Here is a 53,806-nt window from a genome sequence, read left to right on the forward strand (position 1 = left end):
GAAGCGGAGGCGCGCGCAGCACAGCGAGCGAAGGAACAGCAGCGTGCTGAGCGCTGGTGGAAGTGGGGCGCCCGCGGCATCTACGCCGTCGGGCTGATCATCGCGGCGCCGGTTCAGTTCATGCACTTCTGGGACCCGCAGCACAAGTTCTTGATCGCCGCGCCCGGGCTGCTGGAAGGGTTCGCGCTGGCTCTGGCCTTCGGGGCGGCGTGGGCTGTTGCGCATCGGCGTGATGTCCGTCCGTACCGGATCGGCATCATGGCCGGCGCCGCGATCGCCGCCGGCGTCAACTTGTACGGCGGCATCACCGACAAGGCGATCGGTCTCAACGCCGGGATCATCGGAGCGATCGCCTCCCTCGGTGGGCCGATCGTGCTCATGACCTACGAGCACGGCATCGCCCAGAAAGCGGACGGCATTCCGTCCGCCAGGGAGCGCCGGGCCGCCGCGCGCGCCGAAGCCGAGGCGGACGCCGCCCGGGAGCGGGCGCGGGTCGAGAGGCAGGCAGCCGAGGCGAAGGCGGCTGCCGAGAAGAACGCCCGGGAGAAGGCCGCCGAGGAGGAGCAGGCGCGGCGCGACGCCGATCGTAAGGCGAAGCACCCGGATGTGTGGGAGGTCGCCGACGCCCTTCGTGCCGCGCGAGGATCCGCGGTTGTCACTGAGCAGATCTGGGCCGAGTCCTGGCTCCTCGTCACCGGCTCCAAGACCGTCGGGATCCGGCCCGAAATCGAAGCGCAGTCGCGGGCCGCGCAAGCCCACATGCGGACCGTCACCGAAGCGCCCATTCTGGGCTCGTTGTCGCTGATCGATTCCCAAATCAAGCCCCGCCAGAAGAAGGATCCGAACGCCCCCGACGGACGCCGCAACAACGGCGGCACGCCGCCCGTGCGACGACCGGGAGACACCCTGCCCTACAGCGACGGAGCCCGGCGTCAGATCGGTCGCGAGACGGCCGCCCGGAGGGCCGACGAAGGCAGTCCGAACGACCGCCCCGCAGCCAAGAGCTCCAGCCCGAGCGTCAGGTAACCCACCTCAAGGAGAGATCACCATGCATGCCGTCATCCGTCGGATCGCCGTCTCGGGCAGCGCGGCCGTAGCCCTCCTCGGAGGCGCCGCCACCCTCACCACCGCCGCCGCGCCGACCGCGTCCGCCGCCGACATCGAGACCGTCATCGCCCGGGCCGCCGGGGCGCCGGTCACCATGCCCGACGGCCGCACCGTCCACATCCGCGGCCTCGACGCCGCCGCCTACAAGGCCAGCCCCGAGCAGCGCACGGTCATCATGCAGGCCGCCGCGAAGACAGACGCCAACGACCCCGCCGGCATCAACAACGGGCTCATCGCCGATGGCGGGCAGGGCTCCGTCATCACCAACCCGCAGACCCCGGCGACCGGGGTACGGACCGGCTACAACCAGCAGATCACCACGCAGGCGGGTGGCGGCACCATCGCCGTCGGCATCGTGTCGATCCTCGTCCTGGCGATCATCGTTTTCGTCAAGGTCAAGCACAGCGGCCTCAAGGCAGTCGACGCCGCGCTCGGTGTCCTCTTCGGTATCGCCCTCTCCGGCACTTTCGTCGGGACCATGGGCGCCCAGATGACGAACTCGCTGGTCGGATCCCTGGGCAACATGCTCAGCGGCCTCGGCTAAGCCCACCACCCCAACCCGCGAGAGGAACCCGGCCGGTGGCCACCGAAGCGCAGCCCGACCTGACCAAGCAGCCCGCCGACAACATCACCCAGCCCAGCCGAGCCGACCGCGCCCGGGCCGCCTTCAAAGAGCAGTGCGGCCACGCCGGCGCCCGTATGAAGGACTGGCTCGCCGCGGGCGACCTCGACGAAGTCGCCGTCATCCACATGGCGACCGAGGCCAAGCAGCGCAAGCACGCCGAACGGATCGCCACTCAAGAACGCCTCGCCGCACAGGCGCACGCCCACTTCGCCGTTGCCAAAGCCCGCTCCGAACAGGACGGCGCAACCATGGGCGCAGGCAAGCTCGCCACGCTAGCCGGTGAAGTCGCCGCCACCGAGTCCCGCCTGGAAGCGCTGCGAGCACAGGTAGTTCTGCCGCCCAACGACCGCGAGATCGACCGGGCCAGGCACAGTAAGCGGGCTGGCCGGGCCGCCATCATTGCTGGCGGCGGGTTCACCGCGCTGCCCGTCTTCGGCGTCACTGTCGAGCAGGCGGCCAGCGGCCAGCCGCTGCTTCTTGCCGCTCTGGGGGCGGCGGCAGGCTACGGCTGGTACCTGGTCAGCAGGCCCTTCACGGCACGCCAGGACGGTGGGGCCCCTTTCGGGATGCCCCCGGCCAGCCTGCCCGCCACGTTCCTGGCGGACCCGACGCAGGCCGGGGTGACGAGCGTCGGATCGATCGTCGTCATGAACGTCGAGCAGCTCGCCGACGGCGCCAGGCCGTTCCCTCTCCGGAACGCGCGCACGCCTGAGCAGCTCGCCGAGTGCGTCTTGTTGGCGGCCCGCGCCGAGAACGTGCCGGTCGTCGAAGTCTCCGACGTGCAGCGGCAGCCGTGGGGATGGCAGTGCGTGGTCCGCGTCGGCGAAGGCACCCCCGAGGCGATCATTGAGAAGAGCGGGGACCTGGAGACCAAGTTCGACCTGCCCACCAACGGTGTTCGGCCGCAGCCTCTCAAGGCGCGCCGGGCATGCGCCATCCTCCGTCTCGTCGCAGGCGACCCCTTTGCTACCGCGCCCGGCCTGCCGTACCGCGCCCCCAAGTCACTGTCGATCACCGACCGGTTCCGTATCGGCACCTCCGTCGGTGGCGACCCGCTGGAGCTGTCTCTGGCCGGCGTGATGGGCCTGTGGGTCGCCGCCTCGGGTGGCGGCAAGACGGGGATCCTTCAGGCCCTCGCCGAAGGGACGACCGCCTGCCGGGACAACATCACCATCGACCTCGACCCGCACGGCGACGGACTCGAAGACCTCGGCGACGCGGTGCGGATCACCGCCCGCACGAACGAGCAGATCGAAGCGGTTCTGCTGTTCTTCCTGGTCATGTCCAAGGCACGCGCCCGGCTCCGGGCTAAGCTCGGTATGGGCAAGAAGTGGAAGGCCAGCCCCGAACACCCCGCCGTCACGATCTTCTTCGACGAGTTCCCGAAGGCCACCGAGCTGGCGAAACGGCTGGCGTTCGACCTGCTCCTCGTCGGACGCAAGGAACTGATCGAGGTCGAGATCGCCTCCCAGGGCGGCCAGAAGAACTACCTCGGCGAGAACTTCGCCCAGATGGTAGCCCTCAAGGCCGTCGGCCCCTGCAAGGTCGGCGACACCCGCGCCGTGTTCGGCGACGGATCCGTCAGGGAGGGCTACCTGCCGCACAAGCTGTCGCCAGCCACCGACACCGACCCCAAGGACGCCGGCCACATCTTCATCCAGGGAGTGCCCGGGAAGAGCGACGAGCCCATCGAGTACGCCATCCATGAGGTGCCGTCCGCGACCCTGCGCAAGCTCGCCGAGGAGCGCCTCGAAGCCGGGCTGCTCGATCCCGACCAGGACAGCCTCGACGGCATGCGCAACGTCGACCTGCCCGAGTATGTCGAGCCGGAGTACGACAAGGACGACAACATCAAGAAGCCGGCGCCGGTGGAGCTGCTCACCTGGGAGCAACTGCTGAGGCTGTGCGACGCAGTGCCGCCCGCCGGGACCCTGGCGGACACGTCAACAGCGCTGATCGCTGACGCTGTCGACCTGATGGACAAGACCGGGGTCGACCGCATGCGGTCCGAGACGCTCACGGCCGCGCTGATCGACTTCAACCCGGACGCCTACGGGGATCTGACCCCGGACGGACTGAAGGTGCTGCTCCGCGAGGCGGGCGCCGGCGGCCCCGTCTCGCTTGGCCCGCTGGACGAGCTGGTGAACCCGCGGGGCTTCAAGCGTGAGGCTCTCGCCCGCCTCCTGTGACCGTAATGCCCTGATCATCCCGCTGCTCGGGCCTGCTCGGTGTCACGTCTTCGCAGGTCAGAGCCGCTCAGTCCGCTGCTCGGTACCTGCTCAAGATCTGCTCGGAGCAGCCGACGAGCAGGAGCCTGAGCACCCCCGACCTGCACCTATGTGGGCCTCTGCTCGCCATCGAGCACCCCATATGTGAAGAAAATCCCGAATTGAAGGAGACCATGATGACCACCTACCAGCGCACCCGCCGCGACGCCAAGAAGGCCAGCCGCGAGCTCAAAAAGGGCGACACCTTCTACGTCATCCTCGACGTCGCCGACCGTGTTGCCCCCTACGAGGACCGCCAGCTCTACAGCGAGTACACCGTCACCGGCGACCACCCCCTCCTCGGCGGAGCCATGGTCGGAGGGCAGTCCGTCGAAGGCATCGTTCTCCGCGACGGCCCCATCCAGACCAGGCCGCCCAAGGGGCTGCGGAACGTCGCGTCGCCCGGCCCCCAGGTCGCCGGCCCGCTCGGCAGTGACTACGAGGGGATCCTCGACGAGGCCGAGCTCCGCGGTCTCGACAAGCGCGTCCGTCAGAGCAGTGACCCGCAGACGCGCCGCCGGCTCGGGTCCTGGCGCGTCTGATGATCACTGTTGCCGAGACCAGCGCAACCCTGTCGCCGGACGTCGCGCAAAGCGACCTCAGCCTCGACGCCCGGATGGCGCTGACCCTCGCCGAGATGGACGAACGCTGCAGCACAGCCGTACTCGCCGTCGACATCAACAGCGCCCACATCGCCACCGAAACACACGAGACCAGCACATGGCTGCCGCTCCTGCCCGCACCGGCCCCCAGCCCGTACAGCACACCGCTGGCCACGCTTCTCCACCGGGCCCGCATCCGCATACAGACCGACGGCTGGTGCCGCGACGCGCTCTACGACGACCAGGGTGCCGTCTGCCCCGTCCGGGCCATCCGTCTCGAAGCCGCCAGCCGATCTCAAGCCGACGACGCCTGCGTGCTTCTCCTCGAACGCATCCGACGAGACTTCCGCGACGCGGCAACCATCCCCTCCTGGAACGCGCAGCAGACCAGCCCCGCGCCCGTACTGCGCGCCTTCGATCAGGCAACCGAACTCGCCCACAACCGCAACCTTTAACCGAAAGGCCCGCCGATGGGAATCAGCATCAGTCACGGCGTCCCGTCCACGCGCTCCGGCCTCACCCTCAGCAACCTCGGCCAGCACCTCGCTCACACGCTCACAGGAAGCGAATGGCGCGAGCTCAGCGAGCTATTCGACGGGCGCCTCGACCTCCCGATGTGCATCCCGCCCGCCCAGGCAGCCCGCATCGGCGAACTCCTCCACAAGGCCGCCGGCCACCGCGCCATGGAGCCCGGCTGGGGGGAACTCGCGATCCTCATCGGCGACGCCGCCAAGCGTGCCGCGCACCTCGGCCAGAACTGGGAGTGGAGCTGAACCAGAACGCACACCCGCGGCCTGTGGGCCAAGACCACCAACCAGTAGCAGGAGGACCACCATGAACGCTCAGCAGGCCAGTACCGTTGCCTACCGTGTCGTTGAACGCGTTATCGCTACCGGTCTGCCCGGTCACCCGGGTCGCACCGTCCGCGACCACATGACGCGCAGCCTCAGTGACGCCCGGCCCCGAATCGTGGGCGCCCGTCGGGCCGCAGACTTCTTCCACTCCTACGAGTTCACCGCCCGTGACGGCACGCGGATGCACGTCGCCTGCGCCCGCCGCCTGCCCGGCCACAACACGCGGGCCCCAGCCGTCGACCTCACCACGATCTACGAGATCACGACTGAAGCACTCGCCGCCGCCTTCGGGCTCACCCCCACCGCCTGACTCCCTGCCCCGACTGCCAGTCAGTCGACGGCTTACCGAATGATCGCGAAGGAGACCACCATGGCCAGCTTCAAACCCGGCGACGAGATCGTCGTCACGAATCCGGTCCAGCCCACCGGCCACAAGGGCGGTGAGACCGGCGTCGTCACCAGCGTCGGCATCGTCGGCGACACCACGATCGTGCAGATCCAGACCGCCGACGGACAGTCCACCGGCGTCTACCCCAACGAGATTGCCAAGAGGTGACGGTCATGCCCGACATGTGGAACGGCAAGCCGTTGCCGAAGCGCGGCCGGGAGTACACCGAGATCCACTACCGGCTGTACGACCGCCGCACCGGCAAGCTGCTCAGCTTCAACTCGACGAACAGCATCGACAGCATCGTCACCGACGTACTCCGCACCCAGAGCGAAAACCCCACCGCCAAGATCTACGCCGTCGAATACGACGGCCCCGCATAGGAGACCCCATGACCACCGCAACGATCACCGCCACCGACATCATCAAGCGCTACGCCACCGACATCGCCTACGTCGCCGAACAGACCCCGGCCACCGACCTCGCCGCATTCGCCAGCCAGCTCGACACCGCCGCCCGGACCTTCGGCATGGCGGGCATCAACGGTCACGAGGACCTGGAGACCGCTGGCACGCTCCTGGGGGAGGCCATCAACGCGGACGACGACACCGAGCGCGGCGTCCTCCTCCGTAAGGCCGACGAACTCCTCACCCCCGTCTGGGACATGACCAGCGAATACCGAGACATGGTCGAAGACTGACCACGCCGGCAGCCATCGCCCGCGGCCCCGTGCCTTCACCGGCTGGGGCCGTCGGCATGTCTACGCCTCCGGTGCCCACGACGGCTCGGGCTGCGGACGGGGCGGTGCGCAGCGTGCCATCCACCGGCCGGTACCCGTCGACCTGGTCGGCGACAACACCGGCACCAGACCGAACGCCGCGCACAACCGCTCCAGCTCCGCGACGCACCGGGCCCGGTCCGACACCTGCACCGAGAAGACCAGATCATCCATGACCGCCAGTCTGACGGGAACCGAGGGGTAGCGTCCCAGGAACTCGACAGCAGCCCCGAATGCGTCAGCAGCCCCTCATGTCAACAGGCGTGTGCACAATTGGCCTAGCATCCCCCGCACCTCTGCACCACGCCTGTCGAGGAGCCGCCATGTACGACCCGCCGCCGCTGATCCGGATCGGCAAGCTACCACCCGACGTGCCCGAGGCCTATCGCCGCGGCGGATCGTGGTGCTGGAGCTGCCAGATCTTCAACTGCCACACCAAGGCCTACGGCTTCGACTCACAGCACACCGCCCTTCGCGGAGCCCTTCAGCACCTCGGTGACGCATTCGAGCGCCACGCCCGATGGCTGGACTGGGCCCGCAAGATGGAGGCGGCGGCATGACCAACGACTCCGACGACTACGCGTGGCCCGCATGCACCTCATGCCACAAGCCGCTGTGGATCATCGAGATAGAGCACAGCCGATACGCCTGCCGGCCTTGTGAGGACAAGACTCGCGAACGACTCGGCAGGGTTGCCGATCTGTTCCGCGAGCTCGATACGACCGCGGCCCTGATGCGCGGGGCTCGCAAGCCCGACGCGGCGACGTCCGGCAGCCGGGTACCGCCGATCCCGCCCCGCCTCGAAGTCCTCGCCCTCACCGGCCCCGGCGGCGCCGCAGCCCGACTGTCCGCGATCGAGGACTCGTGGCGGGCCGCATTGGGCTGGACCATCGCCCCGTGGCGCGGATCACCAGCGCAAGCCCTCCCCAGGCACCTCGAATTCCTGATCAACAACCTGCCCTGGGCCGTCACCGGCTACGACAGCATCGACCAGGACATCGACGACATCCGGCGCCTCCACAACGAGATGACCGCCGCAGCCAGCAGCGAACGACGGCCAGGGCGCGTGAAGGTCGGCGTCTGCCCCTCCCGTGCCGAGAGGGGGACCTGCGGTACCCAATTGACCGCAAGCAGCGACAACGAACGCATCTCGTGCCAGACATGCGGCGCCGCCTGGATAGGCAAGGACGACTGGGACGCGCTCCGCGAAGCGCAGCAGGGGCTCTTGAAGCGCGATGCTGGAGTCGCAGCGTGAACGTCTATGAGCCAGGCGGGTCGCTTGAGGAGGTGGCCCGCATCTACCGAACGGAAGCTCTGGACCTGAAGTACGGGTCGCCCGCCCGCAAGGCTGCCGAAGCGATGGCGGTCTGGTGTGACGAAGCCGTTGCGAACCGTACTCCCGATCATCACCACGCCACGCTCATCACCAAGTGCTACTACACCCTGGATTGGATCAGGAGGCACGGCTACCACGCGGCGGTAACGGGCGCAGGAATCGGTCCCGGAGGGGTCTCCATCATCATGCAGCGCAACGACGAGACCGTTGTCGCCAACATCCCTGCCCACCTCCACTGGGACGGACAGCGGATCACGGTCGACCCGCCAGGGCGTCGCGCTTGACGAAAACTCGTTGAGCTGTAAATCTGTTCAGTGATCGTGGCACACGAGTCGCAACACGCCCTTCAAGCCCCCGCCGTGAACCATCCGGCGGGGGCTTTGCACATCCCGGGGAGGTGTCGTGGTCGCCTTCCCCAACCCCGACGGCATCGACCTCCACTTCACCCAGGCCGAACACGGCAGCCAGCTCGGCGACCTCTGGGAAGCCGCCCGCGCCGCCGGAGTGAAACCCGGCACCATCCACGTCTGGGTCAGCCGAGGCAAAATCGAACCCGTACTCACCGGCGACGGCGGCGCCTACTTCCACCTCCCCACCGTTCGTGCCGCAGCCCGGGCCCGCGCCAAGTTCACGCCCGCAGACCCCGCCGCCAACAGCCGCGGCCCCCACGCCCACGCTGCCTAACCCCCGATACGCCTGCGCCGGTGCCGCAGGCCGGGCCTCGCAGCACCCCCAGTGATCGGCCCGCTTGTCCGCCTGGCCGTGGGGGGCCGGGCGGACCAAGACTCCCCGTCATCCGGTATGTCCACGGCCGGTGATGGGGAACTGTTGGGGTCGCCCCCGGCCCCGACGTCCTGCCGCTCTTCGCCCACGCAGTACGGCAGGACACCCGCCCCGGCCAACTTCACCCATGGGCCGGGGCGGGCCCACACTCACCCGACGACTGACGAGGAGATCCCACGATGCCGCTTCCCTCAGGCATCTCCACCGTCACCGTCCGTGGCCTCTACCAGCACCCCGACGGCACCAGCATGCGCGGCACCGTCACCCTCACCCCCCACCCAGGGAAGATCGTCTCCGCCGGGACCGGGCTTGTCGTCCAAGGCACAGCCACCGCCACCCTCATCGACGGCGCCTTCGTCCTGACGGTCGTCGCCACCGACTCCGAGGGAATCAACCCCACCGGCTGGACCTACGACGTCAAGACCAGCTTCTACGACGCCACGGGCGACAGCTTCTCCCTCTCGCTCCCCAAGAATGCCCCCAACGTCAGCCTCCCCGCAGTCACCCCCGCCTCCGAAGCAGACGAAGGCAGCTACCTGATAGTCACCGGCCCCAAGGGAGACACAGGAGCAACAGGCCCCGCCGGCCCAACCGGAGCTACAGGCGCCACTGGACCACAAGGGCTTGCGGGAGCGACTGGAGCGACTGGCCCCCAAGGTTCACCCGGGGTCACAGGTGCGACCGGACCGAAGGGTGACAAGGGCGACGCGGGCGACCCTGCATCAAACCTCGTTACCAGCGTCAACACCCAGACCGGTGCTGTCGTCCTCCACGCCACAGACGTCGGAGCCGACGCATCCGGCGCCGCCGCCAGCGCCCAGGCCGCCGCCATCACTACCGCCGCCAGCGACGCAACCAGCAAGGTCGCACTCCACACCGCCGCCAGCGACCCCCATGGTGACCGCGCCTACGCCGACGGCAAGCTGGCCAAGGCGTCGAACCTCTCCGACCTTGCGAACGTCGGCACGGCGCGCACGAACCTGGGGCTCGGTACTGCAGCCACCAAAGACGTCGGCACCAGCGGTACGCAGGTCGCCGCCGGAGACGCCGTCAGTACCCACACCGCAGCGACTGACCCTCACGGCGACCGGGCGTACAGCAACGGGCAGTTCGCCACCATCACCGTCGTCACCACACTCAGCGGCACCGTCAACACGCTCAACGGTTTCATCGACGACCTGTTCACCCGCGTCGCCGCCATTGAAGGCGGCACAGCCGTCCTCGCTGGACTCCACGTCAACGGCGACGTCCTCGTCGACAATCACGCACTGACCGTCACCGGCTACACGACGCTCGCCGGAGGCCAGTTCAACGGTGACGTCGCAGTCTTCGGCGACCTCAAGCACCTCGGCGACCCGGCCGTACAGAAGCTCGCCTTCTGGAACGCGACTCCCATCGTCCGCCCGACCGTGTCCGGCTCACGCGGGGGCAACGCAGCCCTCGCTTCCCTCGTCGCCGCGCTCGCCAATGTCGGCCTCATCACTGACGGCACCAGCGCCTAGTCCTGACGGAAGGGCCCGCGCCATGCCCGACGATCTCCTCGTCATCATCCCCACTCGCGGCAGACCCCAGGCCATCCCGGAAATCATGGACGCCTGGGACGCGACCGCCGCCACCGCCGACTTGCTGTTCGCCGTCGACACCGACGACCCGCAGCTCGCCGGGTACGAGGCGCAAGCCGAAGCCCTGAAGAGCGACGGGCGGGTGCAGTTCGTGTTCGGGGAGCGCGAGCGGCTGGTCGGCACCCTCAACCGACAGGCCGTGACCGCCGCCTCGGCGTATCGCTTCCTCGGGTTCATGGGCGACGACCACCGGCCCCGCACCGCCCGCTGGGACGCCCGCATCCGCGAGTGCCTTTGCGGGGGCCCCGGCATCGTCTACGGCAACGACCTGTTGCAGGGCGAGCTGATGCCGACCGCCGTGGCCATGACGTCCGACATCGTCACGACGCTCGGATACATGGCGCCTCCGCAGTTCGTGCACCTGTGTGTCGACCTGGTCTGGAAGGACTGGGGAGTCGGCATGGGCCGCATCACCTATCTCGACGACATGGTCATCGAGCACCTACACCCTGCCGCGTCAAAGGCGGAGATGGATCAGGGCTACGAGGAGTGCAACAGCCCTGAGCAGGTGAGCAGCGACTCGGCCGCCTACATCGACTACCGCGACAACGGCGGCCTCGAAGCCGACCTAGCCAAGCTGCGCAAGCTCGTCGAGGAGGCATCGTGACTGCCGCCGACGTCATCGACGCCTGGGACCAGGCCGACCCGCTGGCCATCCACCCGCTCCGCCGCGTCTCCGAACATGCCTACTGGGACTCCGGCCGGGCGCAGGCCGACATGCTCGCCACCGTCATCCCCGCAGGTGCCAAGGTCATGGACTTCGGCTGCGGGGACGGGCGCGTCGCCATCCCCATGGCCAAGCTCGGCTACGAAGTCACAGGCGTCGACAGCTCGCAGAACATGCTCGACCGGCTCGCGCGACTCGCCTTCCAAAGAGCCAGCATCGCAGCGACAGTGAACGCAGACGCGGACGGCATCGCGAGCTACCTCGGCCGCCGCAAGATGGACGCCGTGTACGCACTCGCCGTCCTCATCCACCACAGCTATGCGGACTGCCTGTACATCATCGGCAAGCTCCGGGCCGCCACCAAGATCGGCGGGATCCTCGTCCTCGACTGGCCCGTCAGCGAGGCGCCCGCCGAAGCCGACTCGTGGATCGGCGTCACCACCTGGTCGAAGGAGCAACAGGCCGAAGCCTGCGCCCGCATCGGGCTGGAGCCCGTCGACAGCGGGCTGCCGTGGGGCGTGTTCAAGGCTGTGAAGGCAGGGGCCTGATGCACGTCCTCCTCACGGGGCACCGCGGCTTCATCGGGCGACACCTGTACGCGGCAATGGAAGCGCGCGACTGGGACGTCCACGGAATCGACCTAGAGCCCCGCCACTCCGACGCCCTCGACCTCTTCCGATACAGCACCGACGACTACGACCTCGCAATCCACTGCGCCGCCATCGTCGGAGGCCGCGCCAGCATCGACGGCAGCCCCCTCGGCGTCGCCACCAACCTCGCGCTCGACGCCTGGTACATGCGCTGGCTCACCCGCAACGAAATCCCGCGAGCCGTGTACTTCAGCTCGTCGGCCGCCTATCCGGTCGCGCTCCAACAGCCCGGCCCTATCCATCGGCTCGTCGAGACCGACATCGACTACCAGCAGCCCGGACGCCCCGACGCCACCTACGGCCTCGCCAAGCTGACCGGTGAACAGCTCTGCCAATACGCCGAAGCCGAAGGCACACGGATGACGATCTTGCGGCCCATGTCCGGGTACGGCGGAGATCAAGACCTTGCGTACCCCTTCCCGGCATTCATCCGCCGAGCCCGCGAGCGTCAGGACCCCTTCGAGATCTGGGGGGACGGCAGCAGCACACGCGACTGGATCCACGTGGACGATCTCGTCGGCGCGACCCTCGCAGCCGTCGACCAAGACGTCCGTGGTCCGTTGAACTTGGGCTGGGGTCGGGCGACCAGCTTCGACGAGCTTGCCTCACTTGTCACCACAGCCGCCGGCTACCAGCCCGAGATCAAGCACCTGCCCAGCGCACCGCAAGGCGTCCACCACCGCGTCTGCGACCCCAAGCGCATGTTCGACGTGTACGTACCGAAGATCAGCCTCGAAGAAGGCATCCAACGCGCACTCGCCGCCTGAGAGGAGCATCGTGCCCGACGACTCCACTCCCGAGCCGACCAGCCTCTGGGACGCGCTTCAGCAAGACTTTCTTGACGAAGCCAAGCGCCACTTTGACCAGGCCATGGACGACCTCGACGCCCACTGGATCACTGGCAACGGCACCGGCGCACCGATCGGATTCCTTCCCGCGGCCGTCGAGCCCACCCGGCCCATCACCACCAGCGACGTACCCGCCGCACTACGCGGACCCCGCTGGAAGCCGTAACCCCACCCCACAGGAGCCCGCGCCATGGCTGCCACCACGACCGAACTGCCCATTTGGGCCTGGAATCTGATCATTGCTGTGCAAGGCCACGAAGAGCAGCACGCCAGCAGCGACCGCTGCCTGAAAGGCGTCCTCGCCGCCGTACCCGCCACAGTGCAGAGCCAGGCCGAGGCGATCGCCGCCTACGTTCGGCAAGCACGCGGCAACGAGATCGCCGACAAAGCCACCAAGACCTGGGACGACCTCATGGCCGGGTTCTTCGGCAGCAGTGGCAAGCCCGAAGGCGCGGCGGCGGTGACCGGCTGATGGCTCGCCTGCAGATCCTCGAACTCCCCGACGGCGCCGACGACGACAGGCCGCCGTTTGTCCTCGTCATCGACGAGTACATACCCCAGCGCTACGTCCTCGGGCCCGACAACGAGTCACCGCGCGACGAGTTCGCAGGCCTCGCCGAGAAGATCGGCGCCCGCGCAGTCCTCGCCTTCGAAGAGACCATCGACATCCCCGCCAACGAAGTACCAGTCGACCCCGACGGCTACCCGCTCAAGATCCGCGTAGAGCCCGACTTCGAGGCATTCCGAGCGCAGGTCCAGGAAGAGATCCTGTACGCGCAGGGCAAGATCACGCGGGCGCTCAACGAGACCCGCGCTCGGCAGACAGAAGACCCGGGCGCTCTTCGCATCGAGGGACGCGATCTTCCCGGCACTATCGAGACCCAGCCATGAGCGGCGGCAGCTACAACTATCTGTTCACCGCCCAAGACCTTGAAGACCTTCAAGCGCGCCGCCACGACCTAGAAGAGATGGCCAACCGTCTCGCCGGGCTCGGCTACGCCCAAGACGCAGCCCGCGAGACCGAGGAACTCCTCGCCCTCTTCCGCCAGTGGGAGACGCGTGCAGCCCTCCGCATGCGCCGACTCGCTGACGTCTGGCACGCCGTCGAATGGTGGGACTCCAACGACAGCAGCGAAGACGCCGTCCACGAAGCCCTCGCCAAGTACCGCGACGAACACGACGACGCAGGAGATCCCCGTGGCTGAACAAAAGATCGGGCAGCTCCTCGACTCACTCGGCGTCACCGTCGACCTCGACGAAGGCGACATGGTCATCGACGCACACGTCCTCCTCAAGATCGTCAAGGACGACGGGACCGTCAGCCTCATGAAGGCCATCAGCGAATCCCTCGACTGGGTCAGCCTCCTCGGAATGCTCACCGCCGCCCTCCACATCGAGAACGGTCGCTACGTCGACAGCCGCGACGACGACTGAACGGAGACCACCATGAGCGGCGGCTGGAAGAACTCGGACCGCAAGAGCCGGCTCCCCTCCAACTGGGCGACCATCCGCCGCAAGGTGCTCGACCGCGACGTGATCTGCCAGATCTGCCGGATCAGGCCCGCCACCCACTGCGATCACATCGAAGCCAAGACCGACGCCCACGCCGAAGACCGGCTGCAAGGCGTATGCGCCACCTGCCACGGACTGAAAAGCAGCGCGGAAGGCAACGCAGCCCAACGCGCCAACCCACGACCCGGCCGCCAACGCCCACCCGAACCCCACCCGGGACTGAGGTGAACCGATGCTCACCATCTCTATCGCCGTCCCACACGGTGATGACGTCGAACAGGCGGCCTACCAGCGACTCCTCCACGAGGCCCACCTCCGCCGACTCCACCTAGCCCGGCCACTAGCGCCCACGATCACGCACAACGACCACGGCATTCACACCCTCGCCGGACTCCTTGGCCTGCCCACCGGCGACTACACCTACTACAAGATCCAGTGCGAGACGGTGCCATGCCCGCCTACCTGATCCGCCACCGGCAAGGCGAGCACGGCGACATCCTCGCCGAAGACGTCGACACCCTCACCCTCAACGACCACTGGGCCATCCTCCACGACCACGGCGGCATCGCCTTCGCCATCCCCATCGACCACGTCGCCAGCATCGAACGGGTAGACGAACCCCAAGGCCAACCCGCGCCATCGAAGGAGTGATCCGACATGGCGAACAAAGCGAAGAGCAACAGGCGCATCGTCCGCGAAGGTCGCAGGTACTGGAGCGACCGCCCCACATCCAGGGGCAAGGCTGCTGGCATCGGCTACGCCCCACGCTCTGGAGCCTTCACCCGCTGCGTAAGCCGCGTTCAGCGCTTCATGGGGCCGCGGGCGAAAGGGTACTGCGCCCTCCGCTTCCACGAGTCCACCGGAATCTGGCCCGGAAGCAAGGCGAATCGCGGGACCAAGGGAAGTCGTCGCTAGGCCAACAACGGCCTGTGCATGGCAAGTTGAGTTGAGACAATGGAGCAGAGAACCCCGGCGACTGCGCTAACAGTCCCGGGGCCATGGCCAGCCCTGACGTGACAGGACCGACATGACCAAAGCTACACGCCCCTGTCCCTACTGCGGAGCGCCTCTCGTCAACGCCCGACGGGTGCAATGCGGGGCGCCGGAATGCAAACGCCAGCACCGCAACGAACGGCAGCGAGAGTTCCAGGCCAAACACCGTGCGGCAACGGGGCGCAGCTACAGCCGGCAGTACGACCGCCCCCGAGTGAAGGCGTACCCGATCACTTGCGCCCAATGTGGACGGGAAACCACGGTCACCAAAACCACTTCTCGATACTGCTCACACCAATGCTTCTACGACGCCAAGTACGGCAGTGACCGCCCGCGCGAAGACAACCAAGGTGTAGCTGCGCGCAAGCGGATGAGTCCGCGGCGACGTAACGCCATGCGAGTACTTAGGCTGGCGGCTAAGGGTACGACAGGCGTCGTCCCGTGGGTCGCGGGATTCTGCATCCGATGCGGCGACCCCTTCGTCCGTCGACAGGACAGAGGAGTCCGGCACTGCTCGCGGCGCTGCCAGATCAGGGACAAGGCAGGCAGACGGCGAGCCCTGGAGGCGGGCGCCCTGGTGGATACCGTCTCCCGCTACCGGATCCATGTGCGGGACGGCTGGACATGCCACATATGCGGTGACCCAGTAGACCGTAACGCTGTCGCTCCTGACCTCGAAGCACCAGTTCTCGATCACGTGATTGCTTTGGCCAAAGGTGGATCACACAGTGAGGACAACCTCAAGACCGCCCACTTCTACTGCAACAGCGTCAAGCGTGATCTTGATGAGGGCTGGTCGGCTATCGCCGGCTGAGGCGACCTGGGGGGTTAGGCCCCACGGCGATCTTGGAGGATCGGGGCCGTATACCAGTCGTGGCCGCGTACAGGTCTGGGGCTTTCTGACCTGCGCTAATGCTGGGTGCGCCTTGGAGGGGATGGCGGGTGCTCGTACACGAGATTCATTGTTCTCGCAGCTCAGAGTACTTCTATCCGTAACGCGCCCTGGCTAGAATGGGGTTCATGGCCTACGTCGCGTTGTCCCGGACCGCCCAGTGCGAGCACTGTGGCGGTCGGCTGCCTGCGAAGGCGCGGTCGATCGCACGGTTCTGCAGCTCAGCCTGTCGTCAGGCCGCATATCGCAGGCGGCGCCGTGCCGAGCAGGAGCGGGTTGTCGGCGAGCAGATGGCCCGGGTCCCGATGGAGCTGACGGGACGTGCCCGCTGGGTGCGTTACTCGTCGAAGAAGGTTCCGCTGCGTATCGACGGCCGGTTCGCCTCGGTCAGTGACCCGTCAACCTGGTCGGACTTCGCGGCCGTTGCCCGATCTTCGGTTGGCGAAGGCTTCGGTTTTGCCCTCACATCTTCGGACCGGATCGTGGTCGTCGACCTGGACCACGCGGTCGAGGGCGGCCGGCTGCTGCCGTGGGCGCAGCGGATCGTGGGTAGCCTCCCGCCGACGTACATGGAGCGCGGCCGGTCGGGCACGGGCGTGCATCTGTGGTTCCGCGGCGAGGTGCCTGCGGGGCGCCGGATCCGCCGTGCCGGTCTGGCGGTGGAGGTGTACTCCGACCGCCGCTACATGATCGTGGGGGACCGGGTGCCGGGCACCCCGCTGGGACTTGCCGAGCTGCCGGATGCAGCGGATGTGATCGACTCGTTGACGTGACGGCAGGGGGGTGGTGGCCATGGCCGGCCGCGGACCCCAGCCGAAGGATCCGTCCCGCAGGGCGCGGGCCAACAAGGACCCCGTCCCGCAGACCGTCCTGCGATTCGAGCACGCTGAGCCTCCCGAACTGCCCACCCTGCAGGTCCTCAAGGACGGGGAGCTGATCGAGCATTCGTGGCCGGCTCGGACGCTGGACTGGTGGGAGATGTGGAAGGCTTCTCCGCAGGCGGAGCACTTCTCCTCAACGGACTGGGACTTCCTGCTGGACACGGCCGTCGTACACGCCCGGCTGTGGTCGGGGGAGATGTCCGCCGCCGCGGAACTCCGGCTGAGGGTAGCCAAGTTCGGTGCAACGCCCGAGGACCGGGCCAGACTTCGGATGCAGTTCGCGCAGGCGGATGAGGCCGACAGTAAGAGGCCTGAGGGCGGCCGGTCGGCGCGTGAGCGCCGCGGCACCCTGCACGCGCTGCCTCCTCCGGATGCCGCTGGGGGGTAGCCGTGCCGTGGATACCTCCAGAGCCGGGCGCTGTACCGACGTTGGGCTATGACGTCATTGACTGGATCTCGGAGATGTTGGCGGCCCCGGACCGCGGGGAGTACGAGCCGTTCGTGCTCTACCCGGAGCAGGAGGACTTCGTCCTCCGTTACTACGAGATCAACCCGTTCACCGGGAAGCGCCGGTTCCGGCGGGGCGTCATCAGCCGGCCGCGTGGATGGGGCAAGTCGCCGTTCCTGGCAGCACTGGCGATTGTCGAGGCGCTGGGCCCGGTGGTGCCGGATGGCTGGGATGCCCAGGGCCAGCCGGTGGGCAAGCCCTGGTCGGAGGTGCGTACCCCGCTCGTTCAGATCGCTGCGGTGAGCGAGACGCAGACGAAGAACACGTGGGCTCCTCTACTGGAGATGCTGCAGGGGCCGGTCATTGATGCCTATCCGGGCCTGGAGCCCCTGGATACATTCGTCAATCTCCCGCGAGGCAGGATCGAACCGATCACTTCGTCGGCTCGCACGGTCAAGGGCAACAAGCCGGTGTTTGCTGTGCTGGACCAGACCGAGGAGTGGGTCAAGTCCAATCGTGGCAACCGGCTCGCCGAGACGATGCGGATCAACGCGGCGAAGGTCGGGGGTACGACGGTCGAGTCGCCGAACGCTTTCATTCCTGGCGAGGGCAGTGTTGCTGAGGAGTCGGCGGCGTTCTGGGCGAAGATCCGTGAGGGTCGGGCAAGGGATGACGGACTCTTCTATGACCACCGTGAGGCGCCGCCCGAGACGGACATGACCGATCGGCAGTCGTTGCTGGCGGGCCTGGCCTACACCTACGGGGATTCTGCGGATCGTAATGGCGGCCACGTCGATCTGGACACGCTGGTCGCGACGATCTGGGATCCGAGCACGGACCCGCAGACGGCTCGCGCGGACTTCCTGAACCAGATCACCCACGCTTCCGACTCGTGGATTTCGCAGCCGGAGTGGGCGGGACTCGGAGCAGCGGACAAGGTCGTAGGCAGGGGCGAGGAGATCGTTCTCGGCTTCGACGGGTCGCGCCGCCGGAATAGGGGTGTCACGGACGCCACGGCCCTGGTGGGCTGCCGTGTCTCGGACGGCCATCTGTTCCTGCTTGGCTGCTGGGAGCAGCCGGACGGCCCCTTCGGGGCTGACTGGCAGGTGCCCACGGTGGAGGTGCTGGCCACGGTGGAAGAGGCGTTCCGCGAGTACAAGGTCGTCGGTATGTACGCCGACCCGGCTCGGTGGGAGTCCCATGTGGCGAAGTGGGAGGCGGACCACAGCCGGCGCCTGAAGGTCAAAGCCTCGGTCCAGCACCCGATCGAATGGTGGATGACGGGCGGCCGGTCTCACCAGATCGTCAGGGCGCTGGAGAAGTTCCGATCCAGCGTGGTGGACGGCGAGCTGACGCACGACGGGTCCAGCGTGCTGACCCGGCACATCCTCAATGCCCGGCGCCGGGAGTCGCGAAGCGGCATTCAGATCATGAAGGAGCATCCCGACAGCGCCAAGAAGATCGACGCGGCAGTAGCGGCCGTCCTCGCCTGGCAGTGCCGCGTCGACGCGATGGCCAAGGGTCTCGGCAAGAAGAAGACCGGCAAGTCGGGACGGGTGGTGGTGCTGCGGTGACGATCACCAGTCCGGACATTCCGCTGACGTTCCTGTCGGATGACGAGCTCGCCTTGATCAGTACGCTGCGGGCGGATCTGTTGCGGGATCGCTGGTCGCTGCTGTTGCGGGATGCCTACTTCAACGGGGAGCAGCTGGTCCGTGACCTCGGGATCAGTATCCCGCCGCAGCTGAAGGCCCTTCACACGGTCATCGGCTGGCCGCGGGTGGGGGTCGAGTCCCTGGAGGAGCGCCTTGATTTGGAGGCGTTCCGGTGGGCGGATGGCGCGGACTCGTCCGATCTGGCGGAGATCGTTGAGGCGAACGATCTGCTTGATGAGGCGAGTCTGGCGCACCTGGATGCGTTGACGTATGGCCGTGAGTACATTGCGGTCGGTTCGGGGGATTGCGGGTCGTCTGACTGTCCTCCGTTGATCAGTATCGAGTCGCCGCTGGACATGACGCTGTTGTGGGATGCCCGTACTCGTATGGGGGTTGCGGCGCTGCGTGAGTGTCAGACCGATGGTCTCGTCGAGTCGGGGCTGGATGATCGGATGCTGGTGCTGTATCTGCCGGATCAGACGGTGACGGCGTTGCCCACACAGTCGGGTGGCTGGGAGGTCGTCGACCGGGACATCCACAATCTTGGTGTGGTGCCGGTGCTGCGGATGGCGAACCGGCAGCGCACGGCGGACCGGGTGGGGCGTAGTGAGATCACCCCGGAGGTCATGTCGATCACGGATGCGGCGTGTCGTCGGATGATGGGTATGGAGGTCGCGGCCGAGTTCTTCGGTGCCCCGCAGCGCTACATCCTCGGCGCCTCGGAGAGCGCGTTCCAGGACGCGGAGGGCAACGCCAAGTCGGCGTGGGAGACGTACATCGGCCGGATTCTGGCGCTGGAGCGGGACGAGGACGGCAACGTGCCGACGGTCAGCCAGTTCCCGGCGCATGATCCGTCTGGCATGACGAAGATCATCGACCTGTATGCGCGGATCATGTCGGCGCAGTTCGGTCTGCCGCCGCACATGCTGGGCTACACCACCGACAATCCGGCATCGGCGGACGCGATCCGCTCCACTGAGGCCAAGCTGGTGAAGCGCAGCGAGCGGCGGATCCGCCGGTTCGGTGCGGCGTGGCAGCAGGCCATGCGGCTCGCCCTATGGGTGCGTGACGGTGAGCCGCCGGAGAAGACACGCCGTATCGAGACGGTGTGGCGGAACCCCGCGACGCCGACGGTGGCCGCGCAGGCGGATGCCACGGTCAAGCTCGTCCAGGCCGGGATCCTCCCGGCGGACAGTGACGTGACGCTGGAGATGGCCGGTTTGACGGAGGGGCAGCGTCAGCGTGTGGCTGCGGACCGGCTGCGGAGCCGCGGCTCTTCGGTCCTTGACCGGCTGGCGCAGATGAGCGGCCCGGATACGGCTCAGGCGGCGGAGGTGTCCGGTGGCGCCGCCGGTTTCTGACGGCAGCGGCAGCGCGGCGCGGTTCCGTCGCACGCAGGGTGGTCTCGCGGCCAGTCTGCGGCGGGATATGCGGCGTCTGCGTCGGCTGATTGTTCCGTCCAGGTTGCAGGCGTCGGTGCCGGACTGGATTGAGGCGGTGCGGGCTCTGCTGGGCGAGTACGGGGCTGCCTCGGTTTCGCTGGCGGCGGACTTCTACGATGCCCAGCGTGCTGAGGCGGGGGTGCCGGGCCGGTTTGCGGTGCCTGTGCCTGATCCGCCGCCGGATGAGCAGGTTGATAACAGTCTGCGTTGGGCCACGAAGGATTTGTGGCCGCGTGATCCCGAGGCGTCGACGACTACGGCAGCGCAGCTTGAGCCGCTGGATGTCCGTCTGGACCAGGCGGAGAAGAAGGCTGAGGGCGCCGTTGAGCGGCTGATGCTCAACCAGGGCCGCCAGACGGTCCGGGAGGCTGTGCAGCGGGACCGCTATGCCGTTGCCTATGCGCGGGCTGCGGCGCTCGGGGCCTGCAGTTTTTGCAAGCTCATGGCGTCTCGCGGCGCGGTCTACAAGGATCTTGATGCGGTGGGGCGTGCGGCGGATGAAAAGTTCACCGGCGCTGACAGTGTGATCAAGTTCCACAACTCGTGCCGCTGTCAGCCCATCCCTGTGTTCCTGGGCCAGCGGTTCGAGCTGTCGCCGCAGGCCACCGAATGGGACCGCCTGTACCGGGAGTACGCGGCCGGGTATCCCGGTGACCAGCTGCGCCTGTTCCGGCGGGCCCTCGCCGAGCACGACGAGCATCCGCTCCCCGGAGCTTTCTGACCCACATGGCTGCCCTGGTGGCGGCCTTTCTCATTTCCACAGCCCCTGGAGGGCCGATCCGTCATGCCCGAAGAGATCGAGAACGAGCAGCAGCCGGAGTCCGGTACCGAGGAGACCGTCGAGGAGACGGCCGCCGAGGAGCAGGACGGTACCGAGGTCACGGACGACGCCCAGGAGGCGGACGCCGGGGCCGAGGAGAGGCCGTTCGACCGGAAGAAGTTCGAGGCGGAGCTGCGCAAGAAGAACAGCGAAGCCGCGAATCTCCGCAAGCGCCTGAAGGAACTTGAGCCCCTGGCCAAGAAGGCCAAGGAGTTCGAGGACGCGCAGAAGTCGGAGACCGAACGCCTCCACGACCAGCTCGCCGCCGCGAATGAGCAGATTGCCGCGACGCGCAAGAGCCTTGTCGAGGCGCGTGTGCAGGCCTTGGCCGGCGCGGCGGTCGGGGAACGGGCTGCGTTCACGGATCCCGAGGATGCCGTCGGGCAGCTCGATCTCTCTTCGTACATCGACGAGGCAGGCCGCATCGACGAGACCGCCATCGAGGCGGATCTCCAGGCGCTGTTGGAGCGCAAGCCGCACTGGGCGAAGTCCCAGCCCCCGGAGGGCCCGCGGCGACCTGCACCGGATCGCACTCAGGCGTCCGGCGCCAATAAGTCCAGGCCCCCCACTCCGGGCGACGAGTTCGCCGGGTGGCTGAAACCGCAGCTCAAGATCAAGTAGCTGCTGAAAGAAGGACACCATGGCGGTCACCGCCCCCCTGCAGATCACTGATGTCAACGACGCGCTCCTGCCGCGGACTCTGGCAGGGCCCATCTTCGAGAAGTCTGTTGAGTCCTCGGCGGTGATGGCGCTGGCGCGTCGGGCCCCGCTTGCGATCGACGCGACGACGAGCGTCCCGATTCCGATGGACGTTCCGACTGCGGACTGGGTCGGGCAGGCGGCGAAGAAGCCGCTTTCGACGTCGTCCGTTGGCGTCAAGCAGATGACGGCCAAGAAGCTGGCCGTTCTGATCCCGGTCGCCGAAGAGGTCGTGATGACCAACTCCGGCGGCCTGTGGACGCAGCTGCAGACTGACCTGCCGACGGCGTTCGCGCGGGCCTTCGACCACGCAGCGATCCACGGCAAGACCATGAAGGGCGCCACCGGCCCCTTCACCGACTACCTGGCGATGACCAGCAATTCGGTTGCCCTCGGCACGGCCGAGCAGGGAGTCGGTGGCATCTGGCGTGATCTGGTGACCGGCATGGCGGAAGTCATCGACGAGGACTGGGACTACACGGGCACGGTCGCCGACTACCGGCTGAAGCCGGAGCTCCTGCTGGCGACGGACACGACCGGCCGGCCGATCCTCGTGGACACGCAGACTCCAGGGACGGACATGGCGGCGGCGGGCACGCTGATCGGGCAGCCGCTTGCCTACTCCCGGAGCGTGTCGGGCAAGCAGCGCCGGCAGTCCGCTTCGACGGACACGGGCCTGCGCGCGATCGGTGGTGACTGGTCCCAGGCAGCGTTCGGCGTGGGCATGGACATCACGGTGCGGATCTCCAAGGAGGCCACGTACATCGACGAGGAGGGTGGCGTTCACTCGGCGTTCCAGGAGAACCTGGTGCTTCTCCTCGCGGAGGCTTACTACGGCTACGTTCAGGGCGACCCGGACGCGTTCGTGAAGTACACCGGCACCCCGTCGGGGTCCTGATGGTGCGGGCTGTCCCGGCTTCCGCGCCGGGCGGGGCAGCCAAGCCCCTGCGCATCGTTGCCCGGGTCCATGCGTTCCCGCCTGAGCATAATGCGGGTGCCGAGCACATGCTGGTGTCGATGCTGCGTCCCCTGGTGGAGCGCGGTCACGACGTGTCGGTGTGGCTGTCCCGCTACGGGACGGCCTCGAAGGAGTACGAGTACCGCGGCATCAAGGTCATCCCCCTGGCGTCGCGGCTGGACTTCCCGACAGCGGTGCGCGGGGCCAGTGTGCTGCTGGCGCATCTGGAGACGGTGCCGTCGACGGCGTCGCTGGCCCGCGGGTACGGCAAGCCGCTTGCGGTGGTGTGCCACAACACGCATCTGCCGACGTTCCGGGATATGGCGGCTGGTGGTACCGCGCTGGCGGTGTACAACTCGCTGTGGATGCGGGCTGAGGCGGAGCTCTTCTTCGCCGAGTACCCGAAGAGTGTCCGCCCGGCCGCCGAGCTGATCGTGCGCCCGCCGGTGTTCACGGAGGAATACCGCACGAAGCCTGGTGGCGCCGTCACGCTGGTCAACTGCAACCCGGAGAAGGGCGGCCACGTCCTGCGGAAGCTCGCGGAACGCATGCCCGATCAGCAGTTCCTCGCGGTGAAGGGTGCCTACGGTCAGCAAGTCCTTCCGGATCTCGCGAACGTGGAGGTCGTCGAGCATGTCGACGGGCGGGAGATGCGGGAGCGGGTCTATGCCCGTACCCGGGTGTTGCTGATGCCGTCGTCCTACGAGTCGTGGGGCCGGGTCGGCTGCGAAGCCCTGGCCAGCGGCATTCCCGTCGTTGCGCACCCGACTCCGGGCCTGTGCGAGTCGCTGGGCGAGGCCGGGATCTTCGTGGACCGTGAGGACATCGACGGCTACGAGGCAGTCCTGCGCAAGCTGACGGCTCCCGCCGAGTACCGGCTGGCGTCGAAGCGGGCGAAGGCCCGGTCGGCCGAGCTGGATCCTGCGGCTGATCTGGCGGCTTGGTGTGAGGCGATCGAGTCCCTGTAGGAGGCGGTCATGACGTTCGTTGCCCCTACTGCTGAGGACCTGGGTCTTTACCTGGGGCTGGGGGAGATCGACGGTTCACGCGCTGATCTGCTGCTGGGGCAGGCGGTAGCCCTGTGCCAGTCGGTGGTCAAGCCGTTGCCGGCCGAGGCAACTGCGGTCGTCCTGTCGGTGGCGGGCCGGGCTTACGTGAATCCTCAGCAGGTGTCCTACGAGACGATCGGCCCGATGTCGGTGCAGCGCCCCCAGGGCTCTGGCGGCCTGTATCTGACGAAGGCCGACAAGGCGGCCCTGAAGTCGCTGGCGGGCCGGGGAGGCGCGTTCACCGTCGACCCGACGCCCGTGACCGCGGATCCGTCGCCGACCTGGCCGCTGGATGTGGACGAAATGGCGGGCGCTGGCGGCTTGGACTATGAGCCGGGCTGGGGGTGGGTGTAGTGCCGGCCCCCTATCCGTTCGGGGAGACGGTGCGGATCGTGCGCACCGGCCTGTCGCCCGGCAGAGATGAGCGTGGGCATCCGCTCCCCGGCCCGGACATCTCCTTTGACCTCACAGGCTGTGTGGTGACGCCTCGGCAGGAGAATCCCGGCGTGGGTAGCCCGGAGCAGCAGGGCCGCGACACGGTGATCAAGGGGTGGACGGTGTACGCGCCGGCTGGTTCCGATGTCCGCACGACGGACCGGGTGGTGATTCGCGGCCAAGCCTGCGAGGTCACTGGCGAGCCCGGCAACTGGGGGCGTTCTCCGTTCAGTGGCACTCGTGGCGTCGTCCAGTTCGCTGCTGATCGCGTCACCGGCTGACGAGGAGGCGGTGTGGCTGCCAAGTTCAAAATGAGTAAGCGCGGGGTTGGTGAGCTGCTGAACTCGCCGATGATTGAGGCGGAGGTGTTGCGCCGCGCCGAGATCATCAAGAGTGTGGCGGAGTCGATCTCCCCGGTCGGCGGTCCCGCGGATCCGCACCCGGGCCTGTACAAAGCGTCCTGGTATGCGGAGGTCCGCAGGAAGCCGGTCGGCCGGTCCCGCAAGCGTCGCCCGGTCGGCGTGGTCGGCAATAGTGCCTATTACGCCCGCTGGGTGGAGTACGGCAACGGCGGCCGTGTCCGTGCTCATCATGTGCTCTTGCGGGCTGCTCAGGCGGGTGGCCGCTGATGGCGGCAGTCGGCAGCGTCGATGTGGAGGTCCTGCTCATCGGCTGGCTCCAGAGCCAGCTAGGCAGCGGTGTCGTCGTGCGCGACGAACTCGACAACAACCTGATGAACGAGCTGCCGACTGTGTCGGTGGAACGCCTGCCTGGCGGGGACGACGACGGCTACCGGCTCGACCGGGCCCTGGTTGACGTCGACGTGTATGCCGCTACCCGCGGTGACGCGGTCCAGTTGGCTGCGGTTATCCGAGGCCTGCTGCTGACGCAGCTCGCCGGCTCGAAGACGAGCTCGGCCGTGGTCGGTGCCATCCGGACAGAGTCGGCTCCCGGGATCCGCCCGTATGAGAACACGGGGCTCCGTCGTGTCGGGGCCACCTATTCGATCTACAGTCACCCGGTTTCCTGACCGGTTCTTCCGCGCCGCGTCCCTTTCCCTGACCCCGCCGCCGTGCGGGGTTTCTGCATGTCTGGAGACCCTTTCATGGTCAACATCACCCGCGCGGCGGACCTCACGATCATCGGAGCAAACGGTGGGGGCTGGGTGGCGGATACCGGCACCACTGCCCCGGCGTCGCCGCTCACGCAGCCTGCCGTTCCCTGGGAGCCGCTGGGCGCCATCAGTGACGATGGGCTCGTCTACGGGTTCGACGAGGACAGCCAGGAGTTCACTCCGTGGGGTCTGACCTCGCCGTTCCGCACGCAGATCACCAAGTCCATCCGCACGTTCAAGATCACCCTGTGGGAGACGGCTCGCGTGGCCGTCCAGTCGGTGATGTACCGGATCCCGGCTGCGGATCTCGCCCCGGTCTCGGGTCTAACGACGTTCGCGGAGACCGCATCGCCGGTGCCGGACCGCCGAAGCTGGTGGTTTGCGGTGATCGACGGTGACAGCGCCCGCGGGTTCTACATCCCCCAGGGCGAGGTGTCGGACCGCTCGGACGTGACGTTCAAGCAGGACGCCATGTCCGGCTACGAGATCACCATCACCGCCTACCCGGACGAGGCCGGCAACACCGTCTACCACGCGGATTCAGTCCCGGCGACGCCGACGTACACCGGGTCCTGACCCCCTGACTGGTGGGCGGGCTGACCGCTGGCGCGGGAGTCAGTCCGTCCACCACCCCCACCTGATCCCTTCCCGCGCCGCGACTACTAGGAGGCCGCGCCCATGCCTGACACTGACCAGATCGAGATCAGCCCCGCCGAAGCCCAGGAAATCGAAGCCGAGCAGCACGGACATTACGTGCCCGTCCCGTTCGGCGACGACAAATGGGATGTGATCCCGCCCGGGGCGTGGAGGCAGTCGTGGCTGCGTCAGCTGAAGGCCGGCGACATGGACACCTTCATGGCGAACATCCTCAGCCCCCAGTCCTACGACCTCTACCTCGACGCTGACCCTACGAACGACGATCTCGGCGCATTCCTGAACCGTGCCGGCGAGACGGGCGGGGAGCCGCTGGGAAAGTCCGTTGGACCGCGTCGGTCGTCGACCGGTACGCGGAAGCGGTAGAGGCCGACCTCCTGGCTCTGGGTATCGATCTGCTCGATCTGCACCGGGGCCGGATGTCTTGGCGGCGCCTGCGGGTGCTGATAGAGCGTCTGCCGCCGGAGTCCCACACGATGACTGCGCTGCGCAACGAACTGTCCGACGACGAGCTGGCCGAGCAGGCCGAGCAGGGTGAGCCGGAGAAGGGCCGCTGGTCTCAGCAGGAGCAGCTGCTCGCGGCCCTAGTCGACGAGGTGCGGCGCCTGGTGTACGTCACGGTCTGCGCCAACACCGAGAAGAAGCGCGACCGGCCTGAGCCGCCGGAACCCCTTCGGCGTCCTGGCGCGAAGGCGCGCCGCCCGAAGGCGGCCCTGTCCGACGCCGGCGCGGAGACTCTGTTCCGGCTGATCAATGGTGGTGCCGCGTAGGCGGATAGCTGCGAGAGGAGCTTCTCGTGGCGATCAGCATCGGTTCCGTCGAGGTCGACGTCATCCCCAATACCAAGGGGATCCTGGCGCGCCTCACCGATGCCCTGGTGCCCGCTGCCACGGCAGCGGGAGAGGAAGCCGGCAAGGCGGCCGGCAAGGCCTTCGGACCAGCCATGGCAGGGGCCGTCGATGACACGGTCGCCTTGCAGATCGGTGAAAAGCTGGGACAGAAGATCGCTGACCGCATTGCTGCCGCGGTCCGTGACGCCCTGAAGGACGGGATCACGATCGGGGGCCAAAAGGCCCGGCCCGCAGCGACTCGGCAGGGCGAGGAAACTGGGGGAGCGTTCAGTCGCTCACTGCGCGTCAAGCTGATCGAAGCCTTCCGGTCAATGCCCAAGCTCGACGTGAAGCTGAGCGACACAGGGGTGGACGCGGAGCTGGCGCGCTTGCGGGCTCGCATGGAGACGCTGAGCAACAAGCGCATCGGCATCGATGTCGATGTCGCGGTGGCGGACGCGGAGATCGCCGACATCGAGGCGCGGCTGCGTCGTCTGGGGGCGGCGCATCCCAACGTGGCGGTGCGCGCCGATACCGCGGCGGCGCGGGCGCAGCTTGCTGCTATCAGGGAAGAGATTGACAGGATCTCGACGAATCCCGCACGCGTCCGTGTTGATGTGGTCGGCGCGTTTGGGCAGAAGCTGCGCGCCGAAGTCGCCGCGGCGCAGGCGGCTCTGCCGGACATCCGTATCGACGCAGACACCAGCGAGGCGCAGGCGGACCTCATCGCCTTGCGGGTGCAGTTGGGGACGTTGTCGCAGCAGCGTGTCGGCATCGATATTGATGCGGCGACCGCGCTGGCCCGAGTTGAGGAGATCAGGGCGGAGCTGGCGCGACTGTCGGCGTCGAGCGCAGATGTCAGCGTGCGCGTGGATGCCGCGGCCGCGCAGGCCCGGCTTGTCTCGGTGCAGGCCATGGTGGCAGCACTGGACGGCCAGACGGCACGCATCGATATCGATACCGCAGGTGCCCTGTCGGCGGTCTTTCAGCTGTCGGTTGCGATCCTTGGGCTTGCCGCCCTACCCGTGTTTCCGGTTCTGGCGGCGGGGGTCGGCCTGTTCACGTCGGCGGTTGTGGCGGCGGCAGTCGGGGTCGGCGCTCTCGCGGCTGTCGCGGTGCCGGCGGTTGTGGGAATCGCGGGGGCGTTGCAGGCGCAGAAGGCTGCGCAGGATGCGGCGACGAACTCCGCGTTGAAGGGCGGCCAGGCGGCAGGCCAGGGTGCCGCGAAGGCCTTGCAGCTGGCCGGAGCCCAGCAGGCGCTGGCGACGGCGGAGCGTAATGGCGCGCGGCAGATCGCGCAGGCGCAGCAGCAGGTGGTGCAGGCCAAGCAGGCTGCGGCGGATGCTGTGGTGCAGGCGGCGCTGCGCAATCAGCAGGCTGCCCGCCAGGTGGAGGATTCGGAGCGTCAGCTCGCCCGCGCGCAGAAGGACGCCAAGCAGGCGCAGCTCGACCTAACGGCCGCCCGCAAGCAGGCCGCGCAGGAACTGGAAGACCTTGCCAACAAGTACGCGGACGCCCAGCTTGCCCAGCGCGATGCCGATATTCAGGTTAAGGAGGCCCGTCAGGATCTGAACAAGACGCTGGCGGATCCGAAGGCGACGGATCTGCAACGTCAGCAGGCGCAGCTTGCCTATGACCAGGCGGTTCAGCACCTCAAGGAGCAGACGCTCGAAACGGGTCGGCTCAAGGATCAGCAGGCTGAGGCAGCTAAGAAGGGCGTCGAGGGCTCGGACGCCGTCAGGCAGGCTCAGGACAAGGTATCCCAGTCTCTGCAGGACGTGGTCCTGCGTACCCGGGACGTGAAGGACGCGCAGGCGGAGGCGGCGCGTACTCAGCAGGAGACGGCCCGGCAGATCGCTGAGGCGCAGCGCCGTGTGTCGGAGGCGACCGCGAATGTCGCCGTCGCCCAGCAGAACGCCGCCGACGCAGTCTCCTCCGCTCAGCGTCAGATTGCCTCCGCGTCGCAGCAGGCGGCCGGGGGCGTCGATCAGGCTGCCGTCGCGCAGGCCAAGTATCAGGAGGCTCTGGCCAAGCTGTCGCCCGCCGCCCGGGCTACGTTCGATGCGTTTCTGCGCTTGCGGGACGCGTTCAAGGCGTGGTCAGTGTCGTTGCAGCCCGAGGTTATGCCGCTGTTCACGCGGGGGCTGGACGGGATTCGCCGGTCGCTGCCGGGCCTGACGCCGTTCGTGCAGGCTGCGGCGAAGGCGGTCGGTGAGCTGCAGGACCGGGTGTCGCGGGACTTCAAGTCGCCGTGGTGGATTCAGTTCAAGGCGGAGCTGTCCAGGAGTGTCTATCCTGCGCTGCTCAGCCTCGGGGTCTTCTTCGGGCAGACGTTCAAGGGTCTCGCTGGGGTCGTCGACGCGTTCTTGCCACACTTCGACGAGTTCGGTACGCGCTTGAACCGGCTTGGCGGCCGGTTCGCGACGTGGGGCACGGGCCTGAAGGGGTCGCCCGAGTTCGAGCGGTTCTTGGCCTACTCGTCCGAGCATGCCCCGCTTGTCGGTGAGGCGTTCAGGAAGATTGCGGGCGCGTTCCTTGACCTGTCGAAGGCGCTGGGGCCGCTCGCCGATGTGGCCCTTCAGTTCCTTATCTCCTTGTCGGAGGGGCTGAGCTGGCTGGCGACGAACCTTCCGGGTCTCATCCAGCTGATGTACAGCCTGTTCCTTGCGACGCGTGCCTATGCCATCGCCCAGGTGGCGGTGAATACGGCGCTGGTGGCCTACCGCGGGCTGATGCTGATCGTGATCCTGTTGACGCAGGGCTGGACGGCGGCGATTTTCGAGGCGAACCTTGCCTTCGAGGCGAATCCGGTGGTCGCCATTGTCACGGCGATCGTTGTAGCGCTCGTCCTGCTGGTCCTCGGCATCAAATATGCGTGGCAGCACTGGGACTGGTTCCGCAATTCCGTTCTTGCCGTGTGGACGGCGATTCAGGCAGCCGCCCTGTGGGTGTGGAGCACCGTGCTCAAGCCGACGTTCGATGCGATCGTTGCTGCGCTTCAGGCGGTGGGCCGGTGGGCGATGTGGCTGTGGCAGAACGTGTTGTCCCCGGTCTTTTCGGCGATCTCTACGGCTGCACGGATCCTGATTGTGACGGTGCTGACGGTCCTGGTCGGCCCGTGGGTGGTTGCTTTCCAGCTTCTTGCGTCGATTGCGACGTGGCTGTGGCAGACGGTTCTGTCGCCGTTGTTCGGCGCTATCGGTGCTGCTGCGAGCTGGTTGTGGAATAACGCGCTGGCGCCGTTCGTCAACAGTTCGGTCGGCGGGTTCCAGAGGGTGGGTGCTGCGGCGGCGTGGCTGTACACGAGCGGCATCAAGCCTGCCGTGGATGGCATCGCGGCGGTTGCGGTCTGGCTGTGGTCGAATGTGATTCAGCCGGTGGTCGGCTGGATCGTGGGTCGTTTCCAGGTGCTGGCTGGTGCGGCGATGTGGCTGTGGCAGACCGGCATTGCACCGGCTGTGCATGGTATTGGCGACGCGTTCTCGTGGCTGTGGCGCAGTGCGGTCCAGCCGATTTTCGGGTGGATTGCGGATAAGGCGTCGTGGCTGTATGACCACGGGATCAAGCCGCCGTTCGACGCCATGAAGTCCGCGGTCGGGCTGGTGGCTAGCGCCTTCGACAAGGCGAAGAACGACATCAAGTCGGCTTGGGACAAGGTCGAGGATATCGCCCGGAAGCCCGTCCAGTACGTGGTGGACATTGTCTACAACAAGGGTATTCGCGGTGTCTGGAACAAGATTGCTGGCGCGTTCGGGGCTCCCGAGCTGAAGGAATTCACGTTTGCTTCGGGCGGCATCATGCCTGGCTATACGCCGGGCCGTGATGTGCACAGGTTCATCTCGCCGACGGGCGGTGCGCTGGAGCTCAGTGGCGGTGAGGCCATCATGCGCCCGGAGTTCACCCGTGCGGTCGGCTCCGGGTTCATCGGGGCCATGAACTCGATCGCCAAGACCGGCGGTGCGCAGGGCGTGAAAGCGGCCCTGGCGCCGGTGTTCGGCGGCAACCCGAGTCTCCCGACGGACCGGTCTCTGCGGTACGCGGGCGGCGGCCTGGTGCAGCGGTTCGGGGACGGCGGCATCTTCGGGTGGATCTCGGATGCGGGCTCCGCGCTCCAGGGTGCCGGGTCGGCTGCCTGGAACGGGATCAAGAAGGGAGCCCAGTGGCTCGCTGACACTCTGGAGGCCTCGGCGCGGGCGGGCGTGAAGCACGTCGTCGACCCGCTCCTTGCCGGCTTCCCGGGGATGGACACGGGGATCGGCAAGATGATCCGCAACATCCCCAACAAGATCATCGACGCCCTGTTCGGCTACAGCAAGAAAGCCGACGACAAGGGCGCCGGCGGGATCGGCGGGCCCCGCATCCAGGCAGGCCTCAACTGGGCAAAGACACAGGCAGGGAAGCCGTACCAGTGGGCCGGTGACGGCAACCCCAGCTGGGACTGTTCGGGCTTCGTCTCTGCGATCGAGTCGGTCATCCGGGGCCAGACGCCGCCGCATCGCCGCTGGGCGACCGGCGCGTTCTCCGGCGACACGGCGCCTCCTGGCTGGGTGCTGCACGGCAACTCCCCATACAAGATCGGCATCACGAATGCAGGCGTCGGGCACACGGCGGGAACCCTCGGCAAGACAAACGTCGAGTCGAGGGGCGGTGCCGGCGTCCTCGTCGGCAGCGCCGCGCGTGGCTTCAACGACAGCCTGTTCCAGGACTGGTACGGCTTCCAGCCCGGCCAGTACGACTCCGGCGGCTACCTGCAGCCGGGGATGAATCTCGCCTACAACGGCACCGGCCGTCCCGAGCCTGTGTTCACGACGCAGCAGGCCAACGCCCTGCTGCGGCAGTCCACAACACCGGCCGCTGGGGGCGGGGTCTTCGAAGGCGACCTCTACCTCGACTCCGGAGCGTTCCTCGGTCATGTCCGCGGGGAGGTCCGCCAGGAGATGGCCGGCCTCACCTCAGTCCTCGAAGCCCGCCGCGGGAGGTGACCATGGCCATCCCCGGCAACTTCCTCTCCGCTACGACGGAAGCAGTTGACCCGAACACGTCGGGCTGGGTCGCGAAAACCAACTGCACGATCTCGCTCGGGACGGGGGGCCGTAACGGGGACGGCTGTCTGCAGCTCACCTCACTGGCGTCGGGTGAGATGCAGGCCCGCACTGTCGCCTCGTACAGCGTCATCGCAGGTACGGAGTATGAGGTGTTCGCCGACGCCTCGGGGGTGACGGTTCCGGAGCGGATAGGGATCCGCTGGCTGAACGTCTTCTCGTCGCAGATCTCCATCACCTGGTCGACGGCGACGACGTCAGCGTCGGCGAGTTGGCACCGAATCGCCGTCGCGGGCGTAGCCCCGTCGGGTGCGACGCAGGCACAAGTCATCCTGTCCGCGATGACACCAGGCTCCGCAGGCGTCATCAACTATTTTGAGAATATTTATCTCGGTTTGCCGATCCGCACGACCGGCAACCTGTTGGCGTTCGATACGGAGTCGCTGGAAGCCGGGTCCGCGCCCTGGACTGCGGAGACGAACTGCTCGATCGGAGTCCAGACCCCGCCGACACAGTGGCCGGTGGACTGGTATCTGGCGGGCGGGCAGGTTCTGGCGCTCACTGTCACCGCTACCGGGGACGCCGCCGCGAGGACCGTGGACCGGCCGGCCGCGACAGCCGGTGTGGAATATCAAGGCTATGCCTACCTGAACCCACCCACGTCGGGGTCATCGTGCTGGGTGGAGCTGCGGTTCCAGAACGGGGCGGGTACCCAGCTGTCGGCGACGCGGTCGACGCTTGCCGCCCCGGGGACCGGCTACTACCGGCAGAAAGTCTCGGCGAAAGCGCCGGCTGGCACGGCGACGTGCACCCTGGCGGTGGGCATCACTGCGGGTACGGCGGCGCAGGTCATGCGCGTCGACGGTGCTGTCATCATGCCGGTGCCCGTTTTCCACGACGGGGCTGTGGTGCCGTATGCCGACAGTTCATTCGAGCAGGGCATCGCCGGATGGGTCACCGTCAGCGGTGTAGCGGCAGTTACCCGGTCCACGCCGTGGGGCGTCCAGGCCTATGACGGCTACTACTCGGGCACCATTACCAGCTCCACCGCCACGACCAGCGTCGTGCGGTCGGCGAAGTTCCCGCTGGCCACAGGCGCGGCGGGCAGGAGCTTCCGGGTGGAGACCGTCGCCAGCGTCACCGCGGGCGGCTTCACTCTGACCCGCAGTGTCCGCTGGTACTCCGCGACGAACGTCGATCTGGGGGTCACCTCGTCGAGTGCGGCGGCGGCGCCGACGCCCGGCTGGTGGCAGCTCGACAACTCGTTCACGGCGCCGGCGAATGCGACGCAGGCGGCTGTGGAGTACACGCTGACGGCGACGTCACCGGCCAGCGTGATCCGCATCGACCAGGTCGCGCTGTGGCCGGACCAGCCGTCGTCGGAGGTCGCCGCGGATGATGCGAGCGCCTCGATCACCATCACCGAACGGGACCTGTATTCGGGCTACTACTTCACGCTGTGGCGGGTCACTCCGGACGGGATGCGCACGCTGGTGCGCGGCGAGCAGGGGCTGATCGACGGGCAGTTGCTGGCGAGTAGCGAGCTGGCCGTCACCGACTATGAGGCGCCGCTCGGAGTGGAAGTCTCTTACTACGCCGAGACGCGCGACGGCAACGGCGTACTGGTGGAGTACCGGGAGACGGACACGGTCACCCTTAGCCCCGGGGATGTGAACTACTGCTGGCTGAAAGATCCGGGCTTCCCGGAGCGCAATGTGCGCGCCGTGGTCGCCCGTGCACCGGATTGGGCGCAGCCCATTGAGCAGTCCAAGACGCACGTCAAGGGGCGCAGCAACGCGGTAGTCCGCTCCGATGTGCGGTCGGGCTTGGAGGGTGACCTGGTCCTCTACACGCTGACGGACGAGGAGCGGATCGCGCTGAACCGGCTCCTCGCTGCGGGTCATGTCCTGCTGTGGCAGGTGGCCCCCGGTATGGGCGAGGACGACCTGTATGTGAATGTCGGCCAGGTGGCGCGGCCCCGCGGCGGCGGGATCGCTCAGGAGCAGCTGCGGATATGGACGCTGCCGCTGACCCAGGCCGATATGCCGGTTTCGGTGGGGGTGGCAGGCAGCGCGGGCCGCACCTGGCAGGACATCCTCACGGAGAACACCACCTGGCAGGCGGTCCTCGACCGGTACGCCACTTGGGAAGATGTGCTGTTCAACCGGCCGAAGGGGTGACGCATGTACCCCACCACGGCCCGGTTCCTGCGAGTCATCGCCGAGGACCACAATCCCGTGGATCTCGTGCAGCTGTTCCGGACGAACGGCCAGGTCGAGACGCTCGACATCATCGGCGGCACGATCAACGTCAACCGGGCCAATGCGGTCAGGCGGACCTGCTCGATCACCCTGGCGGACACGGAGCTCATCCCACGGACCGCAGCCGACAAGGTGTCGGTGTCGGGTGCCCAGCTACGGGTGTCCCGTGGCGTCGTCTATACGGACGGCACCAGTGAGCTGGTGCCGCTGGGACTGTTCCGTATCGATTCAGTGGACGGCGATGTCGACGAGGGGCCGGTGACGATCCAGGGCAAGTCCCTGGAAGTCATGGTCGCGGACGACAAATTCACCGCTCCCTACCGTGCGTCCGGTACGGCGGTGTCGGCCGTGACCGCTCTGATCCGCCGTTCGATTCCGGCGGCGGCCGTCGTCGTCACCTCCGAGGTGGTAGATGCGGCGATCGGCCCGCGGACGTTCGACATCAAGGGCGATCCGTGGGCGGCTGTTGTGGAATGCGCGGCGGCGATCGGCGCCGAAGTGTACGCGGATCCGGACGGCACGTTCACGATCACCGCACTGCCGGACATTCTGGCCGCCACCCCGGCGTGGACGATCGCAGCGGGCGAGGGCGGCACCTATGTGTCCGCGACGCGCGGCATGTCCAGCGCCGGCGTCTTCAACGGGATCCTCGCGGCGGGGGAGTCCACCGAGACGGCCACGGCCCCGGTCTCGGCGTTGGTCGTGGACAGCGATCCCGGCAGCCCCACGTACTGGTCGGGCCCCTACGGGCACCGCCCTGATTTCTATTCCAGCGCGACGCTGACGACGAGCGGGCAGTGCATAGCTGCCGGGACCCTGAAGCTGCGGGCTGCACTTGCGCCGAACGCATCCGCACAGATCACCTGCCTGCAAAACCCCGCACTGGCGCCGGGTGATGTGATCCGCGTCGTCTACCCGGACGGTACGAAGGAGCTCCACCAGGCGCAGTCCTTCGATGTGCAGCTGGGCGTGGCGGGCGACTTCACGATCCAGACGGTCTCCGCCAAGGAGGGCACATGAGCGACGGCTCGTCCGGGCTGGCCGTCCACAGCAGCCTGGCTGATGCCATCACCCAGCAGGCAGTCCAGGCCGGGGCATCGGCCCCGGCCGTGCGGGGATCCAACTGGCGTCTGGCGGTTGTGCAGAGTGTGGGCAGCGACGGCACCATCACCACCACCGACGGGGTGGTAGCCCGGCGCCAGGAGTCCTACGGCAACCCGGCCGTCAATGATCTGATTGTCATCGACGTGTCAGGGGCCGGGAACTGGCTGGCCCGCGGCAGGCTCGCGGCCAGCACCGGCCAGTGGACGTCGTTCTCGCTGGCCGCCTCATGGTCGGCAAACGCCTCCTACTACACGCCCGCCTACCGGCTGCATGGTGACGGAACGGCTTCCCTGTGCGGGCTGGCGCAGCTGTCCGGGTCACTGGCGGACGGGGCGACGGTGGCGACGCTGCCGACGGAGGCCCGTCCTGCCAAGCAGGTCCGCTGCGCGGTGCAGGTCGCGGTCGGCTACTTCGGGGTGATGACCATCCTCACCACCGGCGCCATACAGCTCGGCGACTACAGCGCCGCACTGCCCGCCACAGGCAACAAGTACGCACAGTACGACGTCTTCGGCCGCTACCGGCTCGCCTAGAAAGGGGGCCGTATGGCCACGGACCAGTACGGGCAGAGCATCACTGTCCCGCAGCTCACCGACCCGCCGAACATCGCCACTCTGGCGACGTCACTGCAGGCAGTCCTGTCGCGGACCGTCTTGACGTTCGCGTCGGCGACAGCCCGCAACGCGACGCTGACCTCGCCGGTCGAGGGGATGACGGCGTGGCTGCAGGACGTCAACTTGATGACTCAGTACGACGGGTCGAGCTGGGTGACGGTGCCGCTGGGCGGGACGTGGGCGGCGTACACGCCGTCGTGGACTGCGGCGACAACGAATCCGGTGCTCGGCAATGGGTCGATCGCGGGCCGGTGGACGAAGGTCGGGACGATGGTGACCTTCGCCATCAAGATCACGGCGGGGAGCACCACCACGTTCGGCCAGGGCTCCTGGTCGCTGAGTCTGCCCACCACCGCCGCAGCCGGCATCGACATGGTGGGGCGAGTACTCGTTGGCGACGCCTCTGCAGGCACCTCCGGCTACAGCAACGGAGTCGCCTATATCGCAGCCAACGGCACCACCGTCGAGCCCTATGCGGGCGGCAAACAGGACACAGCGATCTGCACCAGCCTCGGCCCGATGACCTGGGCGACCGGCGACCGCCTCTGGGTGAGCGGCACCTACGAAACCGCCTGACCCGACAACCGCGCCCACGCCCCGCGACCGGGGCTTTTTTCATGCCCTGGAGGTGCCATGTCCTGGTGTCCTTTCGCGACCCGGATGGAACTGCAGCCCGAGTCCGACGCACAGCCCGCAATCAACCCGACGCAACTGATCTTCCACAGCATCGCCGCGCCGTGGACTCCGGGGCACATCTACGAGTACTGGCGGGACTCGACGAACCTTGAGTCCCACTTCGGTCTCGGCTACGACGGATCGCTCGCGCAGTTCATCGGCACACAGACCCGGGCCGACGCCAACTACCTGGCGAACCGGCGGCCCGACGGCACGGGCGCGATCTCCCTGGAGTCCGCCTCCAACCTGAACCACACCGACCCGTGGACGGACGCGCAGATCGCCACCCTGATCCGGCTTGGCGTGTGGGCCCATCAGCAGCACGGCATCCCGCTGCGGATCTGCCGCACCGCAGACGACCCCGGGTTCGGCTACCACCGGCTGCACGCCGCATGGTCCACGGGCGGCACCGCATGCCCAGGCGACGCGCGCGTCGCCCAGTTCAAGTCCGTGGTGTTCCCGGGCATCGTCGCCCGCGCCACCGGCACACAGGAGGAAGACATGCCGCTCACCAGCGACGACGTAAAGAAGGTCTGGGGCTACAGCAACGGGGACACCCCCGACGTCCACCAGACCGTCGCCGACGCAGCCTCCTCGGCCGCGGCAGCGAACACTGCCGTCAAGGGGCTCGGGACGAAGGTCGACAGCCTCAGCAGCAAGCTCGACACTCTCGCCGCCAAGGTCGGCTCGCTGGAGACGACCGGCCTGACAGCCGAGCAGATCACGGCCATCGCCAACGCGGTCGCCGACGTCCAGGCCAAGCGCCTCGAAAGCTGAAGGAGCGGTCCATGAGAATCTTCGGACGTGAACCGGCCGTCATCATCGGCGTGATCAGCGCTGTGCTGTCCCTCGTCGTCACCTTCAACGTCGGCCTGTCGACGGATCAGGCGGGGGCGATCGTTGCGGTCGTCTCCGCACTGTCGGCTGCGGTCACCGCCGCACTGACCCGGCCGATCGCCCCGTCGGCGTTCACGGGCATCGTCACTGCCGGTGTCGTGCTCCTCGCCGCGTACCATTTCAACGTCTCTCCGGAGACGGTCGGCTCGCTCAACGCGCTCGTACTCGCCGTGCTCGTGTTCCTGACCCGCGGCCAGGTGTCGCCGGCAGTGGCTCCGCCGGTCCGCGCCGTTTCGGATGTGTAGGTGCATTGCCGGTTGAGGCAGCGGCTCGGCACCCGCGGACCGTTCCTCCTGTTCATGGGGGTCGGGAAGATCTGCTGGGGCGTCGGTATGATCGCCACGCCGATGGCGACGAACGGCCTCGGTCTGCTGACTGACATTGCCCCGATGCACTGCTGGGCGTGGATCTGGATCCTCGCTGGCGCCACAGCTTTCACCTGCGCTTGGCTGAAGTTCACGCAGGACAAGTGGGGGTTCCTCGCGGCAACGGTCCCGCCAGCCCTGTGGGCTTTCGCGTTTCTGTGGGGTGCCCTGCTGGATCACTATCCCAGGGGCGTCTGGATTTTCCTCTGGTACATGACGTCTCATTGCGGGGTGATCTACAGCGCGTCCCGGGTCCCGCCCGACGCACGTAGTAAGGAGCGGGCGGGATGGACTGGGTAACGATCGGCGGGGCTGGACTCACGCTTGTCGGGGTCGTCGTGACGGCACTCCTCACCTATCGGGGCACGCGGACAGCGGCAGCCATCCAGGCCGCCCCGCAGGCCAAGGCAGGAGACCTGGCCGTACTTCAGGCGACGGTCAAACGGGTCGATGAGGAGAACAGCGCCCTGCGAGTACGCCAGTCGCATCTGGAGTCACTGCTGCGCGCGTTCGCATGGACGGCGGACCGCTGGGCACGGCAGATGAACCAGGCCGGCATCACGCCTGATCCGCCGCATCCTCTGGTGGATGAGTACAACCGAACTGGAGTGTGAGCATGCCTGAACGGCCGCCGCGCCAGCTACCCCCCCGACCTGATCCGGGCGGCGCCGACATGGACACCCAAGTCGACCTCGGCTGGGCCGAACCCCAACCCGAACCAGCACCCCCTGAGCCCCCGGCCCCGCCGGAAGAGCCCTCGCCCGGTGACGGGTGAGAACGGCCCCGCCACTTTGGTGGCGGGGCGCTTTTGCATGCCGTGCACGGGGTGTTGCCAATTCAGCTCGGCGTTTGTTGCCGCCGTCCGCTACATTGGGTGAAGCCCAGGTGCGAAGGTGCGGGTTACTTCCACTGTTAATGGGGTGGTCGCGGGTTCGAGTCCCGCCCGGCTTCGGTCGGTAGCTCAGTTGGTAGAGCGCCTTGTTGCCTGCACCGATTTGATCTCTGGACCTACAACTTCAGACTTCTGCACCTCCCGGTGCGCAGGGCCCGGCTCCTTCCTTTGGCGAAAAGTGCCGGTCCCGTCTTTGATCTCGGGAGGCACCAGCATCGGGGCGCCCGGTGCGATGGCTGCACGGTTACTTCTTTGGTTGAAGCGCCTTCGGGCGCGCGGGCTCGATACCCGCAGGACCGTCGCCGACTTGATCTCGGGCGTCTCACGCAGTGCTTCCCCTCCACAGCGAGGGGCTTCTTCATGCCGCGTTTCAACACCCGCAGCACCCGCCCGGCCGCCAGCTCGCCCGTGACCACGACCGGGGAGCGTACTGCCACCTTCGAAGGCGCCACCGGACACCTGCGGGACGCGAAGAGTGAGCTCTTCTTGCTCGCCGTCTCCAATTACGTCTCCAAGGACACCTTCTACGAGAAGGGTGGCGACCGGGACGATCGCTACGCCCGGCTGGTGCGCCAGCTGGCCATCGAAGACCCCGAGTGGACTGCTGGCCTGCTCAAGTGGCTGCGCACTGAGGCGAACATGCGGACCGCCGCGCTCGTCGGTGCGGCTGAGTTCACTGCCGAGCGCCTGCTCCGGGAGGCGCCTGGCTACTCGCGGCAGGTCATCGACTCCGTCCTTCAGCGCGCCGACGAGCCGGGCGAGATGCTCGGCTACTGGACCAGCAAGTACGGACGCCGAGTCCCCAAGCCCGTCAAGCGTGGCGTCGCCGATGCGGTGCAGCGCCTCTACAACGAGCGGTCCCTGCTGAAGTACGACACCGATTCCAAGGGCTACCGGTTTGGCGACGTCCTCAACCTGGTCCACGCCAGCCCTGCCGACGACAAGCCGTGGCAGGGTGCTCTGTTCCAGCATGCCCTCGACCGTCGCCACGGCAACGATGACGAGATCTTCGGTCGGCTTTCGACTCTCGTCTGTCGGCAGAGGCTCATGGCACTCCCCGTGGAGGAGCGTCGTCAGCTGATCGCCGAGAATGTGGACGCCAGCGGAGAGTTGCAGCGGGCCGCGATGACGTGGGAGGCGCTGGCGGGCTGGCTCCAGGGGCCGATGGACAAGGCCGCGTGGGAGGCGGTCATCCCGTCGATGGGGCTGATGGCGCTGGCCCGGAATCTACGGAACTTCGACGAGGCCGGCGTCCCGGACACGGTCGCAGCACAGATCTGCGCCCGGTTCGCTGACGCCGAGCAGGTAGCCAATTCGCGCATGTTCCCGTTCCGCTGGTGGGCGGCGTACAAGCATGCGCCGTCGCTGCGGTGGGCGCATGCGCTGGAGCAGGCGCTCGGTCACTCGCTCGCCAACGTGCCCCGCCTGTCCGGCCGGACGCTCATCCTTGTTGACCGGTCGCCGTCGATGTTCCCCGGCTACGCCTTCTCCACGCCGAATAGGTCGGACATCACCCTGGCCGAGCAGGCTGCCGTCTTCGGCTCGGCCCTGGCGCTCCGCGCTGAGCAGCCCACGCTCGTCGAGTTCGGCGGCCAGTCCAAGGAGATCGCCGTGCCCAAGGGCGGCAGCGTCCTGCGTCTCATCGAGCAGTACGGGCAGATCGACGGCACCGACATCCCCACGGCCGTCAAGAAGCACTGGTTCGCCCACGACCGGATCGTCATCGTCACCGACGAGCAGACCCGGCCCGGCTGGCTGCCTTCCAACATGCGTGGACACGGCGGGATGGGGGAGACCCAGATTGACGACTTGGTGCCGAAGAACGTGCCGGTCTACATGTGGAACATGGCTGGCTACAAGCCCGGCGCCATGCCGTCCGGTAAGCAGGGGAGGCACACGTTCGGCGGGCTCACTGATCAGGCCTTCGCGCTGATCCCGCTCCTTGAGGCGGGCCGCGACGCCAAGTGGCCCTGGCTGTAGCCGATCAAGGGCCGTCCCTGTGGGGCGGCCCTCTTCGCTGTGCAAAGCGAAGGGTTCGCCCGTGCAGCGGCATAGCGGATGGGAGGGGTGTCGCCCCCGTTGTCGACTGCCGTGAGGTGTGCGGGGCGGTGGGCCCCTTGCTATGCCACGCTTGCCAAGTGACTGAGACCGAGATGATGCAGCGGGTCGTTGCCATCCTCACCCAGGCCAAGGACATGTCAGACGCCTTGGACGAGGACCGTGACCGAGAAGACCTGAACCCCGAGTCCGAAATGGTGGGGCAACTGATCGCTGAAACGCTGGACTTCGACGCAATCACGGTCACCGACACAGACCCGCAAGCAGTCGCTGACACTGTCGCCAAAGCGATGACATCGCGGGTTGGCCTTCTGACGTCCTGCCTTATCGCTGCCTTCTGCCGCCTCGCCGACCACCATGACGTAGGCGACACTGGCATCTCCTCGGCCGAAGTGCTTCAGCGCCTCGCGCTTGAGTGGGAGATGGACGGCGAAGGCGACTGACGTCGACGCCCCATCCCTTGAAGGTAACGGTGGGAGCCTCGGTGAGGAATTCCGGCCATGCCTCTAGCGGATGGCTGGTTCTAGTGTGACTCTAGGGGCTCGGCGCCGCTCGATCTGGCAGCAAGGCGGTGTCGTAGGCCCCGCCCGAGCGCTGCGAATCCGGCGGGGCCGCCCCCGCCCGGTCCTTCCCACGGGAGGGCCCAGACGTCACCCCGAGGAGTCGCCGTGACCGGTACGCTCACCCGCCAGTCCCGCCCAGTCGCTGCCCGACGGGACTCCGTCTGGGGCTGACCCTCGGACCGCTCTCCGCCGGTCGCCCGCTTCCTGCCGACCGCCCGTTCCGCTATGCTGCTTGGCGCATCTAGTGTTGTGGATTACATGTCGGGCCCGTCCTCCTCGCGCTGGCGTCTTCGGGGAGAATCAGACGGGCCCGGCGTTTGCGATCCGCCCCGTGGCCGCTACTCACGGCCGCGGGGCGGACGTGTCTACCGGCGCAGAACGTTGACGAGCTTGTCCGGGTCCAGAAGCGGGGCGCCTTCGGGGCCCTTGACGTGGTGGTCGATCCAGATCGGCCGGTGGGTGCGGCGCGACGGGTAGTAGTGGTTGCGCCAGTGCCCTCGCACGATCCACCGGAACTGGTAGCCGCGCTGGCCGGGAATCTTCTGCTTCTCGCCGTGGACGTGCCCGCGATGACGGAGCTGTACGTACCGCACTGAGGTCAGCAGCGCCGGGTTGAGGCGCCGGATGTTGCGTAACGCCGACTTGGGGGCGCGGACTTCTTCCTCGCTGGCGAGGGTCTGGCCCATCAGCAGCCAGGTGACGACCAGGGCCCGCTCGGCCTGCTCGGTGCGGGACGCGGAGCGCGCGTAGTCCTCCAGGTCGGCGAGGGACATGCCGCTCGTGTCGTGCGGAGCGGACGTCAGCCAGCCGGGCACCTCCTGGAACGGCAGGGTGCTGGAGGACATGCACACGATCGGCTGGGGCATCAGCGTCCGGGTCAGCTTGATCTGCTCGGGTGTCATGTCGGGCATGCTCGGGTCGGTCGGGTCCCCCTTGGCCATGAAGCGGAGCCAGTCCTCCCGCTCGCACCACAGCCGCACCTCCAGCCCGCCACCCTTCACGGCCCAGCTCGCCGCGATGATGGGCGCTCCAATGGAGCCGAGGCTCTCGAACGCCTCGGTGACCGGCTCTTCCCACAGCAGCAGGCCGTGCGTGGCGGGGAGGTCTTCCGGGGCAATGCGGTAGGAGGGGAGAGCCGCGCCGGCGGCCATGGCGAGGCGGGTCATGTCCGCGGAGACGTAGAAGAGTTCGGCGATGGTGAGGGCGGCCGCCCATTCGCGCGCGGCGCGGGCTTCCAGCGCCGCCTCCCGGGGCGGGAGGTGGCGGGACCAGACGGACGATCCGCCGTGCTCGCCGGGGTCGGCGAGCCAGGCGGACAGTTCGGCGCGGATCTCCGGCAGGTGCCGGGCCGTCAGCCCGTTCACGCGGCGTCCGTTCGCGGTCGGCGCCCGCCGCCGACGCCCTTGCCGGGCGCGGCGTCGATGGCGGCCTGGACCTCTGCGGCGTCGTACAGGGACAGGCCGCTGCGGCCGGGCTGGCGTCCTATGGGCTTGACGCCCCAGCGGTGCAGGGCCTTGCGGGCGGATCCTGCGGCGGTGGCGGGTTCCCCGGTGTAGCCGAGGTGTTCGGCGACTTCGGTGATGGTCCACAGCTGCGGGGGGTTCTCGGTCATGGTGGTGTTCCGTTCGTGCGGGTGCCCTCCCGCAGGTACGCGGGAGGGCGAGCAGGGGGGGCGGGCGGCGGCTGGTCAGTCCTCGTCGTCGTCCTCGGCGGCGTCGGCGATGGCCTGGTCCCGCAGGCCGCGCAGGTAACCGGACAGCGCGGAGCAGACGACCACGTCGGAGTCGCCGCACGAAGCGAGGCCGGTGAGGATCTCCGCCTCGATCTCGTCCAGGCGCTCATCGGTGGTCTCCGCGGTGATGTCGTACTCCTCGGCCTCTAGGCCGTTGATGGCGCCATCGATGTCCCACGCGGCCACCAGGTCGGAGTCGGCGAAGCCCTGGTTGTCGTCGTTGCCGTACCCGAGGTTCAGGCCCAGCGCCTCCTCGATCTCCTCTTCGGCTGCCTGGGCGTCCTTGCCCAGCACGGCGACAGTGTTGTTGCCGTCCCACCGGTCGTCCCAGTCGGCGAGGATCCGGTCGGCAAGCGGAGCGATCTCCCGCATGACGCGGTTCGCGGCCTCTGCGGTCAGGACCGGGATGGTGTATCGGCGCTCGAAGCCGTGGTGGACGCTGAAGGGGACGGCGTTGCCGATCTCCGAGTCGTAGTCGGCGAGCAGAGTGCCCGCGCGCAGGTCCAGCTCGATGTAGGCGGGCTGCGGCTTGAACTCGTCCGGGTACTGGTGGAAGAGCTTGGCGGGGGTAGTGCAGTCGATGATGCGGACGGTGCTGGTGGTGGCGGTCATGGCGGACTCCGTTCGGTCGGGTGCGGCGGACCGCACCTCATGATGCCTCACCGTGAGGCGTTCAGGTGGATGGTTCGGTATTACAGGGCGGCGATCTCGGCGCGGATCCCCTCGACCACGTGCGCCCAGACGCCCTCGCGGCTGATGACGCGGGACTCGCCGAAGCCGTACCGGCAGTGCAGCTTGCCGTCGGCCGCGTCGAACCACACCTTGTCGATGCAGCCGAGGATCTTGTAGGCCTGCGAGTTGGAGATGCCCTCGTCCTGCCAGCTCGCACCGCAGATGTTGCCGGTGTTGTAGTACGAGAGGTCGAGGCCGGCGAACAGGTGCCAGTCGTTGATGTAGACGCGGTCCATGCCGTTCTTCTGCCAGCGCCTGCCGCCGATCGCGGTCATCGTCTCGATGCTGTAGATGACCTTCTTGGCGGCCTTCTTGGCGGTGCGCATGGCGCCGATGGCGATGCGGCGGGCGAGGGAGGCGGAGTCGATGACCCAGCGGCCGGCCTTCTTGGTCGCGGCGATGGCGCCGATGCGGCACCAGGTGCGGACGGTGGCGGCGGTGACGTGGGCCTTGGTGGCGGCGGTCGTGGTGTTCATCGGATTCCCCTCTCCCTTGCGATGCCTTAACTATGCCTCACCGTGAGGCGTAGTTGCAAGGGGGGCGGACCAAGATTCTTTGCCGCACGCAGAGGAGCGAACCCCGGGCGGGCACGAAGAAGCCGAGCGTCCCCCCTGAGAACGACAGGAGGGACGCACGGGGTCCCTGTCAGCAGCCAGCAGTCAGGCACCCACTCCCGCACGCACCCGGGACGGCTGAGCCGTCACGGCCCCCACCACTGGCTGCGGCGATTCCGCCGCGCGTCCAAAGCCATCCCGACTACGTCCAGTACCAACACCGTAGCGAGAAGGCGCCCCGGTCGCCCGAAGCTCGGGGCACCGGGGCCGTTTGCGGCGCAGGAGGCGGACATCGACCAGCAGATCGCCGCCCCGCCCCCTACGCCGTCGCCCGGCAGAAGACGTCGACTAGCGCACCTTCGGCAGGGGTGGCCCACGCTGGAGCGGGGCCCGCTGCCGTCTCCGGGAAGGGCTGGCGATCAATCAACTGAGTGGTTGATAATGCCAGTTATCCTATCCTTGGAGTTGTGATGGCGATCGACGCTCAGAAGCTGGAAGAGGTGGCGCGCGAGGAGCTCCGCCTTCTGTGGAAAGACCTCGAAGCGGCTCGGGGCACGGCCATCGACGGCAAGTGGTCCATGCTCTGCGATCACCTCGTCCACAGAATCAGTGAGCTCGCCACCCTGCTAGGGCCCACGCCTTGGGAGGAGATCTCGATCCCGCTGCTGGAGACGGGGATCTATCAGCGCGTCCACCGCGAGCTGGACGTGAACGCCCCCGTGGACATGGAACGCGTCGCCGAGACGAGGGCATCTATCGACGGGCGCGGGGCGCGGGCGCGGAGCGGGTTGTGACCCCCCGGCCTCCACTGATTGCCGATCACTGGGTTCGCGAAGGTACCGTCCAGCCCGACGGCTCAGACGGCTACTGGATCTGCGGCATCTGCGGCCAGCACCGAGGCGACCACCTGCAAGCCGAAGGCCACTGGCTGAAGCCCCTGCACCCTTTCGTCCCCCTGGTGAACTACCGGCCGTCGTACTGCCGAACCTGTGGCAGGCATCATCGCCACACGACACACACCCCGTGGGCATGGGATCAGTTGGAGGCTGCCTCATGACCGCCCCGGTCCCCCGCCGGTCGGCGGAGCTGTCGACCGACCGGCACGACCCCCGCGACGATTGGCCCGACGAAGCCCGCGCGCTCGCCGACCACCTCACCGGCATCTACGGCTGCCGCGACCCGCTCCCCACCATCGCCGGAGGATGGATCGCCCGCCAGAAGAGCCGCCACACCCGGCGTGCCTACGTCCGCACCTTCAAAGCGTGGGAAGAGTACGCACGCTCCACCGGCATCCACCCACTCCAGGCGAAGCTGCCCCTCGCCGACGCCTACGCCAAACATCTCGCCAAGACCCCCACCCGCAACGGCAAGCCCGCCGCCGAGACCACCCAAGCCCAGGCCATCGCCGCCGCCGGGTCCTTCTACACCTATGCTGCCCGCCTCCAGGCCGTCGACAGCGACCCGTTCGCGGCCGTCAACCGGCCCTACGTCGACCCCGACTACTCGCCGACGGAGGGAATGACGGAGGAGGAGACGACCCGGCTCATCCAGACGGCACGCGACTGGGCGCCCCGCTCCTACGCCCTCGTCATGCTCCTCTACCTCACCGGCGCCCGCGTCGACGAGCTGCTGTCTCTCAATGCCGACCAGCTCGGCTACGACCGAGGACACCGCACCCTGCCCCTCACCCAGAAGGGCGGCAAGAAGCGGCCCGCCCCGGTGCCGCCGCTCGCCCTCGACGCGCTCCTCGCCTACCTCGGCGACCGCACCGACGGCCCCCTGTTCGTCACGGAGTCCGGGCGCCGCTGGACCCAGCCCGAAGTGTGGAAGCACCTCCGCGTCCTCGCCCGCCGCGCCGGACTACCTCAGGCCGCCACGATCAAGCCCCACACGCTGCGGCACCAGTTCATCACCGACAACCTCGCCAACGGGGTCCCGCTCCAAGACGTCCAGGACGCCGTTTCCCACTCCGACCCGCGCACCACCCAGCGGTACAACCGGCGCCGACGCCAGCTCGACAACCACCCCGCCTACGCCCTGGCCAGCCGTCTCGCCGCGCGGCTCCAGCCCGAAGGCGACTAGCCGTCGTCAGTCCAGTATCCCGAGGGCGGTGTCGGGTCGGCAGATTTCGCAGGCTTGCCCGCCGGAGGTGAGTGCTTGGAGGGCTTGGTCGCGGGTGGCGGGGTGGCAGCGTTCCCGGCCGGCTGTTGCCCAGCACTGGTCGGCGGTGTCGGTGAGGTTCGTGTGGACGGTGACGGGTCCGGCGCCGATGCCGTGCTGGATCAGCCAGGCGGGGGGCGGCTGCGCGGCACGGGCGTCGCGAGCCTGCTGTTGTTCGATCTCCTTCTGCTTCCTGATGATCCACTGCTGGGTCTTCGCGAGCTCCCGCGCCTGGTAGCGCTCCAGGAATTCGAGCTGCCCTAGCTGGAGGATCAGCTCGTGGAGCTGCGCGGACGGCTCGTTCATGTGTTCGAGTCTAGAGGGTTCCGATCGGGCTGGCGCGGCGGCCCGGGGGAGCCCCCTCTGCGTACCCGCGCCCGTTGTCAGTGCCCGCCCGTACAGTGAGGGCATCATCGGCTACGACACAGCCGGGGATGCTGCTGCTGAAAGCCCCGCCGGAACAGCGCCCGGCGGGGCAGCGCATTTGGAGGACGCCGTGGACGATCTGGTGCAGTTCCTGCGCGACCGCCTGGACGAGGACGAGGCCCTCGCGCTCGAAGCGCCCAAGGGGCCGTGGCACATCGGGAACGCCGTCGACCCGACGCAGCCCTGCCACGTGCACACATTCCCTGGCGTGCGTCTGGTAGCCGATGGGCTCAACTGGCTGGTCGCCGAGCACATCGCCAGGCATGACCCGGCCCGCGTCCTGCGGGAGATCGAAGCCAAGCGGCAGTTGCTGGTCATCGCTCTCGCAGAGCCGCATCTCCGGTGCGAGGAAGACAACTGGTACTCCTGCAGCGCCCTCACCGACGACCACGGTGAGCTTCTCTGTATCGACAAGACCCGGGCCGGGAAGCCCTGCGACTGCGGCCGGGACCGTCGCCTCGCCCGCCACCTTCACCTTCTCGCCCTGCCCTATGCCGACCACGCCGACTACCGGGACGAGTGGCGGCCGTCACGAAGCCCCCGGACACCACTCCGGGGGCTCACTGTCGGACCCTCCAGGCACACGCCAGCTCTCCGAACCGTAGCCGTGCCCGGCCCGCGGGACTCCCCAGGCTGAGGGAGTCAGCCCTCATCGCCCTCTGGGTGCAGCACGGCCTTCTTCACCGCTGCTTCGACGTCGTACCGGTTCAGTCCGTGTGCGGTCGCATGCTCGGTGACGGCCCGCTGGAACGTCTCGGCCGCGTCGACCCACGGCCGCCACGCCTCGGCACTGTACGGCCCGGCCGTCGCCGACTCCCGCGCCGCCTCGACAGCCCTCTTCAGCTCACAGAGCTGCACAAACGATTCCTCTACATCCATGTCAGCCACGAGCGCTGATCTTAGGCGGCGGGACTGACAGTGCCCGGATCTGCCTCGCGAGCTCGTGCCTCATCCCACTCCACCAGCAGCTGCTGATACGCATCCGAGCCCTGGCCGCCAACCGCGATGAGCCGCCGGATCTCCTCATTGATCACGGCAGCAGAACGCAGCGAGCCGTCAGGCGAAGGGGTGGGGGACATGAGCCAAGTCTAGGACGCGGGTCGGACATTGCGACCAGGCGGTCAGCCAACCCGCCCCTCGACCGCGGCCAGTAGCGGCGCGACGTCCCGAAGGTCCGGCAGCACCACATCGGCGCCCGACGCCCGCAGCTCCCCCTCGCTGCTCTTCCCGGAGGCGACCGCCACGGCCAGCACGCTGTGCGCGTGGGCGCCGGCGACATCCGCCGGGGTGTCGCCGATCAGAATGGCGTCCCCAGCATGGGCCCCGGATCGTTCAAGGGCGAGCTGGACCAGGTCGGCCCGTTCTTCTCCGTCTTCACCGTAGGCGCCGGCCTCCCACCGGATGTGCCGGTCGAGCCCGAACACCGCGAGTTTGATCTCGGCGGCGCGGCGGACGTTGCCCGACACCACCGTCTGCACCACCCCGGCCGCGGCGAGCGCGTCGAGGGCGGCTGCCGCGCCAGGCAGGGCGTGCCCGCGCTCACGCAGGTCCGCAGCCCGCGTCACGTGCTGCCCGGCGAGCGCCTCGGCGAACCGGTCGAATGCCCGGTCGTCGCCATCCACGTCGATGCCGTGCAGCTTCGCGGTCTCCCGGAAGATCACCCGCTCGGTGATGCCGTCGATCTTCGCCTGCTCCCGCATCACCACCCCCGTCGCCTCCTCAAAAGCCGCCGCCGACAGCTCCCGCCCCACCCCACGCGTATCGATCAACGTGTGGTCGATGTCCCACAACACCAGCCGCATACAGGCCCCCTTTCAACTGCCCAGACTCCACTGGGTAACGACAGCCCACCCGAATGGGCACAATGCGTGCCCGAACCCGCCGACCCGCCCTACGCTGACCCCCACGGACCCAGCACGGGAGACCACGGATGGACACGCCGAGACTCTCTGTCGGCGGGCGCATCGCCCACTACCGCCACAGGAACGGTAACCGCAGCCAGGCCGCAATCGCCGGACTCTGCGGCATCAGCGAGCGCTACCTCTCCATGGTCGAAAACGGCAAACGCATCCCCTCCCACACCGTCCTCGTCCGCCTCGCCGCCGAACTCGGCGTACCCGTCGCCGCCCTCCTCACCGACGACACCCCGCCCGAACCGGCAGCCCCGCTCACCATCGCCCCCGACGTCGCCCGCGCCCTCATGGGCCACCGTCCACCAGCAGGCACCACCCCCGCCGCACCACTAGCCCTACGGGAACGCGTCGAGCAAGCCTGGTCCAGCTGGCAGACCTCCGAACAGCGCTTCACCGACGCCGCCAGCACCCTTCCCAGCCTGATCAGCCACGTGGAACACGCAGTCCGCGCCCACCGCCACAGCAACGACCCAACAGCCCGCCGCGAAACCCTCCGCACCGCCGCCGACCTGTACGGACTGCTGCGCTCCTATTGCCGGCGCACCGGCCGCCTCGACCTATCCCTCATGGCCGCCGACCGCGCCATGCGTGCCGCTGAAGACGCCGACGACCCCGTGCGCATCGCCGCCGCCTCCTGGAACCTGGGCCACGTCCTGCTGTCCGATCCCCGCGACGGAGCCATCCAGGAAGCCTCCGACGTCGCCCTCACCGCCGCCGCCCGACTGAAACACGACACCCACAGCGCCGAAGCGACCGCCATGCAAGGCGCACTCGAACTCGTCGCCGTCGTCGCCGACGCCCGCCAACACCACTGGTGGCAGGCCCGCGAGCGCCTCGACAAGCGCGCCAAGCCCCTCGGCAAGGAAGCCGGCGACGGCAACGTGGCCTACACCGTATTCGGCCCCACCAACGTCCACCTGCACGCCCTCAGCATCGAAATGCTCGCCGGGCAGGCCAGCGACGCGCTCACCGTGGCAGACGGCATCGACACCAGCCAGCTGCCCAGCCGCGAAAGAGAGTTCACCTTCACGCTGGAGGTCGCCCGCTGCTACGCCATGCGCCGCGACGACGCCGGACTCCTCGTCCACCTCTTGCGCGCCGAGGAACTCTCCGCTGAAGACTTCGTGCGCAGCCCCGCCGCCCTCGACCTCCTCGCCGAGCTGCGCCGAAGGGTCCGTCCGACCTACCGCGGCCAGGTCGAAGGACTCGCCCGCCGGGTAGGCCTGGACTGATCGTCCGGAACTCAGAGTTCGGGTACAGACCCCGAACGGGCAGTTCGGGTCACCTGCCCCGGCCAGCCCTACCGTCTCTTCCACCCCTGAGAGACGAGGCCCCATGACTCCGCACATCAGCGCACCGGGCACCCGGATCACGCCCGCCGGCGTCGACTGGGACGCTGTGCGCGTCACCCGTTTCCACGCGCTCCGCGCCCTGGCCCACCTCGACCACCCGGGAAGCGTCGTCGTCGACCCCAGTTCGGCGTCGCCGGCGCTGGTCTTCTTCGTACCGCCCGGAGCGTCGAAGGGCTGGCAGCTGCCGCAGAGCGAAGCTTTCGGGGAGGCGACTCACCTGGAGATCCCCGCGGGGGACAAGGACAGGCCGCCCGGCCTGTACTGGCTGATCAAGCCGACGAGCGGATGGCGGATCCAGCACATCCAGGTCGAGCAGCTGCGTGAGGCCCTGGAAGTTGTACTCAGGGAAGCTGGCGCGCAGTCCGCCGAGGAGTTCCGTGCTGGCGTCCGGATCTGCACCACCTGCCAGCGCGTCATCGAAGGGGACGCGGAGATCATCCCGCGGTTCTCTGACGCGGGCGCCGGGCAGAACCTTTACCGCTGTCCCCTCGGCACGCCGGACTGTGTGGCACGTCCTGCGCGTGGCAGCGCCACCTACCGCCGTTGACCATTGGCCAACGCTGTGACCTGCGGTGACATTTGCGTGCCGGGTGTGAATCCTGTCGCCAGGGGCACCCGAGATTCGCCTAGATATATGCGCCGCACACCCCTAGCGGGCACATGCATGTACAGGGCAGGGTGCGTGTAGGTAGGGCAACGTTCAAGTAAAGAGCCCCGGGCGAAGTCGTGCCCGGAGGCACGGCCTGTCCTGCCCGGCAGGTCGTGCAGCAAGGGAGGCCCCGTCCGCCTGGTTTGGTGGAGCGAGCGAGACGGACGGGGCTGTACCTAGTCCCCTAGCAGGCGACTGAGGGGTATGTCGAGGCAACGAGCGATGCGGAGAAGCCAGCTGAGGCGCGCGTCCGTGGCTCCGGACTCGATGCGCTGGACGGTGAGGCGAGGGATACCGGTGGTCAGGGCAAGCCGTTCCTGCGTGAAGTTGGCGTACTCGCGCTCTTCCCGGACCCGGTCGCCGATGGCTCTTCGCGTCTCGATGATCCAGTCGGCCAGCGGGTCTTGGTGCACTCGACAAACGCTTGCCGCTACGTGATCGTAGGTCAGCCTACGGGGACATGCTTTATTTGATCATGGACGGCCGGTAAAGCCGGCGCGGCCTCCAGGACGGCCGGGGCGTAGTTGCATCCGCCTCCGGCCCAGACGCCCGACTTCGGTCAAGGCGTCCCGCCCCGGCCCCCTCAGGGCGCCGGGGCGGTCTACTGTCTGTCAGCAGAATGCCCCCTGCCGAATCGAACGGCAGGGGGCACCTCCAGTGGAGTCGGGCTCCACCGGCGAAACAGGGTTTCGCCACCTTTCCCCACCGGTACACGCGTGGGGTTGCATCGAGGGAGGCGCGACGAGGCGCTCTCCCTCCCCAGGTGACCGAGACCTTACGGACGTCCCTGGACGGACGGAAGCGGGGCGGCCTCTTCTCATCCCTTCGGGCGAGCCTCGCCGCTGTGCGACTGAATCATGATCGAATGCGGTATGTGGACTGGTTGTGGATTCCTTGTCACGCCACGGTTGTGGACGAGCCCGCATCCAGTGCCCCAGTAGGCCTATGGTCAGCACGTATCCACGTGTGGAGGGGTCAGCCGCTTCACCGTGTACAACTACCTGAACAGGGAAAACGCGGCCCGAAGCGAGTAAGAACGCCCGCCCGCGAGTCGTGCTCGCCGAGCCGCCGTCCGAGAGTCCCGGGCGGCGGCTTTTTGTTGCTCCAAGTTTTCAACAAAGTGTTGACGTGATGTTTCCGAGGGCGTTAGCTATCCGCAGCCCGTCCAGCACCAAGGCCACGGAGGCCGTTCGTGACTTCGACCTCGACGCCGGGCCTCGCCCGGTTCAACACCTCCGACGACAGCACGGCGCTCGCCGCGCTGCACGAGGTGTGCGCCAGCTCGGCATGGGTGAGCAAGCTGCTCGCCCAGCGCCCGTACGCCACCGCCGACGCGCTCTTCACGGCAAGCGACGCCGCCATGGCCGAGCTGGACGTGAAGGATTTGGAAGAGGCGATGGCGGGGCACGCGCCGATCGGGCGGCCGAAGCCCGGCGACCCGACCTCCGCCCGCGAGCAGCGGGGGATGGCCGGCGCCACCGAGGAGCTCAGGGCCGAGATGCTCGAACTCAACCTGGCCTACCAGGAGAGGTTCGGGCATGTCTTCCTGATCTGCGCCACCGGGGCCACCGGTGAGCAGATGCGCGACGCGGTGAAGGCCAGGATCGGCAACACCGCCGAGGCGGAGCGCGAGATCGTGCGCGCCGAACTCGGGAAGATCAACCGGATCCGGCTGACCCGTCTCGTGGAAACAGAAGAAGAGGACAGCCACTGATGAGCACCGCGACCACCGCATCGGTGTCCACGCACATCCTGGACACCAGCGTCGGACGCCCCGCCGAGGGCGTCGCCATCTCGCTCGCCGCCCGCTCGGGCCGCGACGCCGAGTGGGTGGCGCTCGGCGGCTCCGCGACCGACGCGGACGGGCGCTGCAAGGACCTTCCGGCGCTGCCGGAGGGCACGACCCATGTACGGCTCGACTTCGAGACCGAGACGTACTTCGCCAAGAAGCAAGCCGCCGAGGCGCAGCAGGACGCCCCCCGCGTAAGGGACAGCGGTGCGTTCTTCCCGGAGGTGGCGATCACGTTCGCCGTCGTGCCGGGCGAGCACTTCCACGTACCGCTGCTGCTCAACCCGTTCGGCTACTCCGTTTACCGAGGGAGCTAGCAGACAATGACCGACCTTTCCCGTACCACCCGCCCTGTGATCCTCGGCCAGAACCAGTACGGCAAGGCGGAGAACCGCGTCGTCAAGATCACGCGGGACGGCGACACGCACCACATCAAGGACCTGAACGTCTCGGTCGCCCTCTCCGGCGACATGGAGGACGTCCACTACTCCGGCTCGAACGCGAACGTCCTGCCGACGGACACCACCAAGAACACGGTGTTCGCCTTCGCCAAGGAGCACGGCATAGAGTCCGCCGAGCAGTTCGGCATCCACCTCGCCCGTCACTTCGTGACGTCGCAGGAGCCGATCCACCGGGCGCGCATCCGTATCGAGGAGTACGCCTGGGAGCGGATCGCCACCTCCGACGCCAACTCCAAGTTCATCGGCTCGGACGAGGTGCGGCACTCCTTCGCCCGCAAGGGCCAGGAGCTGCGCACCACCCAGATCACCTTCGACGGTGAGAACTGGGAGGTCATCTCCGGTCTGAAGGACCTGACGGTCATGAACTCCACCAACTCGGAGTTCTGGGGCTACGTCAAGGACAAGTACACGACGCTGAAGGAGGCGTACGACCGCATCCTGTGCACCGACGTCTCCGCCGCCTGGCGTTACCACTGGTCCAGCGACGACGACCGGATGCCCAACTGGGAGAAGTCGTACGAGCAGGCCAAGAAGCACATCCTCCAGGCCTTCGCGGAGACATACTCGCTCTCCCTCCAGCAGACCCTGTACCAGATGGGTGCGCGGGTCATCAACAGCCGCAGCGAGATCGACGAGATCCGCTTCTCGCTGCCGAACA

70 protein-coding genes and 1 tRNA gene (2 of these 71 cut by a window edge) are annotated in these 53,806 nt (G+C 67.8%); 61 read left to right on the forward strand and 10 right to left on the reverse strand.

The genetic code is table 11. The annotated features are described in order from the left end of the window. The 10 genes from ABZ404_RS04545 to ABZ404_RS04590 form a co-directional block, all read left to right on the forward strand. Positions 1-1,026: the 3' portion of a hypothetical protein gene (locus tag ABZ404_RS04545; protein WP_358831352.1), read on the forward strand. 330 nt of this gene lie to the left of the window's left edge; 1,026 of the gene's 1,356 nt are visible here — the last part of the coding sequence; the start codon falls outside the window, past its left edge; it ends in the stop codon at positions 1,024-1,026. A 22-nt stretch (positions 1,027-1,048) separates the two neighbouring features. After that, the gene (locus tag ABZ404_RS04550) at positions 1,049-1,651 is read left to right on the forward strand and encodes a hypothetical protein (protein WP_358831353.1); all 603 of its coding nucleotides are present in this window, start codon (positions 1,049-1,051) and stop codon (positions 1,649-1,651) included. A 35-nt stretch (positions 1,652-1,686) separates the two neighbouring features. Continuing rightward, positions 1,687-3,921 (forward strand): hypothetical protein, encoded by a 2,235-nt coding sequence (locus ABZ404_RS04555; protein ID WP_358831354.1) that lies wholly within the window; start codon positions 1,687-1,689, stop codon positions 3,919-3,921. 200 nt (positions 3,922-4,121) lie between these two features. After that, complete coding sequence (locus tag ABZ404_RS04560) at positions 4,122-4,541, forward strand: hypothetical protein (protein WP_358831355.1); 420 nt, start codon at positions 4,122-4,124, stop codon at positions 4,539-4,541. Further along, positions 4,541-5,056, forward strand: a complete 516-nt coding sequence (locus tag ABZ404_RS04565; protein ID WP_358831356.1) for a hypothetical protein — start codon at positions 4,541-4,543, stop codon at positions 5,054-5,056. The genes ABZ404_RS04560 and ABZ404_RS04565 overlap by 1 nt, the downstream gene beginning before the upstream one ends. A gap of 15 nt (positions 5,057-5,071) precedes the next feature. Further along, the gene (locus tag ABZ404_RS04570) at positions 5,072-5,374 is read left to right on the forward strand and encodes a hypothetical protein (RefSeq protein ID WP_358831357.1); all 303 of its coding nucleotides are present in this window, start codon (positions 5,072-5,074) and stop codon (positions 5,372-5,374) included. 160 nt (positions 5,375-5,534) lie between these two features. Beyond that, complete coding sequence (locus ABZ404_RS04575; protein WP_358831358.1) at positions 5,535-5,765, forward strand: hypothetical protein; 231 nt, start codon at positions 5,535-5,537, stop codon at positions 5,763-5,765. 60 nt (positions 5,766-5,825) lie between these two features. Continuing rightward, complete coding sequence (locus ABZ404_RS04580) at positions 5,826-6,011, forward strand: hypothetical protein (protein ID WP_358831359.1); 186 nt, start codon at positions 5,826-5,828, stop codon at positions 6,009-6,011. A 5-nt stretch (positions 6,012-6,016) separates the two neighbouring features. Continuing rightward, entirely contained in the window at positions 6,017-6,226 is a 210-nt protein-coding gene (locus tag ABZ404_RS04585; RefSeq protein WP_358831360.1) for a hypothetical protein, read from the forward strand. An 8-nt stretch (positions 6,227-6,234) separates the two neighbouring features. Then, positions 6,235-6,543, forward strand: coding sequence for a hypothetical protein (locus ABZ404_RS04590; RefSeq protein WP_358831361.1), 309 nt, complete (start codon positions 6,235-6,237; stop codon positions 6,541-6,543). 60 nt (positions 6,544-6,603) lie between these two features. Here the strand turns inward: ABZ404_RS04590 and ABZ404_RS04595 are convergent, their stop codons facing one another. Further along, positions 6,604-6,795, reverse strand: coding sequence for a hypothetical protein (locus ABZ404_RS04595; protein WP_358831362.1), 192 nt, complete (start codon positions 6,793-6,795; stop codon positions 6,604-6,606). A 149-nt stretch (positions 6,796-6,944) separates the two neighbouring features. On the opposite strand from ABZ404_RS04595, the gene ABZ404_RS04600 reads away from it, so the two are divergent. The 43 genes from ABZ404_RS04600 (at position 6,945) to ABZ404_RS04810 (ending at position 41,260) form a co-directional block, all read left to right on the forward strand. After that, positions 6,945-7,181: a hypothetical protein gene (locus ABZ404_RS04600; RefSeq protein WP_358831363.1), complete on the forward strand. Its 237-nt coding sequence runs from the start codon at positions 6,945-6,947 to the stop codon at positions 7,179-7,181. Then, positions 7,178-7,876 (forward strand): hypothetical protein, encoded by a 699-nt coding sequence (locus tag ABZ404_RS04605; protein WP_358831364.1) that lies wholly within the window; start codon positions 7,178-7,180, stop codon positions 7,874-7,876. Before ABZ404_RS04600 ends, ABZ404_RS04605 begins: the two co-directional genes overlap by 4 nt. Next, positions 7,873-8,241 carry a hypothetical protein gene (locus ABZ404_RS04610; protein WP_358831365.1) on the forward strand — a complete coding sequence of 123 codons (369 nt, stop codon included), beginning with the start codon at positions 7,873-7,875 and terminating at the stop codon, positions 8,239-8,241. The genes ABZ404_RS04605 and ABZ404_RS04610 overlap by 4 nt, the downstream gene beginning before the upstream one ends. Positions 8,242-8,359: 118 nt before the next feature. Further along, a complete protein-coding gene (locus tag ABZ404_RS04615; RefSeq protein WP_358831366.1) occupies positions 8,360-8,641 on the forward strand; it encodes a hypothetical protein in 282 nt (93 codons plus the stop codon). A gap of 278 nt (positions 8,642-8,919) precedes the next feature. Beyond that, complete coding sequence (locus ABZ404_RS04620) at positions 8,920-10,242, forward strand: collagen-like protein (RefSeq protein ID WP_358831367.1); 1,323 nt, start codon at positions 8,920-8,922, stop codon at positions 10,240-10,242. A gap of 22 nt (positions 10,243-10,264) precedes the next feature. Beyond that, the gene (locus ABZ404_RS04625; protein ID WP_358831368.1) at positions 10,265-10,969 is read left to right on the forward strand and encodes a hypothetical protein; all 705 of its coding nucleotides are present in this window, start codon (positions 10,265-10,267) and stop codon (positions 10,967-10,969) included. Continuing rightward, positions 10,966-11,577: a class I SAM-dependent methyltransferase gene (locus tag ABZ404_RS04630; protein ID WP_358831369.1), complete on the forward strand. Its 612-nt coding sequence runs from the start codon at positions 10,966-10,968 to the stop codon at positions 11,575-11,577. The genes ABZ404_RS04625 and ABZ404_RS04630 overlap by 4 nt, the downstream gene beginning before the upstream one ends. Further along, the gene (locus tag ABZ404_RS04635) at positions 11,577-12,446 is read left to right on the forward strand and encodes an NAD-dependent epimerase/dehydratase family protein (RefSeq protein WP_358831370.1); all 870 of its coding nucleotides are present in this window, start codon (positions 11,577-11,579) and stop codon (positions 12,444-12,446) included. Before ABZ404_RS04630 ends, ABZ404_RS04635 begins: the two co-directional genes overlap by 1 nt. A gap of 10 nt (positions 12,447-12,456) precedes the next feature. Then, a complete protein-coding gene (locus tag ABZ404_RS04640) occupies positions 12,457-12,693 on the forward strand; it encodes a hypothetical protein (RefSeq protein ID WP_358831371.1) in 237 nt (78 codons plus the stop codon). A gap of 24 nt (positions 12,694-12,717) precedes the next feature. Beyond that, a complete protein-coding gene (locus ABZ404_RS04645) occupies positions 12,718-12,999 on the forward strand; it encodes a hypothetical protein (RefSeq protein WP_358831372.1) in 282 nt (93 codons plus the stop codon). Next, entirely contained in the window at positions 12,999-13,418 is a 420-nt protein-coding gene (locus ABZ404_RS04650) for a hypothetical protein (RefSeq protein ID WP_358831373.1), read from the forward strand. Before ABZ404_RS04645 ends, ABZ404_RS04650 begins: the two co-directional genes overlap by 1 nt. Then, positions 13,415-13,732, forward strand: coding sequence for a hypothetical protein (locus ABZ404_RS04655; protein WP_358831374.1), 318 nt, complete (start codon positions 13,415-13,417; stop codon positions 13,730-13,732). Before ABZ404_RS04650 ends, ABZ404_RS04655 begins: the two co-directional genes overlap by 4 nt. Next, positions 13,725-13,961 (forward strand): hypothetical protein, encoded by a 237-nt coding sequence (locus ABZ404_RS04660; protein ID WP_358831375.1) that lies wholly within the window; start codon positions 13,725-13,727, stop codon positions 13,959-13,961. The genes ABZ404_RS04655 and ABZ404_RS04660 overlap by 8 nt, the downstream gene beginning before the upstream one ends. A 12-nt stretch (positions 13,962-13,973) precedes the next feature. Further along, positions 13,974-14,267 (forward strand): HNH endonuclease, encoded by a 294-nt coding sequence (locus ABZ404_RS04665; protein ID WP_358831376.1) that lies wholly within the window; start codon positions 13,974-13,976, stop codon positions 14,265-14,267. Between the two features lie 4 nt (positions 14,268-14,271). Next, on the forward strand, positions 14,272-14,505 hold the full coding sequence (locus ABZ404_RS04670; RefSeq protein WP_358831377.1) for a hypothetical protein: 234 nt from the start codon (positions 14,272-14,274) through the stop codon (positions 14,503-14,505). Continuing rightward, positions 14,490-14,690 (forward strand): hypothetical protein, encoded by a 201-nt coding sequence (locus ABZ404_RS04675; protein WP_358831378.1) that lies wholly within the window; start codon positions 14,490-14,492, stop codon positions 14,688-14,690. Before ABZ404_RS04670 ends, ABZ404_RS04675 begins: the two co-directional genes overlap by 16 nt. A gap of 736 nt (positions 14,691-15,426) precedes the next feature. Continuing rightward, positions 15,427-15,846: an HNH endonuclease signature motif containing protein gene (locus ABZ404_RS04680; RefSeq protein ID WP_358831379.1), complete on the forward strand. Its 420-nt coding sequence runs from the start codon at positions 15,427-15,429 to the stop codon at positions 15,844-15,846. A 206-nt stretch (positions 15,847-16,052) separates the two neighbouring features. Continuing rightward, positions 16,053-16,697, forward strand: coding sequence for a bifunctional DNA primase/polymerase (locus tag ABZ404_RS04685; RefSeq protein WP_358831380.1), 645 nt, complete (start codon positions 16,053-16,055; stop codon positions 16,695-16,697). A gap of 19 nt (positions 16,698-16,716) precedes the next feature. Continuing rightward, positions 16,717-17,193 (forward strand): hypothetical protein, encoded by a 477-nt coding sequence (locus ABZ404_RS04690; RefSeq protein ID WP_358831381.1) that lies wholly within the window; start codon positions 16,717-16,719, stop codon positions 17,191-17,193. 41 nt (positions 17,194-17,234) lie between these two features. Beyond that, complete coding sequence (locus ABZ404_RS04695; RefSeq protein WP_358831382.1) at positions 17,235-18,827, forward strand: terminase TerL endonuclease subunit; 1,593 nt, start codon at positions 17,235-17,237, stop codon at positions 18,825-18,827. Continuing rightward, complete coding sequence (locus ABZ404_RS04700) at positions 18,824-20,269, forward strand: phage portal protein (RefSeq protein ID WP_358831383.1); 1,446 nt, start codon at positions 18,824-18,826, stop codon at positions 20,267-20,269. The genes ABZ404_RS04695 and ABZ404_RS04700 overlap by 4 nt, the downstream gene beginning before the upstream one ends. Then, entirely contained in the window at positions 20,250-21,071 is an 822-nt protein-coding gene (locus ABZ404_RS04705) for a hypothetical protein (protein ID WP_358831384.1), read from the forward strand. Before ABZ404_RS04700 ends, ABZ404_RS04705 begins: the two co-directional genes overlap by 20 nt. A gap of 63 nt (positions 21,072-21,134) precedes the next feature. Continuing rightward, complete coding sequence (locus ABZ404_RS04710; protein WP_358831385.1) at positions 21,135-21,791, forward strand: hypothetical protein; 657 nt, start codon at positions 21,135-21,137, stop codon at positions 21,789-21,791. A 19-nt stretch (positions 21,792-21,810) separates the two neighbouring features. After that, positions 21,811-22,767, forward strand: a complete 957-nt coding sequence (locus ABZ404_RS04715; protein ID WP_358831386.1) for a phage major capsid protein — start codon at positions 21,811-21,813, stop codon at positions 22,765-22,767. Positions 22,768-22,886: 119 nt separating this feature from the next. Continuing rightward, positions 22,887-23,795, forward strand: a complete 909-nt coding sequence (locus ABZ404_RS04720; RefSeq protein ID WP_358831387.1) for a glycosyltransferase family 4 protein — start codon at positions 22,887-22,889, stop codon at positions 23,793-23,795. A 9-nt stretch (positions 23,796-23,804) separates the two neighbouring features. Further along, positions 23,805-24,230, forward strand: a complete 426-nt coding sequence (locus tag ABZ404_RS04725) for a hypothetical protein (RefSeq protein WP_358831388.1) — start codon at positions 23,805-23,807, stop codon at positions 24,228-24,230. Then, the gene (locus tag ABZ404_RS04730) at positions 24,230-24,592 is read left to right on the forward strand and encodes a hypothetical protein (RefSeq protein WP_358831389.1); all 363 of its coding nucleotides are present in this window, start codon (positions 24,230-24,232) and stop codon (positions 24,590-24,592) included. Before ABZ404_RS04725 ends, ABZ404_RS04730 begins: the two co-directional genes overlap by 1 nt. A 12-nt stretch (positions 24,593-24,604) precedes the next feature. Beyond that, positions 24,605-24,940, forward strand: a complete 336-nt coding sequence (locus ABZ404_RS04735) for an HK97 gp10 family phage protein (RefSeq protein ID WP_358831390.1) — start codon at positions 24,605-24,607, stop codon at positions 24,938-24,940. Then, positions 24,940-25,341: a hypothetical protein gene (locus ABZ404_RS04740; protein WP_358831391.1), complete on the forward strand. Its 402-nt coding sequence runs from the start codon at positions 24,940-24,942 to the stop codon at positions 25,339-25,341. The genes ABZ404_RS04735 and ABZ404_RS04740 overlap by 1 nt, the downstream gene beginning before the upstream one ends. 57 nt (positions 25,342-25,398) lie before the next feature. Further along, positions 25,399-26,001 carry a phage tail protein gene (locus ABZ404_RS04745; protein WP_358831392.1) on the forward strand — a complete coding sequence of 201 codons (603 nt, stop codon included), beginning with the start codon at positions 25,399-25,401 and terminating at the stop codon, positions 25,999-26,001. 102 nt (positions 26,002-26,103) lie between these two features. Further along, complete coding sequence (locus ABZ404_RS04750; RefSeq protein WP_358831393.1) at positions 26,104-26,445, forward strand: hypothetical protein; 342 nt, start codon at positions 26,104-26,106, stop codon at positions 26,443-26,445. Positions 26,446-26,555: 110 nt separating this feature from the next. Further along, on the forward strand, positions 26,556-26,849 hold the full coding sequence (locus ABZ404_RS04755) for a hypothetical protein (RefSeq protein WP_358990122.1): 294 nt from the start codon (positions 26,556-26,558) through the stop codon (positions 26,847-26,849). 26 nt (positions 26,850-26,875) lie between these two features. Beyond that, the gene (locus ABZ404_RS04760; RefSeq protein WP_358831395.1) at positions 26,876-31,891 is read left to right on the forward strand and encodes a hypothetical protein; all 5,016 of its coding nucleotides are present in this window, start codon (positions 26,876-26,878) and stop codon (positions 31,889-31,891) included. Positions 31,892-31,893: 2 nt separating this feature from the next. Further along, positions 31,894-34,131, forward strand: coding sequence for a hypothetical protein (locus ABZ404_RS04765; RefSeq protein WP_358831396.1), 2,238 nt, complete (start codon positions 31,894-31,896; stop codon positions 34,129-34,131). A 3-nt stretch (positions 34,132-34,134) separates the two neighbouring features. Continuing rightward, entirely contained in the window at positions 34,135-35,232 is a 1,098-nt protein-coding gene (locus ABZ404_RS04770; RefSeq protein ID WP_358831397.1) for a DUF5047 domain-containing protein, read from the forward strand. Beyond that, positions 35,229-35,849, forward strand: a complete 621-nt coding sequence (locus ABZ404_RS04775; protein ID WP_358831398.1) for a hypothetical protein — start codon at positions 35,229-35,231, stop codon at positions 35,847-35,849. Before ABZ404_RS04770 ends, ABZ404_RS04775 begins: the two co-directional genes overlap by 4 nt. Before the next feature lie 12 nt (positions 35,850-35,861). Continuing rightward, entirely contained in the window at positions 35,862-36,506 is a 645-nt protein-coding gene (locus tag ABZ404_RS04780) for a hypothetical protein (RefSeq protein ID WP_358831399.1), read from the forward strand. Positions 36,507-36,563: 57 nt separating this feature from the next. Next, positions 36,564-37,382, forward strand: a complete 819-nt coding sequence (locus ABZ404_RS04785; protein WP_358831400.1) for an N-acetylmuramoyl-L-alanine amidase — start codon at positions 36,564-36,566, stop codon at positions 37,380-37,382. A gap of 11 nt (positions 37,383-37,393) precedes the next feature. Continuing rightward, positions 37,394-37,747, forward strand: coding sequence for a hypothetical protein (locus ABZ404_RS04790; protein ID WP_358831401.1), 354 nt, complete (start codon positions 37,394-37,396; stop codon positions 37,745-37,747). A gap of 407 nt (positions 37,748-38,154) precedes the next feature. Then, the gene (locus ABZ404_RS04795; RefSeq protein WP_358831402.1) at positions 38,155-38,481 is read left to right on the forward strand and encodes a hypothetical protein; all 327 of its coding nucleotides are present in this window, start codon (positions 38,155-38,157) and stop codon (positions 38,479-38,481) included. 262 nt (positions 38,482-38,743) lie between these two features. Further along, positions 38,744-38,819 (forward strand) — tRNA-Ser (locus ABZ404_RS04800). A 300-nt stretch (positions 38,820-39,119) separates the two neighbouring features. Beyond that, positions 39,120-40,739 (forward strand): TROVE domain-containing protein, encoded by a 1,620-nt coding sequence (locus ABZ404_RS04805; RefSeq protein ID WP_358831403.1) that lies wholly within the window; start codon positions 39,120-39,122, stop codon positions 40,737-40,739. A gap of 158 nt (positions 40,740-40,897) precedes the next feature. Further along, a complete protein-coding gene (locus ABZ404_RS04810; RefSeq protein ID WP_358831404.1) occupies positions 40,898-41,260 on the forward strand; it encodes a hypothetical protein in 363 nt (120 codons plus the stop codon). 485 nt (positions 41,261-41,745) lie between these two features. Here the strand turns inward: ABZ404_RS04810 and ABZ404_RS04815 are convergent, their stop codons facing one another. The 4 genes from ABZ404_RS04815 to ABZ404_RS04830 form a co-directional block, all read right to left on the reverse strand. Continuing rightward, a complete protein-coding gene (locus ABZ404_RS04815) occupies positions 41,746-42,744 on the reverse strand; it encodes a hypothetical protein (protein ID WP_358831405.1) in 999 nt (332 codons plus the stop codon). Then, entirely contained in the window at positions 42,741-42,992 is a 252-nt protein-coding gene (locus ABZ404_RS04820) for a hypothetical protein (RefSeq protein ID WP_358831406.1), read from the reverse strand. Before ABZ404_RS04820 ends, ABZ404_RS04815 begins: the two co-directional genes overlap by 4 nt. 75 nt (positions 42,993-43,067) lie before the next feature. Continuing rightward, a complete protein-coding gene (locus tag ABZ404_RS04825) occupies positions 43,068-43,724 on the reverse strand; it encodes a hypothetical protein (RefSeq protein ID WP_358831407.1) in 657 nt (218 codons plus the stop codon). Between the two features lie 80 nt (positions 43,725-43,804). Then, positions 43,805-44,320, reverse strand: a complete 516-nt coding sequence (locus tag ABZ404_RS04830) for a hypothetical protein (protein ID WP_358831408.1) — start codon at positions 44,318-44,320, stop codon at positions 43,805-43,807. A gap of 548 nt (positions 44,321-44,868) precedes the next feature. On the opposite strand from ABZ404_RS04830, the gene ABZ404_RS04835 reads away from it, so the two are divergent. Together ABZ404_RS04835 and ABZ404_RS04840 are read left to right on the forward strand one after the other, a co-directional pair. Then, positions 44,869-45,192 carry a hypothetical protein gene (locus ABZ404_RS04835; protein WP_358831409.1) on the forward strand — a complete coding sequence of 108 codons (324 nt, stop codon included), beginning with the start codon at positions 44,869-44,871 and terminating at the stop codon, positions 45,190-45,192. Between the two features lie 259 nt (positions 45,193-45,451). After that, positions 45,452-46,480 carry a site-specific integrase gene (locus ABZ404_RS04840; protein WP_358831410.1) on the forward strand — a complete coding sequence of 343 codons (1,029 nt, stop codon included), beginning with the start codon at positions 45,452-45,454 and terminating at the stop codon, positions 46,478-46,480. A 6-nt stretch (positions 46,481-46,486) separates the two neighbouring features. Here ABZ404_RS04840 and ABZ404_RS04845 read toward each other — a convergent pair whose 3' ends face one another. Further along, positions 46,487-46,864 (reverse strand): DUF6233 domain-containing protein, encoded by a 378-nt coding sequence (locus ABZ404_RS04845; protein ID WP_358831411.1) that lies wholly within the window; start codon positions 46,862-46,864, stop codon positions 46,487-46,489. 190 nt (positions 46,865-47,054) lie between these two features. On the opposite strand from ABZ404_RS04845, the gene ABZ404_RS04850 reads away from it, so the two are divergent. Continuing rightward, positions 47,055-47,621 carry a DUF6221 family protein gene (locus ABZ404_RS04850; protein ID WP_358831412.1) on the forward strand — a complete coding sequence of 189 codons (567 nt, stop codon included), beginning with the start codon at positions 47,055-47,057 and terminating at the stop codon, positions 47,619-47,621. 5 nt (positions 47,622-47,626) lie between these two features. On the opposite strand, the gene ABZ404_RS04855 is transcribed toward ABZ404_RS04850, so the two are convergent. The 3 genes from ABZ404_RS04855 to ABZ404_RS04865 are packed head-to-tail and all read right to left on the reverse strand — an operon-like array spanning position 47,627 to position 48,786. Next, positions 47,627-47,863, reverse strand: a complete 237-nt coding sequence (locus ABZ404_RS04855) for a hypothetical protein (protein WP_358831437.1) — start codon at positions 47,861-47,863, stop codon at positions 47,627-47,629. A 20-nt stretch (positions 47,864-47,883) separates the two neighbouring features. Beyond that, a complete protein-coding gene (locus ABZ404_RS04860) occupies positions 47,884-48,063 on the reverse strand; it encodes a hypothetical protein (protein WP_358831413.1) in 180 nt (59 codons plus the stop codon). 42 nt (positions 48,064-48,105) lie between these two features. Continuing rightward, complete coding sequence (locus ABZ404_RS04865) at positions 48,106-48,786, reverse strand: haloacid dehalogenase-like hydrolase (RefSeq protein ID WP_358831414.1); 681 nt, start codon at positions 48,784-48,786, stop codon at positions 48,106-48,108. Between the two features lie 128 nt (positions 48,787-48,914). Between ABZ404_RS04865 and ABZ404_RS04870 the strand changes: the two genes are divergently transcribed. Beyond that, on the forward strand, positions 48,915-50,129 hold the full coding sequence (locus ABZ404_RS04870) for a helix-turn-helix transcriptional regulator (RefSeq protein ID WP_358831415.1): 1,215 nt from the start codon (positions 48,915-48,917) through the stop codon (positions 50,127-50,129). A gap of 103 nt (positions 50,130-50,232) precedes the next feature. Further along, positions 50,233-50,796 carry a hypothetical protein gene (locus tag ABZ404_RS04875; protein ID WP_358831416.1) on the forward strand — a complete coding sequence of 188 codons (564 nt, stop codon included), beginning with the start codon at positions 50,233-50,235 and terminating at the stop codon, positions 50,794-50,796. Positions 50,797-51,074: 278 nt separating this feature from the next. On the opposite strand, the gene ABZ404_RS04880 is transcribed toward ABZ404_RS04875, so the two are convergent. Beyond that, positions 51,075-51,311 carry a helix-turn-helix transcriptional regulator gene (locus ABZ404_RS04880; protein WP_358831417.1) on the reverse strand — a complete coding sequence of 79 codons (237 nt, stop codon included), beginning with the start codon at positions 51,309-51,311 and terminating at the stop codon, positions 51,075-51,077. A gap of 779 nt (positions 51,312-52,090) precedes the next feature. Here ABZ404_RS04880 and uraD point away from each other — a divergent pair. The 3 genes in view from uraD to pucL are tightly spaced (at most 6 nt apart) and all read left to right on the forward strand, a layout consistent with a single transcriptional unit that may run on beyond the window. Beyond that, positions 52,091-52,612, forward strand: a complete 522-nt coding sequence (gene uraD / locus ABZ404_RS04885; protein ID WP_358831418.1) for a 2-oxo-4-hydroxy-4-carboxy-5-ureidoimidazoline decarboxylase — start codon at positions 52,091-52,093, stop codon at positions 52,610-52,612. Beyond that, complete coding sequence (gene uraH, locus ABZ404_RS04890) at positions 52,612-53,004, forward strand: hydroxyisourate hydrolase (protein ID WP_358831419.1); 393 nt, start codon at positions 52,612-52,614, stop codon at positions 53,002-53,004. The genes uraD and uraH overlap by 1 nt, the downstream gene beginning before the upstream one ends. Positions 53,005-53,010: 6 nt before the next feature. After that, positions 53,011-53,806, forward strand: partial view of a factor-independent urate hydroxylase gene (pucL, locus tag ABZ404_RS04895; protein WP_358831420.1) — the 5' portion only. The gene runs 152 nt beyond the window's last position; 796 of the gene's 948 nt are visible here — the first part of the coding sequence; the start codon lies at positions 53,011-53,013; its stop codon lies beyond the right edge, outside the window.

This window comes from Streptomyces sp. NPDC005878, assembly GCF_040629815.1.
GTDB lineage: Bacteria > Actinomycetota > Actinomycetes > Streptomycetales > Streptomycetaceae > Streptomyces.

Excerpts from the sequence above, each read along its gene's own strand:
- uraH (WP_358831419.1), top strand. The coding sequence starts at position 52,612 with ATGAGCACCGCGACCACCGCATCGGTGTCCACGCACATCCTGGACACC.
- ABZ404_RS04620 (WP_358831367.1), top strand. The coding sequence starts at position 8,920 with ATGCCGCTTCCCTCAGGCATCTCCACCGTCACCGTCCGTGGCCTCTAC.
- ABZ404_RS04860 (WP_358831413.1), bottom strand. The coding sequence starts at position 48,063 with ATGTCCCCCACCCCTTCGCCTGACGGCTCGCTGCGTTCTGCTGCCGTG.
- ABZ404_RS04720 (WP_358831387.1), top strand. The coding sequence starts at position 22,887 with ATGCTGCGTCCCCTGGTGGAGCGCGGTCACGACGTGTCGGTGTGGCTG.
- ABZ404_RS04645 (WP_358831372.1), top strand. The coding sequence starts at position 12,718 with ATGGCTGCCACCACGACCGAACTGCCCATTTGGGCCTGGAATCTGATC.
- ABZ404_RS04590 (WP_358831361.1), top strand. The coding sequence starts at position 6,235 with ATGACCACCGCAACGATCACCGCCACCGACATCATCAAGCGCTACGCC.
- ABZ404_RS04870 (WP_358831415.1), top strand. The coding sequence starts at position 48,915 with ATGGACACGCCGAGACTCTCTGTCGGCGGGCGCATCGCCCACTACCGC.
- ABZ404_RS04725 (WP_358831388.1), top strand. The coding sequence starts at position 23,805 with ATGACGTTCGTTGCCCCTACTGCTGAGGACCTGGGTCTTTACCTGGGG.
- ABZ404_RS04840 (WP_358831410.1), top strand. The coding sequence starts at position 45,452 with ATGACCGCCCCGGTCCCCCGCCGGTCGGCGGAGCTGTCGACCGACCGG.
- ABZ404_RS04605 (WP_358831364.1), top strand. The coding sequence starts at position 7,178 with ATGACCAACGACTCCGACGACTACGCGTGGCCCGCATGCACCTCATGC.
- ABZ404_RS04785 (WP_358831400.1), top strand. The coding sequence starts at position 36,564 with ATGTCCTGGTGTCCTTTCGCGACCCGGATGGAACTGCAGCCCGAGTCC.
- ABZ404_RS04585 (WP_358831360.1), top strand. The coding sequence starts at position 6,017 with ATGCCCGACATGTGGAACGGCAAGCCGTTGCCGAAGCGCGGCCGGGAG.
- ABZ404_RS04655 (WP_358831374.1), top strand. The coding sequence starts at position 13,415 with ATGAGCGGCGGCAGCTACAACTATCTGTTCACCGCCCAAGACCTTGAA.
- ABZ404_RS04835 (WP_358831409.1), top strand. The coding sequence starts at position 44,869 with ATGGCGATCGACGCTCAGAAGCTGGAAGAGGTGGCGCGCGAGGAGCTC.
- ABZ404_RS04865 (WP_358831414.1), bottom strand. The coding sequence starts at position 48,786 with ATGCGGCTGGTGTTGTGGGACATCGACCACACGTTGATCGATACGCGT.
- ABZ404_RS04580 (WP_358831359.1), top strand. The coding sequence starts at position 5,826 with ATGGCCAGCTTCAAACCCGGCGACGAGATCGTCGTCACGAATCCGGTC.
- ABZ404_RS04595 (WP_358831362.1), bottom strand. The coding sequence starts at position 6,795 with ATGGATGATCTGGTCTTCTCGGTGCAGGTGTCGGACCGGGCCCGGTGC.
- ABZ404_RS04790 (WP_358831401.1), top strand. The coding sequence starts at position 37,394 with ATGAGAATCTTCGGACGTGAACCGGCCGTCATCATCGGCGTGATCAGC.
- ABZ404_RS04675 (WP_358831378.1), top strand. The coding sequence starts at position 14,490 with ATGCCCGCCTACCTGATCCGCCACCGGCAAGGCGAGCACGGCGACATC.
- ABZ404_RS04750 (WP_358831393.1), top strand. The coding sequence starts at position 26,104 with ATGCCTGACACTGACCAGATCGAGATCAGCCCCGCCGAAGCCCAGGAA.
- ABZ404_RS04680 (WP_358831379.1), top strand. The coding sequence starts at position 15,427 with ATGCGAGTACTTAGGCTGGCGGCTAAGGGTACGACAGGCGTCGTCCCG.
- ABZ404_RS04685 (WP_358831380.1), top strand. The coding sequence starts at position 16,053 with ATGGCCTACGTCGCGTTGTCCCGGACCGCCCAGTGCGAGCACTGTGGC.
- ABZ404_RS04765 (WP_358831396.1), top strand. The coding sequence starts at position 31,894 with ATGGCCATCCCCGGCAACTTCCTCTCCGCTACGACGGAAGCAGTTGAC.
- ABZ404_RS04825 (WP_358831407.1), bottom strand. The coding sequence starts at position 43,724 with ATGACCGCCACCACCAGCACCGTCCGCATCATCGACTGCACTACCCCC.
- ABZ404_RS04855 (WP_358831437.1), bottom strand. The coding sequence starts at position 47,863 with ATGGATGTAGAGGAATCGTTTGTGCAGCTCTGTGAGCTGAAGAGGGCT.
- ABZ404_RS04830 (WP_358831408.1), bottom strand. The coding sequence starts at position 44,320 with ATGAACACCACGACCGCCGCCACCAAGGCCCACGTCACCGCCGCCACC.
- ABZ404_RS04715 (WP_358831386.1), top strand. The coding sequence starts at position 21,811 with ATGGCGGTCACCGCCCCCCTGCAGATCACTGATGTCAACGACGCGCTC.
- ABZ404_RS04745 (WP_358831392.1), top strand. The coding sequence starts at position 25,399 with ATGTCTGGAGACCCTTTCATGGTCAACATCACCCGCGCGGCGGACCTC.
- ABZ404_RS04670 (WP_358831377.1), top strand. The coding sequence starts at position 14,272 with ATGCTCACCATCTCTATCGCCGTCCCACACGGTGATGACGTCGAACAG.
- ABZ404_RS04575 (WP_358831358.1), top strand. The coding sequence starts at position 5,535 with ATGACGCGCAGCCTCAGTGACGCCCGGCCCCGAATCGTGGGCGCCCGT.
- ABZ404_RS04740 (WP_358831391.1), top strand. The coding sequence starts at position 24,940 with ATGGCGGCAGTCGGCAGCGTCGATGTGGAGGTCCTGCTCATCGGCTGG.
- ABZ404_RS04780 (WP_358831399.1), top strand. The coding sequence starts at position 35,862 with ATGGCCACGGACCAGTACGGGCAGAGCATCACTGTCCCGCAGCTCACC.
- ABZ404_RS04805 (WP_358831403.1), top strand. The coding sequence starts at position 39,120 with ATGCCGCGTTTCAACACCCGCAGCACCCGCCCGGCCGCCAGCTCGCCC.
- ABZ404_RS04690 (WP_358831381.1), top strand. The coding sequence starts at position 16,717 with ATGGCCGGCCGCGGACCCCAGCCGAAGGATCCGTCCCGCAGGGCGCGG.
- ABZ404_RS04600 (WP_358831363.1), top strand. The coding sequence starts at position 6,945 with ATGTACGACCCGCCGCCGCTGATCCGGATCGGCAAGCTACCACCCGAC.
- ABZ404_RS04770 (WP_358831397.1), top strand. The coding sequence starts at position 34,135 with ATGTACCCCACCACGGCCCGGTTCCTGCGAGTCATCGCCGAGGACCAC.
- ABZ404_RS04755 (WP_358990122.1), top strand. The coding sequence starts at position 26,556 with ATGACTGCGCTGCGCAACGAACTGTCCGACGACGAGCTGGCCGAGCAG.
- ABZ404_RS04665 (WP_358831376.1), top strand. The coding sequence starts at position 13,974 with ATGAGCGGCGGCTGGAAGAACTCGGACCGCAAGAGCCGGCTCCCCTCC.
- ABZ404_RS04795 (WP_358831402.1), top strand. The coding sequence starts at position 38,155 with ATGGACTGGGTAACGATCGGCGGGGCTGGACTCACGCTTGTCGGGGTC.
- ABZ404_RS04625 (WP_358831368.1), top strand. The coding sequence starts at position 10,265 with ATGCCCGACGATCTCCTCGTCATCATCCCCACTCGCGGCAGACCCCAG.
- ABZ404_RS04820 (WP_358831406.1), bottom strand. The coding sequence starts at position 42,992 with ATGACCGAGAACCCCCCGCAGCTGTGGACCATCACCGAAGTCGCCGAA.
- ABZ404_RS04875 (WP_358831416.1), top strand. The coding sequence starts at position 50,233 with ATGACTCCGCACATCAGCGCACCGGGCACCCGGATCACGCCCGCCGGC.
- ABZ404_RS04635 (WP_358831370.1), top strand. The coding sequence starts at position 11,577 with ATGCACGTCCTCCTCACGGGGCACCGCGGCTTCATCGGGCGACACCTG.
- ABZ404_RS04570 (WP_358831357.1), top strand. The coding sequence starts at position 5,072 with ATGGGAATCAGCATCAGTCACGGCGTCCCGTCCACGCGCTCCGGCCTC.
- ABZ404_RS04550 (WP_358831353.1), top strand. The coding sequence starts at position 1,049 with ATGCATGCCGTCATCCGTCGGATCGCCGTCTCGGGCAGCGCGGCCGTA.
- ABZ404_RS04650 (WP_358831373.1), top strand. The coding sequence starts at position 12,999 with ATGGCTCGCCTGCAGATCCTCGAACTCCCCGACGGCGCCGACGACGAC.
- ABZ404_RS04565 (WP_358831356.1), top strand. The coding sequence starts at position 4,541 with ATGATCACTGTTGCCGAGACCAGCGCAACCCTGTCGCCGGACGTCGCG.
- ABZ404_RS04845 (WP_358831411.1), bottom strand. The coding sequence starts at position 46,864 with ATGAACGAGCCGTCCGCGCAGCTCCACGAGCTGATCCTCCAGCTAGGG.
- ABZ404_RS04710 (WP_358831385.1), top strand. The coding sequence starts at position 21,135 with ATGCCCGAAGAGATCGAGAACGAGCAGCAGCCGGAGTCCGGTACCGAG.
- ABZ404_RS04775 (WP_358831398.1), top strand. The coding sequence starts at position 35,229 with ATGAGCGACGGCTCGTCCGGGCTGGCCGTCCACAGCAGCCTGGCTGAT.